Below are 41,956 nucleotides of genomic sequence, written 5' to 3' on the forward strand. Positions count from 1 at the left end.
AACACAGCAGTTAAGCTCTTTAGCGCCGATGGTAGTTGGGGGTTCCCCCCTGTGAGAGTAGGACGTCGCTTCGCACACGTAAGCCGATGAACATAAACGTTCATCGGTTTTTTTATTTTTTTTACGATGAGATTTTCGAGTACATATTCTATACTTATAAATCGAGCTCCTGACATATTAACGTCAGGAGCTTTTATATTGTTTATGCATAATAGGGGTTAACGAATTGTCACATCAGGACCTAAAACTTCCTGAACCCATGTTAAATCTCGCACAGCGCGTTCTTGAACATGCGCAAGTGGATAAATCACATAATGGTCACCTTCCATAATCATTGTAGAAGCTGTGAATGTTGGATTCGATACGGTTACGTCTTGACCTTGCTTTGTAATCGACACGCTTGCTGCGCCACCAATAAACGTATCCGGGACACTTGTAATCGTTGCAAAGAAATTACCGATTGAATAAAAGACATGTGTTTCTTGTCCCTTATCATTTGTTAGCTTTGTATAAGGCTGTAAAATATGTGGGTGGCTTCCGAATACAACATCAGCACCAGCATCGTTTAAAAGGCTAGCAAGACGGCGCTGTTCTTCATTTTCAGTTGTGACGTATTCAGGGCCCCAGTGCATGCTTACCGCGACAACATCTACTAATGATTTTAAGTTTTCGATATCGCGAATAATTTTAGCATCCTCGATATAATTCACGCTATAACTGGAGTTTTCGGGTAAATAAAAGCCGTTTGTTCCATATGTATAACCAAGCATGCCAATTAAGACACCATCTATATCGACAATACGAGGTGTATAACGGTCTTCATCTGACTGATAAGCGCCGATGTAAGGAAAATTCGCGGCTTCCACATTTTCAAAAAGTGTACGGATGCCTGGTTGCCCCCAATCAACAGTATGGTTATTCGCTAAATTGAGCATATCGACACCGACATACTGCAATGTATTTAATATGTGCGGGGGACTTGAAAACCGTGGATAGCCAATGATACCAAATTCATTCGCAATCGGGGCCGATTCTTGATTCGCAATTAAGTAATCATAGCTGCTTAAAATATCCTTCATCGGCTCAAAGCTTGGATTGAAATCTTCATACTGAGCGATGCGCTTATGTAACAGGACATCGCCAATCATTGCTAAATCAACAGTAACCGCTGGCTGCTCTTTAATTACTTCCACTTCTGTTGGCCAATCATTTCGTTCGGTACAACCGACAAGTAAGAAGAGGACAAAGCTATACATGAAAAAGCGTAGTTTCAATAGTATTCACTCTTTTCTATGAAGAAGTACTTTTACGATAGCGAATACACTAAAAAAATACAATACTTTCGACTAAAATTCTAAAATTTTCCGTACTTGTGCGACATAAGACTGGCTTACCGGTAATTCGATGCCACTTTTTAATACTACAATGAGGTTAGATGTGAAATCTCGTTTAATGCGTGCAATCGACGCAATATTAATGATATAGGAACGATGAATACGCATAAATTGCTCCGGTAAGCGCAATTGCAGCTCTTTTAATGTAATCGTCGTTTTATAAGCATCTTGTCCAACATAAAACCATGTGTGTTTTTGTAAGCTTTCAATATACGTAATCTGTTCAATCGGAATAGGAATCCAATCGTCTTTGAGCTTTCCAGTAATAAAGCTTAATGGCTTTGGTGTCGTGGGCACAAATGTTGCCGCTAATACAACCATTAAAGCTGCGGGTTGGTTTTGCAATGTAATCGGGTAGCCGAGACAATAGTAAGGCGTGCCAAAAATTGACTCATCCATTAAAGCATCTGTTTTTTGACGTGTGCGTAATACATGTGCAGCGACGCTTTGTGGATGCACGTCTTCGCCGATCGTTAAATGAATATGATGTACACTTGCTTGGCAATAAATATAAATATTATCGATTGCAACAACGATTGTTGCATCCTTTGGAATCCATTCGCGTAGTAGTTTTGCCCAATGTTCAATTTCCTGTACGTGTACAGTTTGTAATGTCGTCATTTGTGTATTCCTCCCCTTTGTGTACTAAAACAGCAAGAAAGCGTATTTATCGACTATATTTCGTGCTTATCCCCTTTATCGACGTTTTTATCGAGAAATATAGCGAAACCTTTAATACTGTTATATATTAATTTACAACAAAACAAGCTGTTATGGAACAGTTTAGGGGTGAATTGTTAATAGTTTGTTTGTAAAAGTTAACTTAGGGAGGAATTTATTCATGGTAACTCGTCAAGAACGTATTCAAGCAATCGAAAAGGACTGGAAAGAAAATAAGCGTTGGGAAGGTATTGAGCGTACATACACTGCAGAGGATGTTGTGAAATTACAAGGTTCATTCGTAATCGAACAAACATTAGCAAAACGCGGTGCAAAACGTTTATGGAACTCATTACACACAGAGCCATTCATCAACGCATTAGGTGCTTTAACAGGTAATCAAGCAATGCAACAAGTAAAAGCAGGCTTACAAGCGATTTACTTATCAGGTTGGCAAGTAGCGGCGGACGCAAACTTAGCAGGTCAAATGTATCCTGACCAATCTTTATACCCAGCAAATTCTGTGCCACAAGTAATTAAGCGTATTAACCAAACATTTAAGCGTGCAGATGAAATTGATCAAGCGGAAGGGAACGAAGGCTTTGACTGGTTTGCACCAATCGTAGCTGACGCTGAAGCTGGCTTCGGTGGGCCATTAAATGTATTCGAACTTGTTAAAGGGATGATTGAAGCTGGTACTGCAGGCATCCACTTAGAAGACCAATTAGCATCTGAGAAAAAATGCGGTCACTTAGGTGGTAAAGTATTATTACCAACACAAAACGCAGTACGTAACTTAACAGCAGCGCGTTTAGCAGCTGACGTAATGGGTGTTGATACAATCATCATTGCTCGTACAGATGCAGATGCAGCAGATATGGTGACATCTGATATTGACCCACGCGATGCAGAGTTCTTAACAGGTGAGCGTACACCAGAAGGATTCTACCGTACAAATCCAGGTCTTAAGCAAGCAATTGCACGTGGTTTAGCGTACGCGCCATATGCAGACTTAATTTGGTGTGAAACATCTCACCCATCATTAGAGGAAGCGCGTGAGTTCGCTGCGGCAATTCATGCAGAGTTCCCAGGTAAGATGTTAGCGTACAACTGCTCACCTTCATTCAACTGGAAAGCAAAACTTTCTGATGAAGAAATCGCAGAGTACCAACGTGAATTAGGGAAGCTTGGTTACAAGTTCCAATTCATCACGCTTGCTGGTTTCCATAGCTTAAACTACTCGATGTTCGAGCTTGCGCATGATTACAAAGATAACGGTATGGCTGCTTACTCTAAACTACAACAAGCTGAGTTTGCTGCTGAGCCAAAAGGATACACTGCGACGCGTCATCAACGTGAAGTAGGAACTGGTTACTTTGATGAAGTATCACAAATTGTTTCTGGTGGTACGTCTTCTACAACTGCAATGTCTGGTTCAACAGAGACAGAGCAATTCGTATAAGATTTCACAACGCGAACGTTTGAAAAATGAAAATGGTAGTAGGGAACAAGGGGGTTGTAGTGATTGGTGCCGACAATGACTACAACAAAAGAAGTGTAGAGCGCTCTTTATTTCAGCCGTAAAATAAACGAGACGGACACTTTATAAATCGCTTACGAAACATAAATGTAAATTCCTCCATAATAATATTTGCCATAGAAAAAAGGGTGTACGATATGCCGAATCGTACACCCTTTTTGTATGCTATTGTTTTGTAGATTCATTTAGCCAGCGCTTCGCTTCCCTGTAATCTTGGTGTACACCGTTACCGCGTGTATAAAGCATACCTAATTCATACTGTGCCTTTTTATGTCCTGCGTTTGCCGCTAGACGGTAATAACGTGCAGCCGTTTTGAAGTCTTTTGGCACACCTTCGCCTTTTGCATGCATTTGCGCAAGTTGGTACTGAGCTTTTATATGTCCTTTTTCAGCCGCTTGTACAATCCACTTTGCAGCTTCTGTAAAGTCTTGTTCAACACCAAGACCTTTATCATATAAATTGCCGAGCTGGTATTGTGCGCCGATATGCCCTGCTGTTGCCGCAAGTCGGTAGCAGCGTCGTGCTTCCTCGTAATCCTTTTTCATACCAAGCCCATACTCATATAAGAGTCCGAGCTCGTATTCTGCCTCAATATGTGTTTGGTCTGTTGCTGCTCGTAACCAGTCGCGCGCTGTCATGTAGTCACGTTCGACACCTAAGCCTTCTAAAAATAACATACCTACTTCATATTGAGCATGTACATGTCCTTTTTGTGCCGCTTGTGAAAACCAATGTAATGCTGCGTCATATTGTGTCTGTTGTTTATAGTATGACCCAAGCTCATAAGCCGCACTTAAATGCCCGTTTGTAGCGGCAAGCTCAAACCAATGTAGTGATTTTTCTGTTTCTGTAGCAGCTTGGTATAAAAAGCCGAGCGAGTACTGTGCATTTGTATGGCCTTCATGTGCTGCGAGCTTAAACCATTTGAGTGCTTCTGCTTCGTTTTTTGGGACACCTTGTCCGCTGTAATATTGCATCGCGAGCTGGAATTGTGCATTAACATGTCCTTGAAGAGCCGCCGCATGAAGCCATGATACCGCTGTTTTAGCGTCGATGGCAGTACCACGCCCTTTTAAATACATATAGCCAAGATTATATTGTGCGCTGGCATCGCCTTGTGACGCAGCTTCGTTAAACCAGTAAAGAGCCTGTTCAAAGCTTTTTGGCACACCACGTCCGTCGTGATAAAAGAAGCCTAAATTATTTTGCGCACTTGTGTTACCTTTTGCAGCTGCGCGGCGATACCATTGTGCGGCTTCACGGTAATCTTGCTTTACACCGAGACCCTCTGTATACAGGACACCTAAATGGTACTGGGCTTCTGCAATGCCTGCTTTTGCGGCTTGTTCATATAAACGGGCTGCTTTTTTGTAGTTTTGTTGACCAGCTTGTCCTGTATGATAGAGCAAGCCGAGTGTTGTTAATGCTTGCGCATCGCCTTGTTGTGCGGCAAGCTCGTACCAGTAAAGTGCTTGGTCAATGCTTTTATCGACGCCGTGTCCATGTTGATACAATACGCCTAAATTATACTGTGCACTTGCATTGCCTTGTTCAGCCGCTACTTGAAACCATTGTGCGGCTTCTTCGTAATCTTGCTGTGTATAGTGCTGTTCAGGGTGGAGCATTGGCATCGGTGTATGTAAATATTCTTCATGCTGTAGGTGGCTATCATGGTCAATTTCAAACCGTGCATCTTTTCGCTGGATGAACCATTCCAATAAATCCGTGAAATAATCGAGCGTTAACTGCAATGATTTTTTATCAATGAGCGTATTGCCACGTGCTGTTGTTTGCTTGCGAATTAAATCCATTAATAAAAAAATACGACGCGGTTGAATGCGTGTCGTAAAAATAGACGTCTTTAAGAGCGCGAGTAATGAGCGCTGTGTAGGAGTAGTGCCCATTTCTTGCCGATAAACTTCGAGTACTAATTGATGCAATAACTGTTCACATTTGCCAAGCCGAATCGTCGCTGCAACCGTTGTGTCTGTGATGTCAAAAAGGAGTCTTGCTAGCTCAGAGAACCCTTGTTTTTGTAACTGCACGTAAGCTTGTCGTAGTACATGCTCAGGTGTATGCATGCGCTCACCACCTTTTTAATAGATATATGCTATATATCGAAAATTTCAATCTATTCTCAAGTAAACGAGTATAAATATTTTATAAAGCATTTCATTCGGTGTACAGTAAGAATACCGTTAGACAGTATACATCAGGAGGAATGTTTATGTTCAAACAACTACAACAACAAATTCATGCATCACAAACGGGCAAGGTGGACTATGTATTACGCAATGGCTATGTAGCCGATGTTATTTCAAGACAGTGGGTGCAGGCAGATATCGGAATAACAGCCGGTAAAATTGTCGCAGTCGATACGACAAACTCGCTAACGGCAGAGCAACAAGAAGATATGACTGGGAAATATATTATTCCAGGATTGATTGATGGACATATTCATATTGAATCATCGGTGGTGACACCTTCTCAATTTAGTCGTGTATTAGTGCCGCATGGTGTGACAACAGCGATTACCGACCCACATGAGATTGCGAATGTGAGCGGAGCAGAAGGTATTCAGTTTATGTTAGCGGACGCAGAGCAAGCAACGATGGACATTTTTGTGATGCTGCCGTCGAGTGTGCCAGGGACTGCGCTTGAAAATGCAGGTGCGATATTACAAGCCGCCGATTTACAGTCATTTATCGACCATCCACGCGTACTCGGCTTAGCCGAGGTGATGGATTATCCTGCTGTATTAAGCGGTGATCAAGCAATGCTTGAAAAAATTGAATTAGCCACTGCACGTAATTTAGTTGTAGATGGGCACGGAGCGGGGCTAAACCATTTACAAATTCGAGGGTATAGAACAGCGGGAATTCATACAGACCATGAATGCGTCACAGCAGAGGAAGCATTAGATCGCGTATGGCAAGGGATGTATGTATTAATCCGTGAAGGCTCAGCGGCAAAAAATTTAAAGGATGTTTTACCAGCTGTTACGCCAGCGAATGCGCATCGTTTCGCATTTTGTACGGATGATAAGCATTTAGATGAGCTAATGGCAGAAGGCAGTATTAATCACGCCGTACAATTAGCAATTGATGAAGGAATGGAGCCATTATTAGCCATTCAACTTGCTACATGGAATGCCGCGCAATGTTATCGTTTATATACGAGGGGCGCAATTGCACCAGGTTTTGTGGCAGATTTACTTGTATTAGAGGAACCAACTGTGATGAAGCCACAAGCGGTATATAAAGACGGTGTGAAAGTTGCAGAGCATGGTAAAATGCTTACAAAACAAACAAGCACAATCACACCATCTGCTGCGATTACACATTCTGTACGTTTGCCACAAGTGGATGCTGCGCAATTAAATATCGCATTACCGCGTTCTACGCGTGCGCATGTTATTGAGATTATACCGAATCAAATTATGACGAAGAAACGTATAATGGATGTACCAACTGAAAATGGCATGTTTAAAGCGAGCGTTGAGCACGATTTATTAAAGCTTGCGATTGTCGAGCGCCATCATTTACGTCATCATGTGCAGGCTGCGATTGTACATGGCTTTGGGCTACAACGAGGAGCGGTTGCTACGACCATTGCACATGATTCGCATAACGCGCTTGTATTAGGGACAAATGATGAAGATATGCTTGTGGCATTGCGTGAACTTGAAGCGATGCAAGGTGGATTTGTGCTCGTCGATAACGGTGTGGTTATTGGGAAAATGGCATTGCCGATTGCAGGGCTAATGACCGATGTTGATGCGCAAGAAGCATGCAAACAGCTACATGACTTGCATGAGGCATTACATATTTTGCATCCCACACTCGACTTCCATCTTTTTTTAACGTTGTCGTTTATTGCGTTGCCGGTCATTCCAGCATTAAAGATTACTGATACTGGTTTATTTGATGTAGAAGCGTTTTGTCATATTCCAATTGCAGTCGACTAAGTAGCATGTCGATGAAAAGGGGAGAGTTGTACATGAATCAAGTCGTGGCGGTGATGCCAGTTTTTAATCCGACACCATCATTTTTGGAAGATTTTCACCCACTCTATGCACAAAATTTTGCGCATTTTATTATTATTAATGATGGAAGTGCTGCAAAATATAGTGCAGTTTTTGAGACGTTACAACGGTTACCGAATGTTGTTGTACTGACACATGAGAAGCGGTTAGGGAAAGGAGCTGCTGTGAAAACAGCATGCTCGTACTTAACACGATTTTTAAAAAATTGCCAAGGTGTGCTCTTTATAGGTGCGTATGGTCAGCATAAACAAGAGGATGTTACACGTATGCTTCATGTAAGCCGTATTTATAATGACGGCATTATTTTAGGTGTCCGTAATTTTCGTGCGCGGGAATTACCTGCATTTAGCCGCCTTGGGAATTCCTTTGTGACGATGATTTTTGAGCTGCGCTGTCGCAAGCGCATTACGGACGTACAAACTGGCTTACGTTATATTCCGATGGCACATATTCCTTGGATTGCTCGCATTCCTAGTCATGATTTTGACGTAGATGTATATATGTTAATGGAAGCGGTCAAACAGCAAATTCCGATTTATGAAGTCACAATTGGTAAAGCATTGATGAAGAAAAATACGTTTATTCAATATGACGAGGCATTCCGTTTTCGACATATGGCTAAGCGCATTTGGCGTTATCGTTATATGGAGGAATGAAACTTTTGGTGAGGTATTTCGTACGCTATATAAAGGAGGAGATTGACAATGACTGAACAACAAGATTTCGAGCAAGTAATTAATGGTAAAGACAAACATTATTCTGATGATAAATTTATAAAGAAAGTACAATCGAACGGCTTACAACTAGGGTTTAAAGCATTGCATGCCGCAACGACATTATTTGTAGCATTGAAAAGCCCACAAATGCCTAACTCGCAAAAGCTTATTATTTTAGGTGCGCTTGGTTATTTAATTTTACCGATTGATTTAGTAGCAGACTTTTTACCGGTTATCGGTTTAGCTGACGATGCACTTATTATTATTAAAGCGGTGATGTCGGTGTACAACCATGTTGATGACAGTATGGAACAAGAGGCACATATGCTGCTAAAAAAATGGTTTGGTGACCGTTACACATATGAAGGTTCGCTTGAAACGATTGTAGTTGAGGAAAAGGATGAGCTATAAAAGCGCAAGGAGGTTGCCGTACTGTGCGTAAACTATTGACGATCGCTGTATTATTGTTCTTTGGTTGGGCAGTGTACGGTGTTGTAGAGGACTATGAAGAAGCTGGACTTTCTTTTGAAGAGATGAAAAGCTTCATGAGTGGTGTCGCAGATGAGGCGATTGACACGACCGTGACGATTGCACAAGGTGACCCCATTACAATCGACGAACAAGAAGAAGTTGTTGTAACATCTACTGCAGTCACAACAACGGAGCAATTAGCCGATGCTTTTTATGCACATTTATCGAATTGGGACACGAAGTTCACCATTGAATTTGAAGGTGATACAACGACACTAGGCACGATGTTAGATGAAGCATATGAAGCTGCCAAAACACGCAACGGTTATGTGTTAGGGCATTTAGAGAAAATGAATTTAACATATGAGTACACGTCAACACGTGCGACAATTACAGTGTTGCAAAGCTATTTAACGGATGCACACCAAGAACAATTCGTTGATGCGCAAGTACGTCAAATTTTGCCGACGATTGTGCATGATGCAATGACCGAGAAAGAAAAGGTATTAGCCGTGAATGATTTCATTGTACGTCAAACTGTGTATGGAACAGCAACAAATGCAAGTCCGCACAGTGCATTTGCGGTATTAATGGAAGGCCAAGCAGTATGCCAAGGCTATGCGTTACTTGCGTACAAAATGATTGATTTACTCAATATTGATGTATTGTATGTAACCGGTGAAGCGGGTGGCGTTGGTCATGCGTGGAATTTAGTTTATGTCGATCATACATGGCAACATTTAGATACGACATGGAATGACCCAGTACCTGATCGCGGTGATAAAGTATCAGATACCTATGCATTTTTAACGGATGAAGAGCTGTTACAAACACATACTTGGGTACGTGCTAATTATCCGCAAGCTTTATAACCAACTATGATACAATGTATCACTTGAAAAAAAGGTATAATATGCGAAAAGCCTCCTCTAGCTGTGAAAAACAGCTAGAGGAGGCTTTTTTATGATGTGCTTTTTGCAAGTGCAGGTTGTTTTTTCATGGACAAATATGTCGGTAATATCATGCCAAATATCACTAAAATAATGCCGCTAACTTGAATCATTGTTAAGGCTTCGTTTAGTACAATAACAGATACTGTAACGGCAACGGGAAGCTCCATGGCGCTTAAAATAGAAGTCATTGCACCACCAACTTTTGGAGCAGCAATCGCAAAGAGTAAAATCGGCAAAATAATACCGAAAGTACCGAGTAATAAACCGTATTGCCATAAATCCTCAGTAAAGAGTGTACCGTTCCAGACAATTTCCGGCGCTAAAAAAACGCTCGTCACAACTAACGCGACAAATGACATAATGGTCATACGTGAAATCGTAGTGACACCATCTACCTGACGTGAATTATATTGTAATGTTAGGGCAAAGGATAATGCGGCAAGTAAACCGAACACCCAGCCTTTCCAGTGAATATTACTTAAATCTGTATCCAGTACACCGGCTGATAAAATTGTACCGACAAATAATATTGTAAGTGAGATTAGTTCGATGCGTGTCGGCAAGCGGCGTTTAAAGAAGCAATCTAAAAATGTGCCAATCCATGTAAATTGGAACAGCATAACAACAGCTAATGATGCAGGTAAATAGTTCAGTGACTCACCGTACACAATACCTGTACAGCCTGTAAAAATACCGGCAATAATCACCGTTTTCCAGCCCTCTTTTGTCATGTTTGGCAATTTACGCTGCGTCGCGATAAATAATGTAATCGCTAATAAAAAGCCAATGACATATTGGCTCGTAATGGCTTCAGCAGATGTGAAGCCTGCGCTCATTGCAACTTTTACAATGGTCGATAAAATACCGTAACTACTTGCAGCAATCACAATAAGTAACGGGTATAAAAGTAAACCTTTCAATACAATCCCTCGATTTCTATACGTTCTTCACCATATGATGAAATGGTTCGTTAATAATGTGCCATGGTTCAGTGACTGTATAGCCGATTCGTTCATATAGTTGACGAGCACGTATTTTTTGCTCCTCGACATTTAGTGAAATCTTCGTAAAGCCACGGCGCTGTGCTTCTTGCTCGGCAAACTGAAGCAGCAATGTGCCAATCCCTTTTCCGCGACCTGCTTCATGTACACAAACGGTATCGATATAAAATTCATCATCATGCGCTTCTACATCAATAATGATATCTTTGCCGTGCGCTGCTAAATACTGCTCAAGCTGACGGTCAAGTGTGCGTCCTGTCGCTCCATCATATAATACAGCAATGCCAACAATTTGCGCGCCATCTTTTGCAACAAATGTATGCGCATAAGAATGGCGATTATTTGTTTTTGTAATCAGCTCTTCTAATGTAGCTAATACTTTGTCAGGTTGTTCCTCACCTGTTAAACGATTAGCGATATCTCCTATAGCATCAACAATAAGCGGTGCAATAGAAGATGCATCCGCAGGCGTTGCTTGTATAATTTGAATCATCATAAATCCTCCTAAAAATGTGGTGATAGTTACATGTTCCGTCCATAAGTATAGCAAACTTGTGAACAACATACACAAATCGAACTTTTTCAATAAGTCTAAATTTTTATATTTGCATGTGTTTCGTGGTAATCTTGAGTAATAATATTTTTTTCGGAGGGAAAGAACAAGTTATGAGTCAGGCGGATAGAGATTTTATTCTCGTATACGGAGATGCATTTGTAGATTTTATTGCGAAAGATCAAACGAACACGGAGTTTGTGAAATATTTAGGTGGCGCGACAATTAACGTAGCAGCAGGTATTAGCCGTATTGGTGCACCGTCAGCATTAATTACCATTACAGGCGATGATGAAACATCAGAATTTGTACGTAATGAAATTGCAAACGAAGGCGTGAATATGGACTATGCGATTTTTGATGCCACAAAGCGTGTAAGTGGTGTATATGTACACTTAACGGAAAATTGTGAGCGTGTATTTAAAGATTATATGGATGAAACACCAGATTTACAAGTAACAGCCGCACAATTAGACGAAAAAGCGTTTAAACGTGCATCTGTATTAAATGTATGTTCAGGTACAATGTTCCATGAAACAGCGTTAGAGACAACGCGCCGTGCTGTAGAGTTAGCAAAGGATAATGGTGTGATTGTGGCAATTGATGCAAATATCCGTCCGTTGCGTTGGCCAAGTGAAGACATTTGTCGTGAAACGATTTCGTCATTCTTTGAAGATGCGGATATTTTAAAGCTGACAGATGATGAGTTATTCTTCCTGACAGAAACAACAACAATCGAAGACGGTTTAGCCGTGTTAAATGATTTATTAATTCCAATTGTACTTGTGACAGTTGGAAAAAATGGTGCGTATGCTGTATTAAATGGTGAAGTTATTCACGTACCGGTAGAAAAAGTAGTGCCTGTTGATACAACGGGTGCAGGAGATGCGTTCATGTCAGGTGTGTTACGCTATGTGCATTACAATAGCTTACCAACAACACCCGCTGAGCTAACAAAATGTGTCGCATTCGGTAATGAATTAGGTGCACGTGCTGCAACAAAGCCAGGCGCATTAACAGCTTTACCACATTACGATGAAATTAAACATTTACTATAATAAAATACTTGTATATTCCTGACACGCGTGTTTAAATTAAGCAGGAGCATTCATTCAATGACAAAATTGAGGGTCATTCGTTGAGCGAAAGACAATGGTGCTACATATTGTAATTGGCAATACGCTTGGGATGAGGAGAACATGACAAGTATGTTGTGAATTCGTATGTACTTACCGTTAGTACAGACTAATGCATTGTCTTTTCACTGGAGAAACAACGAATTTTTGAATGAAGCAAGTAAACGAGAGTCCGACTATGTGTCCACATAGTCGGGCTTTTTTTATCGCTAGTCGTACATGTAGAAAAGTATCGCAGTGGTTGACTTTTGCGTCATAACTCTCGTATAACTCGCTCTACTTCTTGCGTGATTGTTCTTATAATAAAGATAAAAGAATAACGTAAGAGGTGAGTTTATGGAAATTTCAACAGAAACATTATTATTAATTGCGCCATTATTTATTGTACAAATTATTTTAATGGTTATTGCGCTACTTGATTTACGTAAAGTAGCTGCGACACGCGGACCAAAATGGATGTGGGTGTTAATTATTGTCTTTATTAATATGGTTGGACCGATTCTTTACTTTGTTATCGGGAGGAAAGCAGTATGATGGATATTCAATCACTAACAAAGGTATTTGGTGCACAAACGGTTGTCGACAATGTTAGCTTTACATTAGTACCTCATACGATTACCGCGCTTATTGGGCCAAACGGTGCGGGAAAAACAACGACATTATCGATGCTAGCAGGCTTATTGCCACCTACAAGTGGTCATATTCATGTAGAAGACCCAACGCCGTTACAACAACAAATTGGTTTTTTACCACAGTATCCAAAATTTTTTGAGTGGATGACAGCTTTTGAGTATGTTGAAATGATGGGCAAATTAAGTGGCTTTACGAATATTGAAGCGATGCAACGAGCGCATGAAGTATTGGCGTATGTCGGTCTGCTAGATGCAAAAACGAAGCGGATTGGCAGCTTTTCTGGCGGTATGAAACAGCGTTTAGGCATTGCGCAAGCCATTTTGCACCGTCCGAAGCTATTAATTTTAGATGAACCAGTGTCAGCGCTTGACCCGCTTGGTCGTAAAACGATGATGAATTTACTGCAAGATTTGCAGCAAACGACAACGATTCTGTATTCTACACATATTTTACATGATGCAGAATTTTTGGCCGAGCATGTGCTATTTATGAAGGATGGGCGACTAGTAGAGCAAGGCACACTTGCAGCTGTTCAGCAAAAGTTTGAAGCGCCACATATTATCATTACCTTTGCACAAGCAGATGAGGCACGTCAATTTGCAAGCCAGTCGACGATGCCGATAGCCGTCGATGAGCGAAGAGCAATCATTGACGTGCAACAAGGCAAACCGACAATGCAATATGTGTTAGAGCATTTAGCGCAAAGCCCCTTTGACATTGAAAAGGTAGAACACGCACGCTTAACGCTAGAGGAAATTTTTGTGAAGGTGGTTGGTCAAGATGCGTAACTATATCGTCTTATGCCAAAAAGAATGGCGTGAGCATGTGCGTAATTACCGCATCATTTGGCTACCGCTTGTATTTTTATTATTAGGGATGATGGACCCACTAACGTATTATTTTATGGATGATATTTTAAAAAGCGTTGGAAATTTACCAGACGGCATGCAAATTACGATGCCAGACGTTGGCGCAAGCGATATGATTGTATCGACTGCGGGGCAATTACAGTCGATTGGGATGGTTATTTTTATCGCTATTTATTGTAGTGCCATTAGTGGTGAACGAAAAAACGGTACCGCAACGCTTCTCTATGTTCGTCCAGTAAGCAGTCGTGCCATTTTTTTAAGCAAATGGACAGTTGCAGCAATGATGACATGTGTTGGCGTGTTTTGCAGTGTTTTGGCGAGTAGTTACTATGCGGAAGTTTTATATGGCGGCTTAAATTGGCAGGACGTCATTGTTTTTTACATTCTTTATAGTGTGTGGATGCTTGTCGTCATTACATTTACGTTTGCGATGAGTGCTTTAACAACAACTGCGATTGCTGCAACAATTTCGCTAATTCTATTTGTTATCGGTTCAATGGCAGATGCTCTAATTGGCACGTATTGGACATATTCACCATTTAAATTACCGTCTTACGCTGTAGATATTGTAAGGGGTGCAGAGGTGCCAGATGCCTTATGGATGACATGTATGATTTGTATCGCTCTTATTTTGTTGTCGCTAGTACTCGGGATATACTGTACACATAAAAATCGTCAGCAAACGACGGTTTAATGAAGATACGTCCATAAGTGTGCAAGATGAGTATAAAAGTGGTGGGATTGGGACGGAAAGAAATATCCTTCAGCAACGATAACTGCTGAAGGATATTTTTTTGCTTTTGGTGCTACGCCTATTGAAGTCGCCGTTTGTGTCGGATGTACGAGTAAATTTTTGTGATCTCCATGAACTTCATTTTAGTAGTAATGAGATTCTATCTAAGCCCGTCGTTTTATTTTGTCTCAGCACGTATAAAAAACTTAATGCACACAAGCTATCTATAATACGTTAAGCTTATAGAAGAAGTTTGATTTTTTTGAATATGTCACGAAAGAAGGGTCAGTCATGACGAATAGTAAAGTGGCACAGATGGGCAATCCTGTTTATCCAATGATGGTTGCTATTGGGATCGCCCATTTAATTAACGATTCGATGCAATCGGTTGTGCCAGCGATGTATCCATTATTAGAGCGTGATATGGGACTAACGTTTACACAGCTCGGGATTATTACACTTGTGCTAAATGTACTTGCTTCTGTATTACAGCCAGTTGTTGGCTTTATTAGTGATAAAAAGCCGATGCCCTACGCGTTACCTTTAGGGATGGCCAGCTCGTTTATTGGGATTGCACTTATCGCTTTTTCAACGCAGTATTGGATGATTATCGTATCGGTATGTTTTTTAGGGCTTGGTTCAGCGGTATTCCATCCAGAGGGCTCTCGCGTATCGTTTATGGCAGCCGGGAATAAACGGGGTCTTGCACAGTCTATTTATCAAGTGGGCGGAAACTCAGGGCAAGCGTTAGCACCGCTTATTAGTGCGTTTATTTTAGTGCCATTTGGTCAAACGGGTGCAGCGTATGTACTTGTATTAACAGCAATCGGTATTGTGCTTTTGACGAAAATTTCTGCTTGGTATAAGCGAGAGCTTGAAAAGGAAAAGCTTGCCAAGGTGAAGCGCACATTAATTTCAAGTTTACCGCCATTAACGAAAAGACAGATCGGCATTGCATTGACCTTGCTAATGGTTATTATTTTTGCGCGTTCGTTCTATGTAACGAGCATGACGAGTTTTTACGTCTTTTATATTGTCGAGCAATACGGCGTAGCGTTACAAACAGGGCAATTAATTATCTTTATGTTTATGGCATGTGGCGTGATCGGTACATTTTTTGGCGGACCATTATCGGATAGAATCGGTCGAAAAAATGTCATTTTGTTATCGGTTGTCGTGCCAATTCCATTATGTATTTTATTGCCGTTCGCACCGCTTTGGGCAGCGATGGTGTTGTTAATTATTATCGGTACACTCATTATGATTAGTTTTTCGGTTACCGTTGTGTACGCGCAGGAGCTTGTACCGACGAAAATCGGTACGATGGCAGGCTTAACGGTTGGTTTTGCATTTGGTATGGGTGGTATTGGTGGCGTAGTGATTGGCGTACTAATTGATACGTATGGGCTTGATACAACGATGATTGTCCTCGCATTGTTAACCATTTTAATGCTTGTTGCGGTGTTTTTACCGAAAGACAATGCACAAACACGTTGAAAATTGTTCAGCCATATACGGCTGAATAATTTTTTCATCACAAAATCATTATTTTACAATTATATATTAGTGAAAGTTGAGGATTTTTAAATGCATATCGAAGAGCGATTTGAAAAAGGAAAACGAATCTTTCCAAGTTTTGAACTTGTTACAGTGCCGAATGAAATTGTCGTTATTCAAACGAATGCACAACGAAAAGAACTTTTTTTACAGGCTGTGCAGCAGCAACCTGATATTCATACATATTTATCACAACAAGGTGAATATGAACGTTTGACGGTAGAAGAGCTACTGCGATTTTTAATTGATTTAACGGGTGATCCTATGTCCGTTCAAGCATGGCTAGAGCGTTGCCATTTACAAGCAGAGCGCAAAACGAAAATATGCAATTTAATAAGTTCGAAGCAGCGCTACGTTCGTTTACTCCGCGTACTATTTGCGACACAATCTTCCATTGTGATTGAAGAGCCATTTTTTTATTTAGATGATGAAGACCGTCTATATATGAAGCAGTTATTAAGTGCATTAGCGCAAACAAAAAGAGTGTTTATCGTAACGAGTAATTTAGAGGATGCATTGATGGTGAGTACACATATTTATCGCTTAGACGCAGATGGCATGAAAAAATTTGATATTGCAGATGAAGAAGCGGTGAATGAAGAGGTAGAAGTAGAGGAAGCGCCGCCGATTAAATTCGAGAAAATTTCAACGCGGAAAAATGAAAAAGTAATTTTATTTGACCCACCTGAAATTGACTACATCGAAAGTATTGAAGGAAGTATTGTCGTGCATGTTGGTGGTGAAAATTATACGTGTGCGATGACATTAACGGAGCTTGAAAAACGATTACAGCATTACGGCTTTTTCCGTTGCCATCGTTCGTACATTGTCAATTTACAAAAGGTACGTGAAATTATTACGTGGTCAAAAAACAGCTATAGTCTTCGTCTACATGTGCACGATGATTCGGTTGTTCCACTTTCACGCACGAAGCTCCAAGAGTTGAAAATGTTATTGAATATTTGAGGATGTTGCGCTGAAATTTCGCCTTTTTATTGGTACACTTTAGCGTCGATTTGCTACAATTCAGCAGTAGAATGCTGATACATCAACGTTTGTCACGTATGCTAAGAGCAACAACAAACAAGGAGTGAATCGCATGAATGTTATTGCTGTTCAACAAGTAAAGAAGATTTTTGGCACATCAGAAGCATTAAAAGATGTCTCGTTTACGATTCCAAAAGGAGAAATTTTCGGTTTTTTAGGACCGAGTGGATCGGGGAAAACAACATTAATTAAAATTTTAACGGCGCAGTTAGACGCATCTGCTGGCGATGTCGAAGTGTTTGGGCAGCCTGCTAAAAACATGCAACAAGTTGCACAAAAAAAGCGCTTCGGCATTTTAACCGATAATAGTGGCTTATATGAACGGTTAACGATTGATGAAAATTTATCATTATATGCGCAGTTATATGACCTACCAAAAACAGCGATTGATGAAGTATTACAGTTTGTGAATTTAGAAGGCGAGCGTAAGAAGAAAGTGAGTGTGTTATCAAAAGGAATGCGTCAACGTGTCACATTAGCGTGTGCCATTATTCATGCACCTGAGCTATTATTTTTAGATGAGCCGACATCTGCACTAGACCCGGTTAATACAGCACATATTTATAAAGGTTTACGCTATTTAAATGAGCGAGGTACGACAATCTTTTTAACAACACATGATATGGCAGAGGCTGAGACATTATGTAATCGTGTTGCTTTTTTACATAATGGTGAAATTCAAGCAATCGGTACACCGAATGAATTGAAGAAGCAGTATCGAGATGGCTTCATGACTGTAGAATTAACGGATGGACAAACACATGCGATGCCACTGACGGAGCAAACAGGACAAAAAATTACACAATGGCTAGCGGCAGGCTTAGTTGAACGTGTGCGTACGAATGAACCGACACTAGGTGATATTTTTATGACATTAACAGGGAGTGATTTAACATGAACATTTCAATAAAACGTATTCGCGCTATTTTCATGAAAGACTATAAGGAGTTTTCACGAAACTATGCTGTATCGATTATGGTCATATTTCCACTATTCTTCGCCTTCCTATTCCGAGATGGTGGCGAAGTATCGATTGTTTTCTTACTCAATGTGTCATTTGCGATGCTCACAACTTTTGTACAAGCGTGTTTAATTGCAGAAGAAAAAGAAAAGAATACATTACGTTCATTAATGATGACACCTGCCAGTATGTTAGATGTATTGCTTGGTAAAAGCGCGCTTGTAGCGGTCATTTCAGCGATTATGATGACACTTGCTGTATATATTGTGGGCTACACACCTACTGATATAGTGCCATTTGTGATTAGTATGGTATTATCAATCGTTTTATATACGGCGCTTGGAACGATTTGTGGTTTATATTCAAAAACAGTATTAGAGGCATCACTAGCGATTTTCCCAGTGATTATTATCTTTACGATGGGGCCGTTTGGTGCAGCGTTTGAAGATAAATTTGCACTAGCGAAACTACTTGAATATTTACCAAGCTCGCAGCTACAGTTAATGCTGACAAATACAGCAGAAGTGGGTGTAGTCATGCCACTGATGATTATGCTTGTATGGGCAATTGTTGTAACAGCGATTTCATTTATGCTGTATAAAAAGCGTTTAATGGATGCATAACCGAGTGGAGAGCACATAAAAAATTCCCCTTCAGCAACTACACGTGCCGAAGGGGAATTTTTATTATTTAACATTTTTCGGCATCAGTTTGTTATGCGAAAATAATTTTCGCTTTTGCAGGAATGTTTTCAGGGTCTGTTACTGAACCTTCGGCAATATCAAGCTCATACATTTTCTCTTCAAATGTAAATTTGAAAATGCCGTTGTCAAAATCCGTACCGATTTCTTTAAAGAAAATGCCTTCAATTGACGTATGTTTCGGACATGTAAAGCCGATTTTATACTGCTCATCGCCATTTTTAACTAAGTAAGCATGTACCCCTTTTTCAAAACGCTCGAAAGGCTCATGCGTACCTGGACGTTGCACCGACACAATATGGAAATCAACAAATGGCACTTCACGTAATAGCACGTTAATAAATGAACCTTTTGTAATTTCTTCCCATCGAGTTTGCGCACTTTGACCAACGATAATTTGTGTAATATTGTGTTTTTTCGCCACTTCGCCAATGACTTTTGGTGTAGGGCGTTTTTCGTTATCTAAAATAATAAATTCTTCGACTTGCAGCTCTTCCGATAGCTCTTTCCAACGCTCGATATATCTCGATTTCTCTTCGTCAAAGGCATCTACTGGGCTGGGGTCTACCGTCAAAATATAAAGTGGACAATCCGCCATTAGTGCCATCTTATGCCCACGGCGAATAAGGCGTTCCCCATTCGCACCATAGTATACGCAAACTAAAATTGCTTCATCTATACGTCCCTTTACGTATTTCATTATTTTGCACCTCTTCTTATATTATTGTTAATAAAACATTAACATGTTGTATTGTTTTGTAGTGAATTTTATAGAAAATCAGCGTTTTTTAGAGAATTATGACGTAAACAAGTTATTCAAGGGGAATTACATGAATTCTATAAAACGGCCATGTTATACTAGAATGGAGCGATTATTTTGAGCAATTTTGATTTTAGTATAGCAATTTTGAGTAATCCCGCGCTGATTTCGCTAAAAAAATTTGTTGTAATGGTCAAATGACAACATAGATTTTCCAAAAAAAAATAATATAACTTTAGAAAGTAGTATATGGATTCCTATTATGCCCATCAGCGTTTGGATAGTCAAGCTCCTAAAATTCATCTTTGATTAAGAAACTAAATGTTAGGAGGAATGTTCATGATTATTAAACTGGCAGTGCTGTTGCCGTTTTTGATGGCAGCACTGATTCCGCTTGTGCACAAGCACATTAAGCGCGAGCATATCGGCTGGTTTGTACTCGCCGTGCCAATTGTATTATTTATTATTATCAGTTCCTTTATCCCGAAAATTGCGGATGGAAACACGTATATTCACACCCTCGAATGGATTCCTAGCTTAGGTATTAACTTCACAACGTATTTAGATGGACTGAGCATGATTTTCGGTCTACTGATTACCGGTGTCGGAAGTTTAGTCATTTTATATTCAAACTTTTACCTATCTGCTAAAGAATTATTACACCACTTTTATTGCTACTTACTATTATTTATGGGTGCAATGCTTGGCGTTGTATTCTCCGATAATGTCCTTGTACTATATACATTTTGGGAATTAACAAGTGTCTCATCTTTCCTTTTAATCGCCTTTTGGCATCATCGTAAAGCATCTCGTGCAGGTGCTCGTAAAGCAATGGTTATTACCGTTTCAGGTGGCGTTGCGATGCTTGTCGGCTTCTTAATGTTATATGCGATTACAGGTACATTTAGTATTCGTGAACTTGTAGCACAAGTTGATACCATTCAACAACACGATTTATTTATTCCAGCACTTATTTGTATTTTATTAGGCGCATTTACAAAGTCTGCGCAATTCCCGTTCCATATTTGGTTACCAGATGCGATGGAAGCACCAACGCCAGTTAGTGCCTATTTACACTCGGCGACAATGGTAAAGGCGGGTATTTATTTAGTTGCACGTATGACACCAATTTTTGGTGGTGCAGAAACATGGTTTTGGACAATTACGGTTGTCGGTGTCATTACATTATTTTGGGGTTCATTTAACGCGGTACGCCAAAATGATTTAAAGGCATTGCTTGCGTATTCGACGATTAGTCAGCTTGGCTTAATTATGAGCTTACTTGGCGTTGGATCAATCGCATTGGCATTTGAATTTGATGAAGCCGCAACACCCATTTTCACACTCGCTGGGTTTACCGCGTTATTCCACTTAATTAACCACTCGACGTTCAAAGGTGCACTATTTATGATGGTCGGAATTGTTGACCATGAAGTGGGTACACGTGATTTACGTCGTTTAGGTGGATTGTTACCATTTATGCCACTGACGTTTTCAATTGCGCTGATTGGCTCATTTGCGATGGCAGGTTTACCACCATTTAACGGTTTCTTAAGTAAGGAAATGTTCTTTACAGCAATGCTTAGCTTACAAGAAGCAAATGTGTTTTCAATTGGTAGTATGGCAACATGGATTCCAGTTGTTGCATGGTTAGCGAGCGTCTTCACATTTGTATACTGTATGATTATTATTTTTAAAACATTCTTCGGTACGTATCATCCAGAGCGTTTGGATAAAGAAGCGCACGAGCCACCATTTGGTATGTTAATTTCACCATTTATTTTAGTAGCACTTGTCGTGTTAATTTTCTTCTTCCCAAATGTGTTAGTGCATTATATTTTAACGCCAGCGATGGCAAGCGTATACCCAACGCTACCACTACAAGAAATTACACCGTATGTTTCATGGTGGCACGGCTTTAACTTAGAGTTATTTATGACGCTTGGTGTAATTGTACTAGGAATTATCCTTTATAAAACGAAGCGTTACTGGTCGTATGTATACACATTTATTCAACCACGTAACTCGTTTAATGCTTTATATGAATGGGTGATTACAACGACAGAAGATGGTTCACAGCGTTTAACAAATAAATATATGAACGGTTATTTAGTACATTACTTTACGTATATTTATATTATTTTCGTTGGGATTATTGGCGGTTACTTTGTGCTATCCGGTGCATTCCGCTTCGACCCATCGAATGACGCCACTGTTGAAACATTCGAGCTAATGGTCGTATGTATTGTTGCGATTGCGGCAGTCGCATTGTTATTCTCAAAATCACGCTTAACATCGGTATTTTTAAACGGTGTTATCGGTTATGGTGTTGCATTTTTCTTCATCGTATTCCGCGCACCTGATTTAGCGTTAACACAGCTTGTTGTAGAGTCTGTCACAACCGCATTATTTTTAGTATCGTTTAAATATTTACCAGATATTAAGCCGGAAATCGCATCAGCGGCACAAAAGTGGCGCAATGGTATTATCGCAGTTTCGGTCGGTAGTCTAGTGACGTTTATTGGGTTAACGATCATTAATTACGAGAAATTTGAACCAATTTCGAGATACTTTGAAGATTCATATGAATTAGCAGGCGGTAAAAATATTGTCAATGCGATTTTAGGGGACTTCCGTGCGTTTGATACGATGCTTGAAGTAGTCGTACTATTTATTGCCGGTTTAGGTGTGTATACACTGATTAAGCTACGCAATCGAAAGGAGGCATCTGACGTTGAAGATAAATGATGTTATTTTACGTACCGTTGTCAAAGGGGTCGTATTCATTATTTTAACGCTAGGCATGTACCTTTTCTTTGCAGGTCATAATGCACCAGGTGGCGGCTTTATCGGAGGGCTCGTATTAGCTTCTGCGGTCGTACTGCTGTACTTAGCATATGACATTGAGACGATTCAAAAGACGATGCCCTTTGATTTTAAAAAGGTCGCGGCAGTCGGTGTACTGCTTGCGACAGGTACAGCTTTAGGGTCGGTACTATTTGATGTACCGTTCTTATCGCATACAGATGGTTATTTCGATTTACCATTATTAGGTGAAACGCACTTAACAACGGTAACGATATTTGAAGCAGGTGTTGCCTTAACAGTTGTTGGTGTTGTTGTCACAATTATTTTAAGTATTAACGAAGAAGGGGGAGAGTAAGTATGGAATCGGTAATGGTCATCTTAGTCGGCGTTTTAGTCGCAGTGGCAACGTATTTAATTCTCTCTCGTAATATTATTCGTGTCATTTTAGGCACGGCGATTTTATCACATGCGGTGCATTTACTTATTTTGACAATGGGGAGTTTAAAGCAAGGGAATGTACCGTTACTGAGCGATTCAGAAGGGCCGTATACAGATGCGTTACCACAGGCGCTTATTTTAACGGCGATTGTTATTAGTTTTGCGGTAACAGCATTTGTACTTGTATTAGCATTCCGTACGTACGGTACAAATAAAACGGATGACCTTCAGGAACTGCGAGGTAATGCAGATGAGTAATTTATTAATTGCCCCAATGATTATTCCCATTATGACAGCAATTATTTTAGTGTTTTTACGCGATAATGTACGTATGCAGCGTGTCATTAGTTTAATCACAATGGGTGTTATCATTTTAATTAGCGGCTTTTTATTAGTAGAAGTAAAGAATAACGGTATTATGCGCCTTGATTTTAGCGGCTGGCTACCGCCATTTGGTATTTTATTTGTTGGCGATGCTTTTGCATTATTGCTTGTACTTGTAGCAAGTATTGTGACGGCAGCGTGTTTAATTTATGCGTTCTCAACAATTGGTGAAGCGCATGAAAAGATGTTCTTTTATTCATTTGTACTACTGCTTGTTGCAGGGGTAAACGGTTCATTTTTAACAGGGGATATTTTCAACTTGTTTGTATGCTTCGAGGTAATGCTACTCGCTTCTTATGTGTTAGTGGCACTTGGTGGCGGTAAGCGTCAATTACGCGAGTCGTTAAAATATGTACTTATTAATGTTGTTGCTTCTTGGATGTTCTTAGTGGCACTTGCGTATTTATACGGTGCGGTTGGAACGTTAAATATGGCGCATATTTCAATGCGTGTTGCAGAAGCTGGACAAGACCCAGTACTAACGACGATTTCACTCGTATTTTTAATTGTCTTTAGCTTGAAGGCGGGCTTACTATTATTCTTCTGGTTACCTGGTTCATATAGTGTACCACCAACATCGGTTGCGGCATTATTCGCTGCGCTACTTACGAAAGTAGGGATGTATGCGCTGATTCGTACATTTACGCTAATGTTCCCAAATCAGCCGGACATAACGCACACGATTATCGGGGTGATGGCGGTCATTACACTGCTAGCAGGTATGGCAGGCGCGATGGGTGGACGCGATGTGAAAACAATCGCGACCTATAACGTTATTATCGGTGTCGGCTTTATTATGATTGGTTTAGCAATCGGCAATGAACAAGCATTGATGGGTGCGGTGTATTATTTAATGCATGATATGGTCGCAAAAGCGTTACTGTTCTTATGTATCGGTATGATGGTGTATTTAACGGGCGAAACAATCGTGAAAAATATGTCGGGGTTAATTCGTAACTATCCGTTATTTGGTTGGTTATACTTTTTAGGATTATGTGCACTTGTTGGGATTCCACCACTTAGTGGCTTTATCGGTAAAGTGTTAATCGGACAAGGTGCGATTGCAGGTGGCGATTACATTTTATTAATTGTCGGCTTCTTATCAAGTATTGCAGTATTGTATTCATTGCTCCGTATTTTCCTAGCATCATTCTTTGGTGAAACAATTATTGTCATGGAAGATGAAGTGCCAATTCGTAAAGGGATGATGGGCTCATTAGTTTTACTAGCTGCGTGTGTTATCTTTTTAGGACTCGGTGCAAACTACATTATGCCGTTTGTTGAAGCAGCGGCTGCAGTTCTTGTGGACCCATCAATTTATATTGATGCGGTAATGCCACAAGGGAACGAGTAAAGGGGTGAGCACATGGCACAATTTATTTTAAACTTATTTATTGCGTTACTCTGGACGTTACTAAAAGATGAAGATTATTTTAAGGTGACGACCTTTATTAGCGGTTATTTAATCGGTGTTGTGATTTTATATGTCATGCATCGTTTTTACGGCACACGTTTTTACTTGCGACGCTTATGGTGCATTATTGCGCTCGTATGGTTATTTATTCGTGAATTATTATCATCAAGTATCGCGGTAATGCGTCAAATTGTTACACCAAAATTAAATATTAAACCTGGTATCTTCACATATGAAACACGTTTAGAGGGAGACTGGGAAGTAACAGCGCTCGCGTTGTTGTTAACATTAACACCTGGTTCTGTCGTAATGGAGCTATCAGAAGATAGTAAAGTGTTTTATATTCATGCGATGGATATAGAAGAAACGAAGGAGCAAATTATTCGTTCAATTGGTAAATTTGAGCACGCCATTATGGAGGTGACCCGCTAATGAAAGAAACCATTTTATTGCTCGCAGTTGCCTTATTTTTTGTTGCGATTGCATTATCGGTTTACCGAATCGTCAAAGGGCCGTCAATGCCTGACCGTGCCATCGCGTTAGATACAATTGCGGTGAATTTGATTTCTTCCATTGCAATTGTGTCTGTACTTTTAAGTACAAAGGCGTTTTTAGATGCCATTTTAATTTTAGGGATTTTATCGTTTATCGGGACCATTTCCTTCTCGAAATATATCGAAAGGGGTGTGTTAATTGAGCGTAAGCGAAATGATTGAATGGATGGCCGTCATCATGATTTTAGTGGCCTCGATTGTTGCCGTGCTTAGTGCGATTGGGATGATTCGTTTGCCTGATGTTTATACACGTTCACATGCAGCAACGAAAAGTGCAACGCTTTCGGTATTAATGTGTTTAATGGGGGCGTTTATTCATTTTTGGTTAACGGACGGTTATATTAGCATCCGTCTATTACTAGGTATTATGTTCGTCTTTATTACAGCACCAGTTGCGGGTCATTTAATATGTCGTGCTGCGTACCGTTCGCGCGTGCCATTAGCTGACGAATCAGAAGAGGATGAGCTAAAAACAATTTTATTTGCAGATGAAGTAGAGCATTTAGAGCGTGATGAAGTAGAGCGCGCAAGAAACGCGAATGCATAGTATGTGGGATGACCCGGTGGTATGTGCATCTTGGTCGTGAAAATTCGCTAGAGCATTTGCTACATGGTGCAGTTTTGCACATAAAAGAAGTCCTTCGGCAGTAGTCATTGCTGGAGGACTTTTCCTATTGCTTTAAATGCTGTTCATCGTATATAGAATCGTCATGAAAATGTAATATGGCAACTACTTGCGACAATTCGCACAAATGTCTATGATAAGAACATTATGAAACTTATGTAGAAAAGAGCGGTTGAACGTGAAAAAAATAGTATGGATTGTGGTCATACTACTAGGTGGCTATATTTTTTTAGAGGTCAACAATCAGTGGTTAGTGACAACGGAGTATGTGTATGAAGCAGAGGAAATACCAGAAAGCTTTGATGGCTTTCGTATTGTTCAAGTATCTGACTTACATGACGCACAATTTGGCAGTCAGCAACAACGTCTTATCAACAAAGTAGAACAACAGCAGCCAGATGCTATTTTTTTAACGGGAGATTTAATTGATAGCAATCGCTATGATTTAGAGCAAAGCTTACAAGCAGTAGAGGCATTTGTCGACATGGCACCTGTCTATTATGTACTTGGGAATCACGAGGTGGCCACAAACTTAGTAGACGATATTTATGCTCGTTTGGAAGCACTCGGGGTTGAAACATTAAAAAATGAAGCGGTGACATTAACGCGAGTAGCACAAACAATGACGATTGCAGGGATTGAAGATCCATTAATGAATACACCAACAGAAGAGATGCTAGTACAAGCCTTTCATGATGTACCGGACGCACAATTTTCATTACTGTTAGCACACCGACCAGAAATGGTAGCGTTATACGGTCAAAGCGAAGCGGATGTGGTCTTTACGGGACATGCGCACGGTGGGCAAATTCGCATTCCATTTGTCGGTGGATTGATTGCGCCAGGACAAGGATATTTCCCGCAATATACAAGCGGTCGCTATGATGAAGGAACAACGACGATGTACTTAAGTCGCGGCTTAGGTAATAGCGTTGTCCCATATCGTATTTTTAATTTACCAGAAATTGTTGTTGTAGAATTACGAAAATCATAAAGGAAGAGTGGTCCGAGACACTAGTTTCGGACCACTCTTCCTTTTCATATGCTTATGCGTTCGCCATTAGTTGGACAAGTTCATCGGCTGTAATTGTTGGTTCACAGCCACCTTGCACGAATTGGTCACTACCGCCACCTTTACCATTTATCGTTGGTAAAACGGCTGCGGAAATATCTTTCATACTACGTTCTATATTTGCGCCTCGTGCTGCAACAAATTGTAGTTTATCGTCATTTTGCGATGCAATAAACGCCTGTGCATCGGGGTTAATCGTTGTAATCGTACGTGCGACCTTTTGGAGTTGTTGCATAGAATAGTTCGTAAAAGCGTGTGCTACGATTGTTTGTGTCGCAAGCTGTGCTGCTTGCTGCTCTAGTAAAGTATCTTGTGCGTCCTGTAATTGCTTTTCGGCTTTTTTTGCAGCGGTCATCACCTTTTGAAGAGCCGTTGCCGCTTCTTCTTCCGGCACACTTAATTGTCGGGCAACATCACTTAACACATGTTTTCGCATATGAAGCGCGTTAAAAACACGTTTGCCACAAACAAAATGGACGCGGCTTTGCTTTTTCATTTTTTCAACGAATAATACTTTAATCATTTGCACTTGTCCTGTTGCTGTCGGGTGCGTACCGCCACAACCGTTATAGTCATAGTCTGGAATAATGACTAAACGAATGTCATCATCATCAACGGCAATATCTTTACGTAATGGGTATTGGCTCAGTTCATCGCGCGTAACCCATGTCGTTGTAATTGGACGGTTTTCGATAATGATGTCGTTTGCACGTGCTTCAACCATGGCTAGCTGTTCAGCGGAAATGCTATCTGCTGCAATATCGATGGTTACCGTATCCGAGCCTAAGTGGAAGCTGACAGTTGGCAAGTCGAATAGTTCAACAAAAGCTGCCGTTAAAATATGTTGACCGGCATGTTGTTGCATAAAGTCGAAGCGGCGTGTCCAGTCAATTTCCCCATGAACATCTCCAGTGACAGTTGATGTGACGTAGTGACGCACCTCATCATCCACTTTTTCAACGTTCGTTACTGCCACACCATTTAATGTACCGATGTCATGTGGTTGACCGCCACCTGTTGGATAAAAGGCAGTGTTTGAGAGCACAACGTATGCGCCGTATTCATCTTGTCCGCTCGTTGTAACGCTGGCATCGAACTGACAAATATAGGCATCTTGATAATAAAGTAAATCTTTCATATGTAGACCTCCAAAGTAGTTTGTACGTTTAGTATATCGTAAATAGTTGACCGTGCGCTGATTTGCGTTATGATAAAAGAAACGATGACGGAGGAGTTACAACTTCATGGAAATTACACAATACTCAGTAGAACAAATTAAAGACCCAACAAATATTATCGAGGGCAAGCGTTATGAATTTTTAATCGATGTAGACATTGACGAAGAGGACGAGCTCTATCGTGAAATGGGCATTGAAATTCGCGTCATTATTGGTGAATTAGACGGTGTATATTCATTAAAAAGTTATTTTTTAATTGATAAGGCAGACCAAAGCTTTTTAGATTTCGCATTAGATGAAGATGAAGAAGCAGAAATTTTAGCGTTTTGCCAAGAAGAATTAACACGTCCAAACGAAGAGGCATAATGAATGAACGGAGCGTAGGACATAATTTGATTTTGAGCGCTATGTTGCGTGTCCTGCCAACGACTATTTTTTCATTAAACAATATCAATAAAACAGCAAACCGACATCTGTCAGTTTGCTGTTTTTTGGCTTCTGTCTCAAGCCTTTTTTATATGCTCCTCATGTACGCAGTTGTATTTGCAATTGTACCGATTGCAACAGGTGGCGCAACACCAGGTATGTTATTGCTGAAATTCCGCATGGTGGATGAGGATGGCAACGCCAATGTGACGAATACAGTGCGCCGCTACATCTCGATCTTTGCGACATACTGTACTTTTAAAGTAATTGAAGTATTAAATAGCTTCCCATTAAATATGGAAAGTGATTATTATGTGATTGCGGTCTTTACAACATTAATTACCTTTATTGTGGCAGTCGTATTGTATGTAACCATTGTGTTGCATATTGTTTGGGTGTTAATTGGACGAGGAAAACGACGTTACTATATCGACAAAGCCGCTCGTTTACGTGGTACAAAAAAATAACAACAACAGGACTTACTTGCGCATGAGGCGGAGTAAGTCTTGTCTTTAGGAAGGCGATTAATTTTACTGAAAACGGGAATAACGCCATTAGGAGGGATGAACGATGAACATTGTCATTATTGGAGGAGACGCAGCCGGTATGAGTGCGGCGATGGAAATTGTACGCAGTCCATACGAGGCGAATATAACAGTACTAGAAAAAGGTGGAATTTATTCATACGGTCAGTGTGGCTTACCGTATGTAATTGATGGCTCTATTGCACATACAGATGAGTTAATTGCGAGAAGTGTCGAAGCGTTTCGCGAGCAGGGCATTGATGCAAGAACATATCACGAGGTGACAGCAGTCGATGTGCAGCAACAAATCGTAACAGGTATACATACGACGACAAATGAACCATTTACGATTCATTACGATAAATTATTAATTGCATCAGGTGCGAGCCCGACGATGCCGAATTGGGAGAACCGTTCCTTACAAGGTATACATACTGTGAAAACGATTCCGCAAATGCATGCGTTACTAGAAGATGTAGTGGAAGCGAAGCATGCGACCGTTATTGGTGCAGGCTATATTGCGTTAGAGGTAGCTGAAACATTAAAAAAACGCGGGTTAGCTGTGCGTCTAATTCAACGAGGAAAGCAGTTAATGAGCACTGTTGATGAACAGCTTGCGGTACACATTTTAGAAGAGGCAGAGCGACAAGGTATTGATGTACGCTTAAATACAAATACATTAGGATTTATCGGAGACTCGCGTGTTGAAGCTGTTTGTACAACAGCAGGGGAGCTAGCAACCGATGTTGTAATTGTCGCGACAGGCGTTCGCCCGAATACACAGTTTCTAGAAGGAACAGGCATTCACTTATTCGATAACGGAGCGGTAATTGTGAATGGACAAATGGAAACGAATATCGCGAATGTTTACGCAGCAGGGGATTGTGCGACGCATCATTTACGCAATGCGAATCGTCATACCTATATTCCGTTAGGCACGACAGCGAATAAACAAGGGCGTATTGCAGGGCGCGTGATGAGTGGACAACAGGCGGTGTTTAAAGGGATTGTTGGCACATCAGTTTTAAAGTTTTTTGATCTAACGATTGGGCAAACGGGTGCGAATCATGCAGCGATTACTGAGCTAGGTACACCGGTACATGTGCTGCGTACAACGGCGAATAATCATGCCGGTTATTATCCACATGTTGAACAATTGCATATGTGTATGTGGGTGCATGAAAAAACACATGAACTGCTCGGTTTACAAATTGTTGGAGGGGAAGGCGTCGATAAACGTATCGATGTGTTTGCGACTGCGCTTGTCGCCAATATGCATATAGAAGATTTGCTTGATTTAGATTTAAGTTATGCACCACCATATAACGGTGTGTGGGACCCGCTTCAACAAATGGCACGTAAGTATGTAAAGTAAGGAAAAGAGCTTGTCCAAGGAAGAGTTTCTTGGACAAGCTCTTTTCCATGTAGGATGTTAAAAGCCAACAATCCCTACATTAAACATCGTTCCAAAGGCAAAGGACAACGAGAACACAATTCGTAAGTAACGTTTCATTGTAGAATCCTCCCCTATTTTGCTGTAATGCTCTATTCCCAAATGTTAAAAATGTTAATCCTTTGTAAAGTTATTATTTAAGGTTGTTGTAAGGTTACGACAAATTTTGTGTAAGGATGAAGTTATACAATTAATATAAGCGTTAGACGAAGGGACGGGAAAATAGATGGAAGCATTATTACATGTAAATGCACTAACAAAAACATATGGAACGGCCGGTACAACATTTCAGGCGTTAAACAATATTAACTTTACGATTGAAACAGGAGAGTTTGTCGGCATTATGGGAGCATCAGGTGCGGGGAAATCGACATTATTAAATATGCTCGCAACGATTGATACACCAACTTCGGGTGACATTATTATCGATGGCACAAACATTTCTCAGATGAACGCGGATGCACTAGCAGATTTTCGCCGTGACCATCTCGGCTTTATTTTTCAAGACTATAATTTACTTGATTCATTAACGGTACGTGAAAATATTGTGCTGCCATTAGCCATTGCGAAACGTCCTGTAAATGAAATTGAACAGCAAGTACAAACAATCGCAACATTGTTTGGCATTGAAGCATTACTTGATAAATATCCGTATCAAATTTCAGGTGGACAAAAGCAACGAACAGCGGCATCACGCGCACTTGTCACAGAGCCGAAATTGATTTTAGCAGATGAACCAACTGGTGCACTTGATTCAAAATCGGCAACAGAGTTATTAAATAGCTTAGTGCGATTAAATGAAGAAAAAGAATCTACAATTATGATGGTAACGCACGATGCTTATGCAGCAAGCTTTTGCCGTCGCATTATTTTTATACAAGATGGACAGTTAGCGACAGAGATTTTTAAGGGCACAAAAACACGTAAGCAATTTTTCGAAGATGTGCTACAAATGTTAGGGCAAATTGGCGGTGACATTGATGACGTTATTTAGTTTAGCGCGTAAAAATATAATACGTAATTTATCGAGCTATGGATTATATTTTGGCTCAATGGTCTTTTCGATTGTTATTTATTTTACCTTTATGACATTGAAATATAGTGATGATATTGCGACACTAACGCAAACGGATACAAAAGTGGATAGCATTATGGGCGCTTCTGCATTTGTATTAATCTTCTTTGTCGCGATCTTTATCTTTTATTCAAATGGCTTTTTTATGCGCAAGCGAAAAAAGGAAGTAGCACTTTATTCATTATTAGGGATGCGCAAAAAGAAGATCGGCTTTATGCTTTTTTTTGAAAATTTAATGATGGGTATTCTCGCACTATGTGTCGGGATTATGATTGGCTTTTTATTATCAAAAGGTTTATTAACCATTTTAGTGCAGTTAATGGGCTATGATGTTATCGCAAACTTTGTGTTGTCATGGGAAGCTGTGCAACAAACGGCGCTTATTTTTATGGTGTTATTCATCATTACATCGCTACAAGGATACCGTGTCATTTATCAATTTCAGTTAATTGATCTATTTCATGCCGCTAAAAAGGGTGAAGATATGCCAAGAGCTTCCGCTATTTCAGCAGTTGTCGGCATTGCGTTACTCGCATTTGCGTATTACTTATCACTGACAAATATTTTCACATCCGAGCTATGGAAGTTGATGGGTTATGTAACAGTACCGTTAGTCGTCATTGCGCTAACCATTGTCGGGACGTATTTATTATTTAATAGCGTGACAGTTTATTTATTAACACTATTAAAAAAGGTGCGTAGTTGGTCGTGGAAGGGCGTTAATTTAATGACGGTTTCTCAGCTATTGTATCGTGTTCGTGGCAATGCGAAATCATTTACGATGATTGCGATTTTAAGTGCGACAACGATTACAGCAGGTGGAGCGGTTTATAGCCTTTACTATATGACCGGCGAATCGACGAAAGAGGCAAATCCGAACACCTTTATGTGGATAGGTGAAGATGTTGCAATGCCGACAGCGAATCAACAATATGATGAAACAATTAATTTTGCTGAACAACGCTTTATCATGGAGGAGCAAGAGATACAGTACTCGGTTATTAGCCATAGTATGTATGAGCGTTTAGCACAGCTACAGCAGCAAGAAATCGTTGCGGGAGAATATATATTACTCGACCCATTTTATACAGAGGAATTTTCACCGGTTCAAGCAGGACAGCAGTTAACTCAGCCGAGTAGTGGCGCATCTTTAACGATTACAGCAATTGTGGACCAATCTGTTTTAAATACGTATATCGCTTGGCAAACACTCGTTGTGCCAGATACTGAATTTGCGATGTATCACGCAACACAAACCGCACAGCTTTACAGTTATACAGACGAAAAAGATCAACAAGCGTTATCTCAACAGTTAGAAGCGATATTGCCGGAAGAAGCACAGCTGACAAGCTATCCACGTGATTATGCGGCAGGTCTTTCAGCAGCAGGGTCGTTATTATTTGTAGGTAGCTTTTTAGGACTTGTCTTTTTAACAGCTACAGGGTCGATTATTTATTTTAAAGCGTTAACAGAAGCGGAAGAAGACCGCGAAAAATATGCGATTTTATATAAAATCGGTATTAGTAAGAGGGCATTATTACAAACGATTAGTACACAAGTTGGCTTTGTGTTTGGCTTACCATTAATTGCAGGATTATTGCACGGAGCGGTAGCATTATCAGCATTTGGACAAATCTTTATGATGGATGTGACAAAGCCGGTACTCGTTTGGATGGCGGTATATGCATGTATTTATATGGTGTATTATGTCTTTACCGTTTGGAATTTTTATAAAGTCGTGAAACAGGAGAGTGCAACATGAAAAAATTTATCGTAACAATTATCGCGATTTTTGCGGCGCTTGCAGTAGCAGGCTATGCGATCTTATCAGTGGATTGGAACAGATTTAATAAAGAGCATTACTATACAGTTGTGACCGAAGAAGTAGAAATTGAAGAAACCGTTATTTCAACAGGTGAAGTGATGACGCGCTATTGGTATGATTTCACGAGCTATGATGAAAATGGACAAGAGCAAGTGCTCGAACTATCCGCAGCTAAGCAGTTACGAGCAGGCGCATATTTACGTATTTATGTAAAAGATGACAACGTTGTTACATCGTATGATGAAGTGAAATTTGAGGACATTCCACAAAATGCACAACAACAATTACAGTAAATAAAATGTAAAAATAAGCTGGGACAAAATAAAGAGCTTGAGACAAAAAGAAATATCCTTCAGCAACGACAACTGCTGAAGGATATTTCTTTGCTTTTGGTGCTACGCCACATAGCGGACGCGTTTCGCAGGCATGGCTTGAGGCAAACACGATGTTTGTCACATCTGCCTTGCCACACGACGTGGCGTTTTTGGCAGATGTTCCTCTTTTAAAAGCTCATGCTCCTGCGGTTACTCGTCGCAGAAAAACATTGCTTTTCCTGCTGAAGTCGCCGCTTGTGTCGGAACATCATCTCAATCAACTTATTTTCATCAGAAATAGGGTACTATGCCAATCTCTTTCTATTTTCATCGTTATAATAACATAATGGTTACAGTCGTGCCAATATGTTCTGAACTTGTGAGTGTCACAGTTCCTTTATGCGCGATAACAATATCGTGTGCAATAGCCATACCTAGCCCTGTTCCATCTGTTTGTGCGGTATTGGTTCCGCGATAATAGCGTTCAAAGACATGATGAACATCGTCTGCTGGAATGCCTTTGCCGTTATCTTGAATGATGACGGAGTTATTTGTTACAGTAATCGACACGGCGACTGAGGCATCATTATGATGCAGTGCGTTATAAATAAAATTGAGTAGAGCACGGCGCATATAATGAACATCTATGTCGCGTACCCAACTATCTAGTTGCGTATCAAATTGAATATCTCGTTCTGCATATAACGGGTCATTTAATAAATCAATCACGATTTCTCGCACAAACGACACGACATTGACCATTTCAAGTGACATCGGAAGCTGTTGATTCCGTAGACGCATCGTTAAATTTAAATCATTAATTAAATTTTTCATATGCTCTGCTTGTTTTTCAATGGTCTTCGCATAGTCGAGGCGTTCTTCATCGGATAAGTGTGCATCATCTAATAGCTCGGCATAGCCACGAATCGACGCAAGCGGTGTTTTTAAATCGTGCGTCACATTACTAATCCATTCCTCGCGCATTGTTTCTAGCTGTTGGCGTTCCTTATCAGCCTGTGCCAAGTCAGTCGCTACTTGTTGTAAATTGTTAAAGACTGGCGCATACAGCCCGCGCTTCGGTACTTTTCCAGTAGTTTGCTTCGTTTTTAACAACTGAATGCGTTCAATTAATGTCGCTACAGGTTTTGTAATGGGTAAACTAAATATCCAGCCGACCATTAAAATAATGAGCAAATCAATAATGGCTATCGCGATCAATAGCTTTTGCATGACGTCGATAACGGATGATGTTTCATAGGTGAAAACGACGCGATTTAACTCGGCATTTTTCACCCCAATGATATAATTATATACTTCACCATCTCCGACAAAAACGGTTGTTTGATGTTGCTCCTTGAAGCGGTAATTTTGAATCGTATCGACTGGGCGATATTTTGTAAGGGCATCAGCTGGTGCGTTATAGTTATACACGACAAGCCCATCACTATTGACGATTTGAAGCCAAGCGTTATAGTTGTCGAGTTGTGACAGGGCATCAGGCGCAACGACAATACCATCTGTAGCTGTCACATATTGGTCAAACTGACGTGTAAACTGTTCAATTGTATGTGTATTAAATTCGTCAAGGTCATTTCGTTGTTGCTGTACAATAAAATAAAGAAGAAATATCGTATTGGCAATAATAACGAGTGTGACGATAGCAATAACAGATAATAAAAAGCGACTTGTTAATTTAAATTGCATAGCAGTTCCCTCACTTCGGCAACATAAATTTATAGCCAAGCCCTTTCACCGTAATTAAATATTGAGGCTGTGAAGGGTCTTGTTCAATTTTTTCACGTAGGCGACGAATATGTACCATAACGGTATTATCCGAGCCGAAAAACGCTTCATCCCATACACGCTCAAATAATGTTTCTTTACTTAAAATGCGATTTGGATTCGTTAAAAATTGTACCAGTAAGCCAAGTTCCTTTACAGTTAAGTCGAGTACTTCACCATTACGTGTTATCTCTGTGCGGTCACTATTTATTTCAAAAGGACCGACTGTCAGTGGTGGTTGTTCCGTCACTGTTGTTTCTGGTATTTGTAAATAGCGTGAGCGACGTAAATGGGCTTTGACGCGGAAGGCTACTTCCTTTGGGCTAAATGGCTTTGAAATATAATCATCGCCGCCAATTGCCAAACCTAAAATTTTATCAAGTTCCTCCGTTTTAGCAGACATAAATAAAATTGGGATATGTGAAACGGTGCGTATTTTTTTACATAGCTCATACCCTTCGCCATCTGGAAGCATCACGTCTAGCAATACTAAATCTGGCTGATATCGTGTAAATGCATGCCAACCTTGTTCAAGTGAATAGGCAATATCGATATTTTGGTAGCCCTCTCGTTGTAGTGTTGCTTGCATTAACTTCGCGATATCTGCCTCATCATCGACAATTAAAATCCGTTCGTTCATGAAATCCCTCCAAAAAAGAATTGAAACCTTTTGTTTCTATCATACGTAACATAACTATACCATTCTAGGAGGTTATTCTATGTTTAAAAAAATTGCTTCAGATGCGTTAGGCTTATCCGATATTGGCGTGGTTGTGCCACGTGACCAATTCGACCAAACTGATTCGGATGATTTTATTTTTAATGAAATTGACGAGAAGATTTACTTTTTAATTAAGACAAAAGCAGATGAATATTGCTTTACGAATTACGCGCTTATTCATGTGGACGGTGCGAACGCGATGAGTAAAAAGCGTACATTACGTCGCTATGATTATGAGTACAATACCATTGCGAATGTCGAGCTTGAAACAGCGGGAACAATTGATTTAGATGTAGAAATTAAATTTACAATTGGCAATGTGCCACTATCATTAGATATTCATAAAAAGTTTGTTGCAGAAATTAAAGATTTATATAAAGCATTACATGCGATTTCAATGGAACAAAAACATAACGCCCATAATTTTGATGCGGCAACAGAAGGGCTTCGATTAGCAACGACAGCACTTGGACGCATTGGCAATGACAGCATTTCACCAGCTTCGTCATTTAAAGAAATTACAAGCTTTTCACAGCGTTGGTTAATGGAACAACGTGCAGCACATGTGAAAAAAGATTTCGGTCATGTGTACGAACTGTACATTAATAATTAATACGTGAAATAAAGTGACTGTATGTATATAAGTGAGGTATGAGAAATGATACAATTTCTCATACCTCTTTCTTCGTTTATGCTACGATGAAAAATAAAAGGGGGGAGTGTTATCGGAACATTAACAGTGCTTTTTTTGGCATGTTTAGGCGGTATGGTGTTTCAATTGTTGTCGATACCGATTCCTTGGATGTTAGGGCCACTTGTCTTTGTACTAATCGGTCAGTTTTTTTTACGTAATTTAGCTTGGCCTCACGCACTGCGTAATAGCGGTATGGTTTTAGTTGGTATAACAATAGGGCAAGCATTTGTAGTAGATGTTTTTTTAGAAAGTAATGTAGCAGAACTAATTATCTATTTAGTAGTACTCAATATTAGCTTATTAGTATTCGCATTTATGCTTGCGCGTCTTACACAACGCTGGACAGGACAAAGCTTTATGAATGCGCTTGTCTGTAGTATTCCAGGTGGTCTATCGCAAATCATTATGTTTGCAGTAGAGCAAAAAAATATTGATGTCGCACAAGTGACGTATTTTCATGTAATTCGTGTATTAGCCGTTGTTATTTTAATTCCATTTATTATTTCTCCACATGCAACAGAATCGCCTACGGTTCCATTTGTATTCACGGATGTTCCTGCGCTTGTGATGTTAGTCGGCGTGTGCGTAATAGGTGTGCCGCTCGCAGCGTTTTTACGTGTACCGACCCCGTATATTTTAGGGCCTGTAATTGTCGTTATGGTATTAAAAATTTATGGTGTTGATTTACCAGTATTACCAACAACGCTGCAGCAACTGGCACAATTATGTATCGGTGCTTATATTGGATTATTATTGAAGCCTCATATGCTAAAATTATCGCCTAAAGTATTAATAGCAGGGGTTTTGAATGCAGCGCTATTACTATTGATTACGTATATTGGCGCCTTGTTATTAATGCAAGCGTTGCCGATTCATTTTGCTACAGCGTTTTTAGCGACAGCACCAGGTGGCTTAGACCAAATGGGGATTTTAGCTGCAGCAGTTGGCGCGAGTGTGTCCTTTGTGACGTTGTTTCAACTTGTACGGATTTTCTTTATTTTCTTTGTGGCTATGCCTATTGTCCAAATGATGAATCGCAAAGCACTCAATACAAAAAACGCTAGCCGTCTATTTAACGGCTAGCGTTTTTATGTGGTATACAAGCTTATTTATAAAGTGAATTAGTATATAAATGAACCATTAGCTCAACAACCTCATCCATTTCATGATTGGCGTTGTTTTTATGTAATACAAAATCCCACATCACTTGTTCATTTAATGAATACCATAGATGTGCTAAAACATCTGCATTGATATGAGGGTGTGCTAAGCCAATTTCTTGAACGTAGCGAATATCGCGAGCGATACTTAATTTAAAGGTATCTTGGAATTTCTTCCAAAAGTCAGCGATAAGTGGCGAACAGCCGATTGCTTCATACACTACTTTTAACATACGTTGATGTTGAAGTGCAGCATCTATGACAAGGCACAGTTGCTTCGTAATAATGTCAATAGCTTCCGGCTTTGTCGAAGGTACAAAAGGCATTAAACCGATTGCTTGTAATGAAACTATCGTGTCATCCATAATGACGCGTAGTAAATCGTCTTTGTTTTTAAAGTATACATAGGCAGTACCGTACCCAACACCAGCTTCTTTAATAATTTGTGTCATTGTTGTTTGGGTAAAACCATTATATAAAAATACTGTTGTGCCAGCTTTTAATAATTTATTGCGTGTTTCAATAGAGCGTTCTTGCTTCATAGAGTTCTCCTTTATAGTACTTATAAGTGCAAATGTTTAGTAATTTTTTGTGTGTATAATGAAATAATGAGTGATTTTTATTATAAGAATTATACAACTGAATAGTTATAGTATATACAAATTTTCAGAAAAAACATTACTTTTTTCAGTTTGAATGTGCTAAGAAAGTAGAAAAATAATACTGTTTGTATAGGGTGTAAAGCATTTAGGGAAAGTGACCAAAGGAAAAACAGCTATATAATGAAAAAAGTTATATTTTTAACATTTAGTTTCTTAGGTCTAAAGTATTGGAAAAAGGAGATAGCGTAAAAGTATTGTTTCAAAATAAATTCGCTACGTATGTAGCGCGCAAGCATTGCTCACGGCATTGAAATGCAGACGCTTTTACATGGAATTGTTGTTCAGCGACATACAAAATACAGCGCTTTTTAGAGATTTCTTTAAATTGATATTTCGTCGTGAATATATACAGAGAATCAATGGCATCGTAAACGGTATATTCGTGAATAACTTGCTTCGTTTTCGGTGCATAAAAGGGAACTTTTTTAGCGAACGCTGTGAGGTTGCGCATACTATGTTTACTGCCACGAATAGACGTCCCTTGCTCATTTAAAAACGTTTCTATAAACTCCTGACTAGTCATTGCGCTATACATACTTTTAAGAGCACCTGCATGTAAATAAAAAACTTCACAATAATAAGGTGGCTTGACAATCGGACTCACAACAATAATTTCTTTCTTACATGTGTCATCAAATGGTTTCACGAAGCCAGTCGTAAACATCATATTTCCTCCTCTATCCTGATTTTGATGTTCGTATTATAACGAAATTTATTTGGAAAAAAAGGCGGTTTTTACGGGATATACATATAATTAAAAAACTTTACGTTTTATTAATAGAGCATAATATATTTTACGTACAAGCGCTCAAATTTTTATTTTGAATCATTATCGAAAAAATAGCATAGCAAAATGTAAATTTGGGGCGTTATTAAAAGACAAAAAACACATTTATAGTGGAAGCACCTAGGAATGATATTTGTTACATGTAGCAATAAGGAGCTTCATATGTTAAATGAGGATGTTAGGATTTCGGCGTATTTCCAGCAGGTAACACGTACAGATGACATGGATTTCTACTATTTTCAGCAAGCGTTAGCACAATACAAACCGTTAATGACAAAGTTGGTGTATCAATACGTGGCAAAAAATCGTCGCCATGAATTTTTTGTATATGCAGAATTAGCGTTATATGAGGCATTACAAGCATATGATAGCACAAGAGGCCCATTTAGTAATTGTGCATACCAGTATATAAAAACGGCTCTATTACGTGAAGTGCGGCGCGATGCTGCATTCACGAAGAAGCATGTACCTGTTGAGCCACAAACATTAATGTTAATGGCACATGATGAACGCACTCCTCGCCATATTGAAGAAGTATTCGAACGAAAAATCGTCGCACATGTATCTGAAGAGGAACTCGCTTTTTTATATGCTTTATACGTAGACAATTACTCATACGCGGAAATAAGTGCTCGTTTCGGCGTGCCGATAGAGACGTTAAAAAAGAGAAGACAACGTTTAATTGCAAGACTTACAGCACGAAGCCATGTATAATGAGCAACAGCATAGAAGAAAAGAGGAACGGTATGAAACAATTTCAATTACAACAGGAGCTAAACCGCGCATTGACGGAACTCGGCTATACAGCACCAACACCTGTACAGCAAGAAGTGATTCCAGCGGTGTTAGCAGGGCATGATGTCCGTGCAAGAGCGCAAACAGGGAGTGGTAAAACGGCAGCGTATGTCATTCCAATTTGTGAACAAATCGATTGGTCAGAAAATAAGCCACAAGCATTAGTATTAACGCCAACGCGTGAACTTGCCGTACAAGTACAAGAGGATTTCCATGCGATTGGTCGCTTTAAGCGTATTAACGCTGTAGCGGTATACGGCAAGCAACCAATTCGTTACCAAATGACGCAGTTACGCCAAAAGACACATGTTATTGTCGGAACGCCAGGACGTGTGCAAGACCATATTGATCGAGGTACGTTAAAGCTAGATGAAATTCGTTACGTTGTGCTTGATGAAGCAGATGAAATGTTAAATATGGGCTTTATTGACCAAGTGAACGGTATTTTAGCGAGCATTAAGCACCCCCATACGACATTGTTATTTTCAGCAACATATCCAGAAAGTGTTACAAAGCTTGCGAATCGTTATTTAAATAACCCACGCCATGTTGAAATTGAGTCACAAGGCTTTACAGCGCAACGTATCGAGCATTATTGGATGAATGTGACCGAAGACAATACGTACCGCGATTTAAACCATGTATTAATGACCGACAATCCAGATAGCTGTATTTTATTTTGTCGTACAAAGGACCGTGTAGAAGCGCTTTATGATTATTTAGACGAACAGGGTTATAACTGTGATTTATTGCACGGTGGTATGAACCAGCAAGATCGTTTAGATGTAATTCGTGACTTTAAACGAGGAGATTTTCGCTATTTAGTTGCAACAGATGTCGCGGCACGTGGATTAGATATTGAAAATGTATCGCTTGTCGTAAATGTGGATATTCCATTAGAAGTAGAAGCATATGTGCACCGTACTGGACGAACAGGACGAGCCGGCAATACCGGAAAAGCCATTACATTTGTGACACCTTTTGAAGATAAGTTTTTAGCGCAAGTGGAGGAATATATCGGCTTCTCTTTAACACAAGTAGATGTACCAGCAGATGTATCAGCAGACCAACATGTAGCATTTGAAGAAAAAATGCGTACATTGCCACCACGTAAAAAGCTAAAAGCTGAACATGTGAATGAAGGTATTTTAAAGCTGTATTTCAACGGTGGCAAAAAGAAAAAGCTACGTGCAGTAGACTTTGTTGGTACGCTTTGTCGTATTGACGGCATTGAAGCAACGGACATCGGCATTATCTCGATTCAAGATACATGTACGTATATTGATATTTTGAATCATAAAGGCGACCGCGTATTAAAAGCGATGAAAAATACGCCGATTAAAGGGAAAATGCTAAAGGTGCATAAAGCGAAAAAATAACATCAACAACACGCTCAGACAAATTACTACCTTTCATAAAATCGGTTAATCGAGATGAAAAATATGCATTGGTACGTCCGCTATGTGGAGTAGCACCAAAAGCAGAAAAATGAGGTTGAGACAAAACAAAGTGTTAGGAGAAATATCGTCATTTC

The 41,956-nt window shown here is 39.9% G+C and carries 42 protein-coding genes and 1 rRNA gene; 32 read left to right on the forward strand and 11 right to left on the reverse strand.

The window, feature by feature from the left end; genetic code table 11:
- Positions 1-74 (forward strand): 5S ribosomal RNA (gene rrf / locus A6M13_RS16725); the annotation flags it as partial.
- Between the two features lie 144 nt (positions 75-218).
- Here rrf and A6M13_RS07410 read toward each other — a convergent pair.
- Together A6M13_RS07410 and A6M13_RS07415 are read right to left on the reverse strand one after the other, a co-directional pair.
- Positions 219-1,274: a CapA family protein gene (locus tag A6M13_RS07410; RefSeq protein WP_066544575.1), complete on the reverse strand. Its 1,056-nt coding sequence runs from the start codon at positions 1,272-1,274 to the stop codon at positions 219-221.
- Between the two features lie 72 nt (positions 1,275-1,346).
- The gene (locus A6M13_RS07415) at positions 1,347-2,015 is read right to left on the reverse strand and encodes a LytR/AlgR family response regulator transcription factor (RefSeq protein ID WP_066544576.1); all 669 of its coding nucleotides are present in this window, start codon (positions 2,013-2,015) and stop codon (positions 1,347-1,349) included.
- A gap of 220 nt (positions 2,016-2,235) precedes the next feature.
- On the opposite strand from A6M13_RS07415, the gene aceA reads away from it, so the two are divergent.
- Positions 2,236-3,516 carry an isocitrate lyase gene (gene aceA, locus A6M13_RS07420; RefSeq protein ID WP_066544578.1) on the forward strand — a complete coding sequence of 427 codons (1,281 nt, stop codon included), beginning with the start codon at positions 2,236-2,238 and terminating at the stop codon, positions 3,514-3,516.
- Positions 3,517-3,759: 243 nt separating this feature from the next.
- On the opposite strand, the gene A6M13_RS07425 is transcribed toward aceA, so the two are convergent.
- Entirely contained in the window at positions 3,760-5,676 is a 1,917-nt protein-coding gene (locus A6M13_RS07425; RefSeq protein WP_066544580.1) for a tetratricopeptide repeat protein, read from the reverse strand.
- Between the two features lie 146 nt (positions 5,677-5,822).
- Here A6M13_RS07425 and ade point away from each other — a divergent pair, with 146 nt between their 5' ends.
- From ade to A6M13_RS07445, 4 genes are read left to right on the forward strand one after another with little or no spacing between them, the layout of a single operon-like run.
- Complete coding sequence (gene ade, locus A6M13_RS07430; RefSeq protein WP_066544582.1) at positions 5,823-7,562, forward strand: adenine deaminase; 1,740 nt, start codon at positions 5,823-5,825, stop codon at positions 7,560-7,562.
- A 32-nt stretch (positions 7,563-7,594) separates the two neighbouring features.
- Entirely contained in the window at positions 7,595-8,296 is a 702-nt protein-coding gene (locus A6M13_RS07435) for a glycosyltransferase (protein WP_066544584.1), read from the forward strand.
- A 48-nt stretch (positions 8,297-8,344) separates the two neighbouring features.
- Entirely contained in the window at positions 8,345-8,767 is a 423-nt protein-coding gene (locus A6M13_RS07440) for a YkvA family protein (RefSeq protein WP_066544585.1), read from the forward strand.
- 23 nt (positions 8,768-8,790) lie between these two features.
- Positions 8,791-9,699: a transglutaminase domain-containing protein gene (locus A6M13_RS07445; protein WP_066544587.1), complete on the forward strand. Its 909-nt coding sequence runs from the start codon at positions 8,791-8,793 to the stop codon at positions 9,697-9,699.
- Between the two features lie 89 nt (positions 9,700-9,788).
- On the opposite strand, the gene A6M13_RS07450 is transcribed toward A6M13_RS07445, so the two are convergent.
- Together A6M13_RS07450 and A6M13_RS07455 are read right to left on the reverse strand one after the other, a co-directional pair.
- Positions 9,789-10,700, reverse strand: a complete 912-nt coding sequence (locus A6M13_RS07450; RefSeq protein WP_066544591.1) for an EamA family transporter — start codon at positions 10,698-10,700, stop codon at positions 9,789-9,791.
- A gap of 16 nt (positions 10,701-10,716) precedes the next feature.
- Entirely contained in the window at positions 10,717-11,274 is a 558-nt protein-coding gene (locus A6M13_RS07455; RefSeq protein ID WP_245669258.1) for a GNAT family N-acetyltransferase, read from the reverse strand.
- A 173-nt stretch (positions 11,275-11,447) separates the two neighbouring features.
- Here A6M13_RS07455 and A6M13_RS07460 point away from each other — a divergent pair, with 173 nt between their 5' ends.
- The 8 genes from A6M13_RS07460 to A6M13_RS07495 all read left to right on the forward strand — a co-directional run bounded on the left by A6M13_RS07460 (position 11,448) and on the right by A6M13_RS07495 (position 18,893).
- Positions 11,448-12,392, forward strand: coding sequence for a carbohydrate kinase family protein (locus A6M13_RS07460; RefSeq protein WP_066544596.1), 945 nt, complete (start codon positions 11,448-11,450; stop codon positions 12,390-12,392).
- A gap of 414 nt (positions 12,393-12,806) precedes the next feature.
- Positions 12,807-13,004 (forward strand): PLD nuclease N-terminal domain-containing protein, encoded by a 198-nt coding sequence (locus tag A6M13_RS07465; protein ID WP_066544598.1) that lies wholly within the window; start codon positions 12,807-12,809, stop codon positions 13,002-13,004.
- On the forward strand, positions 13,001-13,891 hold the full coding sequence (locus A6M13_RS07470) for an ABC transporter ATP-binding protein (protein WP_066544600.1): 891 nt from the start codon (positions 13,001-13,003) through the stop codon (positions 13,889-13,891). The genes A6M13_RS07465 and A6M13_RS07470 overlap by 4 nt, the downstream gene beginning before the upstream one ends.
- Entirely contained in the window at positions 13,884-14,666 is a 783-nt protein-coding gene (locus A6M13_RS07475) for an ABC transporter permease (RefSeq protein WP_066544602.1), read from the forward strand. Before A6M13_RS07470 ends, A6M13_RS07475 begins: the two co-directional genes overlap by 8 nt.
- Before the next feature lie 330 nt (positions 14,667-14,996).
- Complete coding sequence (locus A6M13_RS07480; RefSeq protein WP_066544604.1) at positions 14,997-16,202, forward strand: MFS transporter; 1,206 nt, start codon at positions 14,997-14,999, stop codon at positions 16,200-16,202.
- Between the two features lie 90 nt (positions 16,203-16,292).
- Positions 16,293-17,228 carry a LytTR family transcriptional regulator DNA-binding domain-containing protein gene (locus A6M13_RS07485; RefSeq protein ID WP_066544606.1) on the forward strand — a complete coding sequence of 312 codons (936 nt, stop codon included), beginning with the start codon at positions 16,293-16,295 and terminating at the stop codon, positions 17,226-17,228.
- A gap of 133 nt (positions 17,229-17,361) precedes the next feature.
- A complete protein-coding gene (locus A6M13_RS07490) occupies positions 17,362-18,207 on the forward strand; it encodes an ABC transporter ATP-binding protein (RefSeq protein WP_066544608.1) in 846 nt (281 codons plus the stop codon).
- The gene (locus A6M13_RS07495) at positions 18,204-18,893 is read left to right on the forward strand and encodes an ABC transporter permease (RefSeq protein WP_066544610.1); all 690 of its coding nucleotides are present in this window, start codon (positions 18,204-18,206) and stop codon (positions 18,891-18,893) included. Before A6M13_RS07490 ends, A6M13_RS07495 begins: the two co-directional genes overlap by 4 nt.
- 91 nt (positions 18,894-18,984) lie before the next feature.
- Here the strand turns inward: A6M13_RS07495 and A6M13_RS07500 are convergent, their stop codons facing one another.
- Positions 18,985-19,671 (reverse strand): universal stress protein, encoded by a 687-nt coding sequence (locus A6M13_RS07500; protein ID WP_066544614.1) that lies wholly within the window; start codon positions 19,669-19,671, stop codon positions 18,985-18,987.
- A 399-nt stretch (positions 19,672-20,070) separates the two neighbouring features.
- On the opposite strand from A6M13_RS07500, the gene A6M13_RS07505 reads away from it, so the two are divergent.
- From A6M13_RS07505 to A6M13_RS07540, 8 genes are all read left to right on the forward strand, one after another.
- On the forward strand, positions 20,071-22,479 hold the full coding sequence (locus tag A6M13_RS07505) for a Na+/H+ antiporter subunit A (protein WP_066544616.1): 2,409 nt from the start codon (positions 20,071-20,073) through the stop codon (positions 22,477-22,479).
- The gene (locus tag A6M13_RS07510) at positions 22,466-22,894 is read left to right on the forward strand and encodes a Na(+)/H(+) antiporter subunit B (protein WP_066544618.1); all 429 of its coding nucleotides are present in this window, start codon (positions 22,466-22,468) and stop codon (positions 22,892-22,894) included. Before A6M13_RS07505 ends, A6M13_RS07510 begins: the two co-directional genes overlap by 14 nt.
- Before the next feature lie 2 nt (positions 22,895-22,896).
- On the forward strand, positions 22,897-23,235 hold the full coding sequence (locus tag A6M13_RS07515) for a Na(+)/H(+) antiporter subunit C (RefSeq protein ID WP_066544620.1): 339 nt from the start codon (positions 22,897-22,899) through the stop codon (positions 23,233-23,235).
- Complete coding sequence (locus tag A6M13_RS07520; RefSeq protein WP_066544622.1) at positions 23,228-24,715, forward strand: Na+/H+ antiporter subunit D; 1,488 nt, start codon at positions 23,228-23,230, stop codon at positions 24,713-24,715. The genes A6M13_RS07515 and A6M13_RS07520 overlap by 8 nt, the downstream gene beginning before the upstream one ends.
- 12 nt (positions 24,716-24,727) lie before the next feature.
- A complete protein-coding gene (locus A6M13_RS07525; RefSeq protein ID WP_066544624.1) occupies positions 24,728-25,207 on the forward strand; it encodes a Na+/H+ antiporter subunit E in 480 nt (159 codons plus the stop codon).
- A complete protein-coding gene (locus A6M13_RS07530) occupies positions 25,207-25,491 on the forward strand; it encodes a Na(+)/H(+) antiporter subunit F1 (protein WP_066544626.1) in 285 nt (94 codons plus the stop codon). Before A6M13_RS07525 ends, A6M13_RS07530 begins: the two co-directional genes overlap by 1 nt.
- Positions 25,469-25,876 (forward strand): Na+/H+ antiporter subunit G, encoded by a 408-nt coding sequence (locus tag A6M13_RS07535; RefSeq protein ID WP_066544628.1) that lies wholly within the window; start codon positions 25,469-25,471, stop codon positions 25,874-25,876. The genes A6M13_RS07530 and A6M13_RS07535 overlap by 23 nt, the downstream gene beginning before the upstream one ends.
- Positions 25,877-26,132: 256 nt before the next feature.
- The gene (locus A6M13_RS07540; protein WP_066544630.1) at positions 26,133-26,948 is read left to right on the forward strand and encodes a metallophosphoesterase; all 816 of its coding nucleotides are present in this window, start codon (positions 26,133-26,135) and stop codon (positions 26,946-26,948) included.
- Positions 26,949-27,000: 52 nt separating this feature from the next.
- Here the strand turns inward: A6M13_RS07540 and A6M13_RS07545 are convergent, their stop codons facing one another.
- On the reverse strand, positions 27,001-28,164 hold the full coding sequence (locus A6M13_RS07545) for an alanyl-tRNA editing protein (RefSeq protein WP_066544634.1): 1,164 nt from the start codon (positions 28,162-28,164) through the stop codon (positions 27,001-27,003).
- A gap of 106 nt (positions 28,165-28,270) precedes the next feature.
- Between A6M13_RS07545 and A6M13_RS07550 the strand changes: the two genes are divergently transcribed.
- The 6 genes from A6M13_RS07550 (at position 28,271) to A6M13_RS07575 (ending at position 33,800) form a co-directional block, all read left to right on the forward strand.
- Positions 28,271-28,570, forward strand: a complete 300-nt coding sequence (locus tag A6M13_RS07550; RefSeq protein ID WP_066544636.1) for a DUF6509 family protein — start codon at positions 28,271-28,273, stop codon at positions 28,568-28,570.
- Between the two features lie 152 nt (positions 28,571-28,722).
- Positions 28,723-29,097 (forward strand): RDD family protein, encoded by a 375-nt coding sequence (locus tag A6M13_RS07555; protein ID WP_342669474.1) that lies wholly within the window; start codon positions 28,723-28,725, stop codon positions 29,095-29,097.
- Between the two features lie 103 nt (positions 29,098-29,200).
- Positions 29,201-30,529 carry an FAD-dependent oxidoreductase gene (locus tag A6M13_RS07560; RefSeq protein ID WP_066544640.1) on the forward strand — a complete coding sequence of 443 codons (1,329 nt, stop codon included), beginning with the start codon at positions 29,201-29,203 and terminating at the stop codon, positions 30,527-30,529.
- A gap of 304 nt (positions 30,530-30,833) precedes the next feature.
- Positions 30,834-31,601 carry an ABC transporter ATP-binding protein gene (locus A6M13_RS07565; RefSeq protein WP_066544642.1) on the forward strand — a complete coding sequence of 256 codons (768 nt, stop codon included), beginning with the start codon at positions 30,834-30,836 and terminating at the stop codon, positions 31,599-31,601.
- On the forward strand, positions 31,588-33,444 hold the full coding sequence (locus tag A6M13_RS07570; RefSeq protein WP_066544644.1) for an ABC transporter permease: 1,857 nt from the start codon (positions 31,588-31,590) through the stop codon (positions 33,442-33,444). Before A6M13_RS07565 ends, A6M13_RS07570 begins: the two co-directional genes overlap by 14 nt.
- Positions 33,441-33,800, forward strand: coding sequence for a YxeA family protein (locus tag A6M13_RS07575; RefSeq protein ID WP_066544646.1), 360 nt, complete (start codon positions 33,441-33,443; stop codon positions 33,798-33,800). Before A6M13_RS07570 ends, A6M13_RS07575 begins: the two co-directional genes overlap by 4 nt.
- Positions 33,801-34,154: 354 nt before the next feature.
- On the opposite strand, the gene A6M13_RS07585 is transcribed toward A6M13_RS07575, so the two are convergent.
- Both A6M13_RS07585 and A6M13_RS07590 read right to left on the reverse strand, forming a co-directional pair.
- Positions 34,155-35,525, reverse strand: a complete 1,371-nt coding sequence (locus A6M13_RS07585; RefSeq protein WP_066544649.1) for a sensor histidine kinase — start codon at positions 35,523-35,525, stop codon at positions 34,155-34,157.
- A gap of 10 nt (positions 35,526-35,535) precedes the next feature.
- Positions 35,536-36,243, reverse strand: coding sequence for a response regulator transcription factor (locus A6M13_RS07590; RefSeq protein ID WP_066544651.1), 708 nt, complete (start codon positions 36,241-36,243; stop codon positions 35,536-35,538).
- A gap of 79 nt (positions 36,244-36,322) precedes the next feature.
- Between A6M13_RS07590 and A6M13_RS07595 the strand changes: the two genes are divergently transcribed.
- A complete protein-coding gene (locus tag A6M13_RS07595) occupies positions 36,323-36,937 on the forward strand; it encodes a PH domain-containing protein (protein ID WP_066544652.1) in 615 nt (204 codons plus the stop codon).
- Positions 36,938-37,063: 126 nt separating this feature from the next.
- On the forward strand, positions 37,064-38,101 hold the full coding sequence (locus tag A6M13_RS07600; protein WP_281181713.1) for an AbrB family transcriptional regulator: 1,038 nt from the start codon (positions 37,064-37,066) through the stop codon (positions 38,099-38,101).
- A 22-nt stretch (positions 38,102-38,123) separates the two neighbouring features.
- Here A6M13_RS07600 and A6M13_RS07605 read toward each other — a convergent pair whose 3' ends face one another.
- A complete protein-coding gene (locus tag A6M13_RS07605; RefSeq protein WP_083998272.1) occupies positions 38,124-38,720 on the reverse strand; it encodes a TetR/AcrR family transcriptional regulator in 597 nt (198 codons plus the stop codon).
- A gap of 319 nt (positions 38,721-39,039) precedes the next feature.
- Positions 39,040-39,507, reverse strand: coding sequence for a hypothetical protein (locus tag A6M13_RS07610; RefSeq protein ID WP_141680918.1), 468 nt, complete (start codon positions 39,505-39,507; stop codon positions 39,040-39,042).
- A 282-nt stretch (positions 39,508-39,789) separates the two neighbouring features.
- On the opposite strand from A6M13_RS07610, the gene A6M13_RS07615 reads away from it, so the two are divergent.
- The gene (locus A6M13_RS07615) at positions 39,790-40,341 is read left to right on the forward strand and encodes a sigma-70 family RNA polymerase sigma factor (RefSeq protein ID WP_066544658.1); all 552 of its coding nucleotides are present in this window, start codon (positions 39,790-39,792) and stop codon (positions 40,339-40,341) included.
- 32 nt (positions 40,342-40,373) lie between these two features.
- Positions 40,374-41,801, forward strand: a complete 1,428-nt coding sequence (locus tag A6M13_RS07620; RefSeq protein ID WP_066544661.1) for a DEAD/DEAH box helicase — start codon at positions 40,374-40,376, stop codon at positions 41,799-41,801.
- Positions 41,802-41,956 lie beyond the last annotated feature (155 nt).

Source organism: Caryophanon tenue, from assembly GCF_001700315.1.
Lineage (GTDB): Bacteria > Bacillota > Bacilli > Bacillales_A > Planococcaceae > Caryophanon > Caryophanon tenue.

Coding starts and splice junctions, on each gene's coding strand:
- A6M13_RS07415 (WP_066544576.1), bottom strand. CDS start 2,015: ATGACGACATTACAAACTGTACACGTACAGGAAATTGAACATTGGGCA.
- aceA (WP_066544578.1), top strand. CDS start 2,236: ATGGTAACTCGTCAAGAACGTATTCAAGCAATCGAAAAGGACTGGAAA.
- A6M13_RS07425 (WP_066544580.1), bottom strand. CDS start 5,676: ATGCATACACCTGAGCATGTACTACGACAAGCTTACGTGCAGTTACAA.
- ade (WP_066544582.1), top strand. CDS start 5,823: ATGTTCAAACAACTACAACAACAAATTCATGCATCACAAACGGGCAAG.
- A6M13_RS07435 (WP_066544584.1), top strand. CDS start 7,595: ATGAATCAAGTCGTGGCGGTGATGCCAGTTTTTAATCCGACACCATCA.
- A6M13_RS07440 (WP_066544585.1), top strand. CDS start 8,345: ATGACTGAACAACAAGATTTCGAGCAAGTAATTAATGGTAAAGACAAA.
- A6M13_RS07455 (WP_245669258.1), bottom strand. CDS start 11,274: ATGATTCAAATTATACAAGCAACGCCTGCGGATGCATCTTCTATTGCA.
- A6M13_RS07460 (WP_066544596.1), top strand. CDS start 11,448: ATGAGTCAGGCGGATAGAGATTTTATTCTCGTATACGGAGATGCATTT.
- A6M13_RS07465 (WP_066544598.1), top strand. CDS start 12,807: ATGGAAATTTCAACAGAAACATTATTATTAATTGCGCCATTATTTATT.
- A6M13_RS07470 (WP_066544600.1), top strand. CDS start 13,001: ATGATGGATATTCAATCACTAACAAAGGTATTTGGTGCACAAACGGTT.
- A6M13_RS07475 (WP_066544602.1), top strand. CDS start 13,884: ATGCGTAACTATATCGTCTTATGCCAAAAAGAATGGCGTGAGCATGTG.
- A6M13_RS07480 (WP_066544604.1), top strand. CDS start 14,997: ATGACGAATAGTAAAGTGGCACAGATGGGCAATCCTGTTTATCCAATG.
- A6M13_RS07485 (WP_066544606.1), top strand. CDS start 16,293: ATGCATATCGAAGAGCGATTTGAAAAAGGAAAACGAATCTTTCCAAGT.
- A6M13_RS07490 (WP_066544608.1), top strand. CDS start 17,362: ATGAATGTTATTGCTGTTCAACAAGTAAAGAAGATTTTTGGCACATCA.
- A6M13_RS07495 (WP_066544610.1), top strand. CDS start 18,204: ATGAACATTTCAATAAAACGTATTCGCGCTATTTTCATGAAAGACTAT.
- A6M13_RS07500 (WP_066544614.1), bottom strand. CDS start 19,671: ATGAAATACGTAAAGGGACGTATAGATGAAGCAATTTTAGTTTGCGTA.
- A6M13_RS07505 (WP_066544616.1), top strand. CDS start 20,071: ATGATTATTAAACTGGCAGTGCTGTTGCCGTTTTTGATGGCAGCACTG.
- A6M13_RS07515 (WP_066544620.1), top strand. CDS start 22,897: ATGGAATCGGTAATGGTCATCTTAGTCGGCGTTTTAGTCGCAGTGGCA.
- A6M13_RS07520 (WP_066544622.1), top strand. CDS start 23,228: ATGAGTAATTTATTAATTGCCCCAATGATTATTCCCATTATGACAGCA.
- A6M13_RS07525 (WP_066544624.1), top strand. CDS start 24,728: ATGGCACAATTTATTTTAAACTTATTTATTGCGTTACTCTGGACGTTA.
- A6M13_RS07530 (WP_066544626.1), top strand. CDS start 25,207: ATGAAAGAAACCATTTTATTGCTCGCAGTTGCCTTATTTTTTGTTGCG.
- A6M13_RS07545 (WP_066544634.1), bottom strand. CDS start 28,164: ATGAAAGATTTACTTTATTATCAAGATGCCTATATTTGTCAGTTCGAT.
- A6M13_RS07550 (WP_066544636.1), top strand. CDS start 28,271: ATGGAAATTACACAATACTCAGTAGAACAAATTAAAGACCCAACAAAT.
- A6M13_RS07555 (WP_342669474.1), top strand. CDS start 28,723: ATGCTCCTCATGTACGCAGTTGTATTTGCAATTGTACCGATTGCAACA.
- A6M13_RS07560 (WP_066544640.1), top strand. CDS start 29,201: ATGAACATTGTCATTATTGGAGGAGACGCAGCCGGTATGAGTGCGGCG.
- A6M13_RS07565 (WP_066544642.1), top strand. CDS start 30,834: ATGGAAGCATTATTACATGTAAATGCACTAACAAAAACATATGGAACG.
- A6M13_RS07570 (WP_066544644.1), top strand. CDS start 31,588: ATGACGTTATTTAGTTTAGCGCGTAAAAATATAATACGTAATTTATCG.
- A6M13_RS07575 (WP_066544646.1), top strand. CDS start 33,441: ATGAAAAAATTTATCGTAACAATTATCGCGATTTTTGCGGCGCTTGCA.
- A6M13_RS07585 (WP_066544649.1), bottom strand. CDS start 35,525: ATGCAATTTAAATTAACAAGTCGCTTTTTATTATCTGTTATTGCTATC.
- A6M13_RS07590 (WP_066544651.1), bottom strand. CDS start 36,243: ATGAACGAACGGATTTTAATTGTCGATGATGAGGCAGATATCGCGAAG.
- A6M13_RS07595 (WP_066544652.1), top strand. CDS start 36,323: ATGTTTAAAAAAATTGCTTCAGATGCGTTAGGCTTATCCGATATTGGC.
- A6M13_RS07605 (WP_083998272.1), bottom strand. CDS start 38,720: ATGAAGCAAGAACGCTCTATTGAAACACGCAATAAATTATTAAAAGCT.
- A6M13_RS07610 (WP_141680918.1), bottom strand. CDS start 39,507: ATGATGTTTACGACTGGCTTCGTGAAACCATTTGATGACACATGTAAG.
- A6M13_RS07615 (WP_066544658.1), top strand. CDS start 39,790: ATGTTAAATGAGGATGTTAGGATTTCGGCGTATTTCCAGCAGGTAACA.
- A6M13_RS07620 (WP_066544661.1), top strand. CDS start 40,374: ATGAAACAATTTCAATTACAACAGGAGCTAAACCGCGCATTGACGGAA.